The organism is Allorhizobium borbori (assembly GCF_014196535.1).
GTDB classification, from domain to species: Bacteria; Pseudomonadota; Alphaproteobacteria; order Rhizobiales; family Rhizobiaceae; genus Ectorhizobium; species Ectorhizobium borbori.
On record NZ_JACIDU010000005.1, the window covers coordinates 191,357 to 246,738 of the forward strand.

At 58.2% G+C, this 55,382-nt stretch carries 56 protein-coding genes and 1 pseudogene (1 of these 57 cut by a window edge); 30 read left to right on the plus strand and 27 right to left on the minus strand.

Annotated elements, in window-relative coordinates:
- Together GGQ66_RS08255 and GGQ66_RS08260 are read left to right on the plus strand one after the other, a co-directional pair.
- Positions 1–528, plus strand: partial view of a tyrosine-type recombinase/integrase gene (locus GGQ66_RS08255; RefSeq protein ID WP_183791308.1) — the 3' portion only. 462 nt of this gene lie to the left of the window's left edge; 528 of the gene's 990 nt are visible here — the last part of the coding sequence; its start codon lies off the left edge, out of view; it ends in the stop codon at positions 526–528.
- A gap of 110 nt (positions 529–638) precedes the next feature.
- Positions 639–938 (plus strand): annotated as a pseudogene (locus GGQ66_RS08260) (zincin-like metallopeptidase domain-containing protein); the annotation flags it as partial.
- 3 nt (positions 939–941) lie between these two features.
- Here GGQ66_RS08260 and GGQ66_RS08265 read toward each other — a convergent pair.
- Positions 942–1,115: a hypothetical protein gene (locus GGQ66_RS08265; protein WP_183791309.1), complete on the minus strand. Its 174-nt coding sequence runs from the start codon at positions 1,113–1,115 to the stop codon at positions 942–944.
- A 497-nt stretch (positions 1,116–1,612) separates the two neighbouring features.
- On the opposite strand from GGQ66_RS08265, the gene GGQ66_RS08270 reads away from it, so the two are divergent.
- From GGQ66_RS08270 to GGQ66_RS08280, 3 genes are all read left to right on the plus strand, one after another.
- Positions 1,613–1,921, plus strand: a complete 309-nt coding sequence (locus GGQ66_RS08270) for a DUF736 domain-containing protein (protein ID WP_183791310.1) — start codon at positions 1,613–1,615, stop codon at positions 1,919–1,921.
- A gap of 318 nt (positions 1,922–2,239) precedes the next feature.
- A complete protein-coding gene (locus GGQ66_RS08275) occupies positions 2,240–2,410 on the plus strand; it encodes a hypothetical protein (protein WP_183791312.1) in 171 nt (56 codons plus the stop codon).
- Positions 2,411–2,673: 263 nt separating this feature from the next.
- Positions 2,674–2,847 (plus strand): hypothetical protein, encoded by a 174-nt coding sequence (locus GGQ66_RS08280; RefSeq protein ID WP_183791314.1) that lies wholly within the window; start codon positions 2,674–2,676, stop codon positions 2,845–2,847.
- A gap of 40 nt (positions 2,848–2,887) precedes the next feature.
- On the opposite strand, the gene GGQ66_RS08285 is transcribed toward GGQ66_RS08280, so the two are convergent.
- On the minus strand, positions 2,888–3,379 hold the full coding sequence (locus GGQ66_RS08285) for a thermonuclease family protein (protein WP_237358828.1): 492 nt from the start codon (positions 3,377–3,379) through the stop codon (positions 2,888–2,890).
- A 29-nt stretch (positions 3,380–3,408) separates the two neighbouring features.
- Positions 3,409–3,675 (minus strand): WGR domain-containing protein, encoded by a 267-nt coding sequence (locus tag GGQ66_RS08290; RefSeq protein ID WP_183791316.1) that lies wholly within the window; start codon positions 3,673–3,675, stop codon positions 3,409–3,411.
- A 390-nt stretch (positions 3,676–4,065) separates the two neighbouring features.
- Between GGQ66_RS08290 and GGQ66_RS08295 the strand changes: the two genes are divergently transcribed.
- Positions 4,066–4,287, plus strand: coding sequence for a hypothetical protein (locus GGQ66_RS08295; RefSeq protein WP_183791318.1), 222 nt, complete (start codon positions 4,066–4,068; stop codon positions 4,285–4,287).
- Positions 4,288–4,540: 253 nt separating this feature from the next.
- Here the strand turns inward: GGQ66_RS08295 and GGQ66_RS08300 are convergent, their stop codons facing one another.
- A complete protein-coding gene (locus GGQ66_RS08300) occupies positions 4,541–4,948 on the minus strand; it encodes a DUF2000 family protein (RefSeq protein ID WP_183791320.1) in 408 nt (135 codons plus the stop codon).
- Between GGQ66_RS08300 and GGQ66_RS08305 the strand changes: the two genes are divergently transcribed.
- A complete protein-coding gene (locus tag GGQ66_RS08305; protein ID WP_183791322.1) occupies positions 4,947–5,861 on the plus strand; it encodes an AraC family transcriptional regulator in 915 nt (304 codons plus the stop codon). The two genes, GGQ66_RS08300 and GGQ66_RS08305, sit on opposite strands and share 2 nt — an antisense overlap.
- Before the next feature lie 306 nt (positions 5,862–6,167).
- Here GGQ66_RS08305 and GGQ66_RS08310 read toward each other — a convergent pair whose 3' ends face one another.
- From GGQ66_RS08310 to traC, 4 genes are all read right to left on the minus strand, one after another.
- A complete protein-coding gene (locus GGQ66_RS08310) occupies positions 6,168–7,214 on the minus strand; it encodes an IS110 family RNA-guided transposase (protein ID WP_183791324.1) in 1,047 nt (348 codons plus the stop codon).
- A gap of 142 nt (positions 7,215–7,356) precedes the next feature.
- Entirely contained in the window at positions 7,357–9,291 is a 1,935-nt protein-coding gene (gene traG, locus GGQ66_RS08315) for a Ti-type conjugative transfer system protein TraG (protein ID WP_183791326.1), read from the minus strand.
- A complete protein-coding gene (gene traD, locus GGQ66_RS08320; RefSeq protein ID WP_183791328.1) occupies positions 9,278–9,493 on the minus strand; it encodes a type IV conjugative transfer system coupling protein TraD in 216 nt (71 codons plus the stop codon). Before traD ends, traG begins: the two co-directional genes overlap by 14 nt.
- A gap of 4 nt (positions 9,494–9,497) precedes the next feature.
- A complete protein-coding gene (gene traC, locus GGQ66_RS08325; RefSeq protein ID WP_183791330.1) occupies positions 9,498–9,794 on the minus strand; it encodes a conjugal transfer protein TraC in 297 nt (98 codons plus the stop codon).
- 255 nt (positions 9,795–10,049) lie between these two features.
- Between traC and traA the strand changes: the two genes are divergently transcribed.
- The 5 genes from traA (at position 10,050) to GGQ66_RS08350 (ending at position 17,030) form a co-directional block, all read left to right on the plus strand.
- On the plus strand, positions 10,050–13,358 hold the full coding sequence (gene traA / locus GGQ66_RS08330) for a Ti-type conjugative transfer relaxase TraA (protein WP_183791332.1): 3,309 nt from the start codon (positions 10,050–10,052) through the stop codon (positions 13,356–13,358).
- Positions 13,359–13,390: 32 nt separating this feature from the next.
- Positions 13,391–13,921 carry a conjugative transfer signal peptidase TraF gene (gene traF / locus GGQ66_RS08335; protein WP_237358829.1) on the plus strand — a complete coding sequence of 177 codons (531 nt, stop codon included), beginning with the start codon at positions 13,391–13,393 and terminating at the stop codon, positions 13,919–13,921.
- Positions 13,911–15,071, plus strand: coding sequence for a conjugal transfer protein TraB (locus tag GGQ66_RS08340; protein ID WP_183791334.1), 1,161 nt, complete (start codon positions 13,911–13,913; stop codon positions 15,069–15,071). Before traF ends, GGQ66_RS08340 begins: the two co-directional genes overlap by 11 nt.
- 13 nt (positions 15,072–15,084) lie before the next feature.
- Positions 15,085–15,690: a TraH family protein gene (locus GGQ66_RS08345; protein WP_183791336.1), complete on the plus strand. Its 606-nt coding sequence runs from the start codon at positions 15,085–15,087 to the stop codon at positions 15,688–15,690.
- A gap of 86 nt (positions 15,691–15,776) precedes the next feature.
- Complete coding sequence (locus GGQ66_RS08350) at positions 15,777–17,030, plus strand: ATP-binding protein (RefSeq protein WP_183791338.1); 1,254 nt, start codon at positions 15,777–15,779, stop codon at positions 17,028–17,030.
- Positions 17,031–17,041: 11 nt separating this feature from the next.
- Here GGQ66_RS08350 and GGQ66_RS08355 read toward each other — a convergent pair whose 3' ends face one another.
- Entirely contained in the window at positions 17,042–17,671 is a 630-nt protein-coding gene (locus GGQ66_RS08355) for a DUF433 domain-containing protein (RefSeq protein ID WP_210287207.1), read from the minus strand.
- 199 nt (positions 17,672–17,870) lie between these two features.
- On the opposite strand from GGQ66_RS08355, the gene GGQ66_RS08360 reads away from it, so the two are divergent.
- From GGQ66_RS08360 to GGQ66_RS08385, 6 genes are all read left to right on the plus strand, one after another.
- Positions 17,871–18,599, plus strand: coding sequence for a LuxR family transcriptional regulator (locus tag GGQ66_RS08360; protein WP_183791340.1), 729 nt, complete (start codon positions 17,871–17,873; stop codon positions 18,597–18,599).
- Between the two features lie 74 nt (positions 18,600–18,673).
- Positions 18,674–19,312, plus strand: a complete 639-nt coding sequence (locus GGQ66_RS08365) for an acyl-homoserine-lactone synthase (RefSeq protein WP_183791350.1) — start codon at positions 18,674–18,676, stop codon at positions 19,310–19,312.
- Between the two features lie 198 nt (positions 19,313–19,510).
- On the plus strand, positions 19,511–20,224 hold the full coding sequence (locus GGQ66_RS08370; RefSeq protein WP_183791352.1) for an autoinducer binding domain-containing protein: 714 nt from the start codon (positions 19,511–19,513) through the stop codon (positions 20,222–20,224).
- A 355-nt stretch (positions 20,225–20,579) separates the two neighbouring features.
- Positions 20,580–21,332, plus strand: a complete 753-nt coding sequence (locus tag GGQ66_RS08375) for a helix-turn-helix transcriptional regulator (protein WP_183791354.1) — start codon at positions 20,580–20,582, stop codon at positions 21,330–21,332.
- An 18-nt stretch (positions 21,333–21,350) separates the two neighbouring features.
- The gene (locus tag GGQ66_RS08380; protein WP_183791356.1) at positions 21,351–22,421 is read left to right on the plus strand and encodes a class I SAM-dependent methyltransferase; all 1,071 of its coding nucleotides are present in this window, start codon (positions 21,351–21,353) and stop codon (positions 22,419–22,421) included.
- A gap of 1 nt (position 22,422) precedes the next feature.
- Positions 22,423–23,838, plus strand: coding sequence for a hypothetical protein (locus GGQ66_RS08385; protein WP_237358830.1), 1,416 nt, complete (start codon positions 22,423–22,425; stop codon positions 23,836–23,838).
- 53 nt (positions 23,839–23,891) lie between these two features.
- Here GGQ66_RS08385 and ctlX read toward each other — a convergent pair whose 3' ends face one another.
- Together ctlX and ocd are read right to left on the minus strand one after the other, a co-directional pair.
- Entirely contained in the window at positions 23,892–24,821 is a 930-nt protein-coding gene (gene ctlX / locus GGQ66_RS08390) for a citrulline utilization hydrolase CtlX (RefSeq protein ID WP_183791451.1), read from the minus strand.
- A 5-nt stretch (positions 24,822–24,826) separates the two neighbouring features.
- Positions 24,827–25,876, minus strand: coding sequence for an ornithine cyclodeaminase (gene ocd, locus GGQ66_RS08395; RefSeq protein ID WP_183791453.1), 1,050 nt, complete (start codon positions 25,874–25,876; stop codon positions 24,827–24,829).
- A 128-nt stretch (positions 25,877–26,004) separates the two neighbouring features.
- On the opposite strand from ocd, the gene GGQ66_RS08400 reads away from it, so the two are divergent.
- The 3 genes from GGQ66_RS08400 (at position 26,005) to GGQ66_RS08410 (ending at position 28,149) form a co-directional block, all read left to right on the plus strand.
- Positions 26,005–26,442: an Lrp/AsnC family transcriptional regulator gene (locus GGQ66_RS08400; RefSeq protein WP_183791358.1), complete on the plus strand. Its 438-nt coding sequence runs from the start codon at positions 26,005–26,007 to the stop codon at positions 26,440–26,442.
- A 199-nt stretch (positions 26,443–26,641) separates the two neighbouring features.
- Entirely contained in the window at positions 26,642–26,914 is a 273-nt protein-coding gene (locus GGQ66_RS08405; protein ID WP_183791360.1) for a helix-turn-helix domain-containing protein, read from the plus strand.
- Positions 26,911–28,149 (plus strand): type II toxin-antitoxin system HipA family toxin, encoded by a 1,239-nt coding sequence (locus GGQ66_RS08410; RefSeq protein ID WP_183791362.1) that lies wholly within the window; start codon positions 26,911–26,913, stop codon positions 28,147–28,149. The genes GGQ66_RS08405 and GGQ66_RS08410 overlap by 4 nt, the downstream gene beginning before the upstream one ends.
- Before the next feature lie 148 nt (positions 28,150–28,297).
- On the opposite strand, the gene GGQ66_RS08415 is transcribed toward GGQ66_RS08410, so the two are convergent.
- The 3 genes from GGQ66_RS08415 to GGQ66_RS08425 form a co-directional block, all read right to left on the minus strand.
- Complete coding sequence (locus GGQ66_RS08415; RefSeq protein WP_183791364.1) at positions 28,298–29,113, minus strand: GIY-YIG nuclease family protein; 816 nt, start codon at positions 29,111–29,113, stop codon at positions 28,298–28,300.
- A 3-nt stretch (positions 29,114–29,116) separates the two neighbouring features.
- Complete coding sequence (locus GGQ66_RS08420; RefSeq protein WP_183791366.1) at positions 29,117–31,423, minus strand: AAA family ATPase; 2,307 nt, start codon at positions 31,421–31,423, stop codon at positions 29,117–29,119.
- Between the two features lie 531 nt (positions 31,424–31,954).
- Entirely contained in the window at positions 31,955–32,182 is a 228-nt protein-coding gene (locus GGQ66_RS08425) for a helix-turn-helix domain-containing protein (RefSeq protein WP_183791368.1), read from the minus strand.
- Positions 32,183–32,544: 362 nt separating this feature from the next.
- Between GGQ66_RS08425 and GGQ66_RS08430 the strand changes: the two genes are divergently transcribed.
- From GGQ66_RS08430 to GGQ66_RS08455, 6 genes are all read left to right on the plus strand, one after another.
- On the plus strand, positions 32,545–34,137 hold the full coding sequence (locus GGQ66_RS08430) for an ABC transporter substrate-binding protein (protein WP_183791370.1): 1,593 nt from the start codon (positions 32,545–32,547) through the stop codon (positions 34,135–34,137).
- 10 nt (positions 34,138–34,147) lie between these two features.
- Positions 34,148–35,119 (plus strand): ABC transporter permease, encoded by a 972-nt coding sequence (locus GGQ66_RS08435; protein ID WP_183791372.1) that lies wholly within the window; start codon positions 34,148–34,150, stop codon positions 35,117–35,119.
- Positions 35,120–35,129: 10 nt separating this feature from the next.
- Complete coding sequence (locus GGQ66_RS08440; RefSeq protein ID WP_183791374.1) at positions 35,130–36,011, plus strand: ABC transporter permease; 882 nt, start codon at positions 35,130–35,132, stop codon at positions 36,009–36,011.
- The gene (locus tag GGQ66_RS08445) at positions 36,001–37,686 is read left to right on the plus strand and encodes an ATP-binding cassette domain-containing protein (protein ID WP_183791376.1); all 1,686 of its coding nucleotides are present in this window, start codon (positions 36,001–36,003) and stop codon (positions 37,684–37,686) included. Before GGQ66_RS08440 ends, GGQ66_RS08445 begins: the two co-directional genes overlap by 11 nt.
- 104 nt (positions 37,687–37,790) lie before the next feature.
- Complete coding sequence (locus GGQ66_RS08450; RefSeq protein ID WP_183791378.1) at positions 37,791–39,026, plus strand: CapA family protein; 1,236 nt, start codon at positions 37,791–37,793, stop codon at positions 39,024–39,026.
- Positions 39,027–39,362: 336 nt separating this feature from the next.
- The gene (locus GGQ66_RS08455; RefSeq protein WP_237358831.1) at positions 39,363–39,578 is read left to right on the plus strand and encodes a hypothetical protein; all 216 of its coding nucleotides are present in this window, start codon (positions 39,363–39,365) and stop codon (positions 39,576–39,578) included.
- A 72-nt stretch (positions 39,579–39,650) separates the two neighbouring features.
- On the opposite strand, the gene GGQ66_RS08460 is transcribed toward GGQ66_RS08455, so the two are convergent.
- From GGQ66_RS08460 to trbB, 13 genes are all read right to left on the minus strand, one after another.
- The gene (locus GGQ66_RS08460) at positions 39,651–39,941 is read right to left on the minus strand and encodes a HigA family addiction module antitoxin (protein WP_183791382.1); all 291 of its coding nucleotides are present in this window, start codon (positions 39,939–39,941) and stop codon (positions 39,651–39,653) included.
- Positions 39,942–39,952: 11 nt separating this feature from the next.
- Entirely contained in the window at positions 39,953–40,234 is a 282-nt protein-coding gene (locus GGQ66_RS08465; RefSeq protein WP_183791384.1) for a type II toxin-antitoxin system RelE/ParE family toxin, read from the minus strand.
- 213 nt (positions 40,235–40,447) lie between these two features.
- Positions 40,448–41,752, minus strand: a complete 1,305-nt coding sequence (gene trbI / locus GGQ66_RS08470; RefSeq protein WP_183791386.1) for an IncP-type conjugal transfer protein TrbI — start codon at positions 41,750–41,752, stop codon at positions 40,448–40,450.
- 14 nt (positions 41,753–41,766) lie between these two features.
- Complete coding sequence (gene trbH, locus GGQ66_RS08475) at positions 41,767–42,204, minus strand: conjugal transfer protein TrbH (RefSeq protein WP_183791388.1); 438 nt, start codon at positions 42,202–42,204, stop codon at positions 41,767–41,769.
- Between the two features lie 3 nt (positions 42,205–42,207).
- The gene (gene trbG, locus GGQ66_RS08480; RefSeq protein ID WP_183791390.1) at positions 42,208–43,020 is read right to left on the minus strand and encodes a P-type conjugative transfer protein TrbG; all 813 of its coding nucleotides are present in this window, start codon (positions 43,018–43,020) and stop codon (positions 42,208–42,210) included.
- A 15-nt stretch (positions 43,021–43,035) separates the two neighbouring features.
- Positions 43,036–43,698, minus strand: a complete 663-nt coding sequence (locus GGQ66_RS08485; RefSeq protein ID WP_183791392.1) for a conjugal transfer protein TrbF — start codon at positions 43,696–43,698, stop codon at positions 43,036–43,038.
- 21 nt (positions 43,699–43,719) lie between these two features.
- The gene (gene trbL / locus GGQ66_RS08490) at positions 43,720–44,898 is read right to left on the minus strand and encodes a P-type conjugative transfer protein TrbL (protein ID WP_183791394.1); all 1,179 of its coding nucleotides are present in this window, start codon (positions 44,896–44,898) and stop codon (positions 43,720–43,722) included.
- Positions 44,892–45,092: an entry exclusion protein TrbK gene (gene trbK / locus GGQ66_RS08495; protein ID WP_183791396.1), complete on the minus strand. Its 201-nt coding sequence runs from the start codon at positions 45,090–45,092 to the stop codon at positions 44,892–44,894. Before trbK ends, trbL begins: the two co-directional genes overlap by 7 nt.
- Complete coding sequence (gene trbJ, locus GGQ66_RS08500; protein WP_183791398.1) at positions 45,089–45,892, minus strand: P-type conjugative transfer protein TrbJ; 804 nt, start codon at positions 45,890–45,892, stop codon at positions 45,089–45,091. The genes trbK and trbJ overlap by 4 nt, the downstream gene beginning before the upstream one ends.
- Positions 45,864–48,320, minus strand: coding sequence for a conjugal transfer protein TrbE (locus GGQ66_RS08505; RefSeq protein WP_183791400.1), 2,457 nt, complete (start codon positions 48,318–48,320; stop codon positions 45,864–45,866). The genes trbJ and GGQ66_RS08505 overlap by 29 nt, the downstream gene beginning before the upstream one ends.
- 9 nt (positions 48,321–48,329) lie before the next feature.
- Positions 48,330–48,614, minus strand: a complete 285-nt coding sequence (locus tag GGQ66_RS08510; protein WP_183791402.1) for a conjugal transfer protein TrbD — start codon at positions 48,612–48,614, stop codon at positions 48,330–48,332.
- Positions 48,611–48,988: a TrbC/VirB2 family protein gene (locus GGQ66_RS08515; RefSeq protein WP_183791404.1), complete on the minus strand. Its 378-nt coding sequence runs from the start codon at positions 48,986–48,988 to the stop codon at positions 48,611–48,613. Before GGQ66_RS08515 ends, GGQ66_RS08510 begins: the two co-directional genes overlap by 4 nt.
- Positions 48,978–49,949, minus strand: a complete 972-nt coding sequence (gene trbB, locus GGQ66_RS08520; RefSeq protein ID WP_183791406.1) for a P-type conjugative transfer ATPase TrbB — start codon at positions 49,947–49,949, stop codon at positions 48,978–48,980. The genes GGQ66_RS08515 and trbB overlap by 11 nt, the downstream gene beginning before the upstream one ends.
- A 703-nt stretch (positions 49,950–50,652) precedes the next feature.
- On the opposite strand from trbB, the gene repA reads away from it, so the two are divergent.
- The 3 genes from repA to repC all read left to right on the plus strand — a co-directional run bounded on the left by repA (position 50,653) and on the right by repC (position 54,408).
- A complete protein-coding gene (gene repA, locus GGQ66_RS08525) occupies positions 50,653–51,864 on the plus strand; it encodes a plasmid partitioning protein RepA (protein ID WP_183791408.1) in 1,212 nt (403 codons plus the stop codon).
- A 29-nt stretch (positions 51,865–51,893) separates the two neighbouring features.
- Positions 51,894–52,910, plus strand: coding sequence for a plasmid partitioning protein RepB (gene repB, locus GGQ66_RS08530; RefSeq protein WP_237358832.1), 1,017 nt, complete (start codon positions 51,894–51,896; stop codon positions 52,908–52,910).
- A gap of 232 nt (positions 52,911–53,142) precedes the next feature.
- The gene (gene repC / locus GGQ66_RS08535; RefSeq protein ID WP_183791412.1) at positions 53,143–54,408 is read left to right on the plus strand and encodes a plasmid replication protein RepC; all 1,266 of its coding nucleotides are present in this window, start codon (positions 53,143–53,145) and stop codon (positions 54,406–54,408) included.
- Positions 54,409–55,382: the final 974 nt, after the last annotated feature.

Consider the following 55,382-nt stretch of genomic DNA (forward strand, 5'->3'; position numbering starts at 1 on the left):
GCGGTACAAACCGGGCTCAGGGCCTCCGAGCTGGTCGGTCTCAAGTGTGCTGACGTGGTGCTCGGATCCGGCGCACATATCCGCTGCATGGGAAAGGGCAGGAAGGAGCGCGCCACCCCGCTTCGCCGTGAAACGGCCAAGCTCCTGGCCGCTTGGATCGGGGACGGTGACAAGGGCAGGCCGCTATTCCCATCGATCAGAGGGGAGCCGCTGAGCCACGATGCCCTTGAGCATCTCGTGCGCAAACATTGCCTGACGGCATCACGCACGTGCCCCAGCATTGGCTGCAAGCGGGTTACGCCGCATACGCTGCGCCACAGTACGGCGATGGACCTGCTCCATCACGGCGTCGATCCTGCCGTGATCGCGCTCTGGCTTGGTCACGAAAACGTCGAGACTACCCAGATCTACATCCATGCCGACATGCGAATGAAGGAAAAGGCGCTTGCCCGCGTCGCGGCCCCGGCCACGCCTTCGGGGCGGTTCAGGCCAGACGATAACCTACTCGCCTTCCTAGAAGGGCTCTGATTATCCCGAACAGCCGCATGGCCGAAACCAGGCTAACAGGGCTCCAACGGAGGCCATGCGGCATAATCCGGATCGCGGCATTATGCCCGTTATGCCGATATCGGCATAAGACCCACTGGACAGCGGCTGAACATCGGGTCGGACGTGATCTTTCTCGATATGCCAAGGACCGGACGGATCGCGCCCGCGAAGAACTTATCGCGGAACTCGGCAGCTGCTTCCTCTGCGCCGATCTTGGCATCGCGCCGGAGCTCGAGCCACGGCCGGATCACGCATCCTATCTGCAATCGTGGCTATCGGTCCTTGCCTACGACAAGCGGGCGATCTTCCAGGCGGCGGCCCATGCGCAGCGCGCTGTGAGCTTCCTGCATTCCTTGCAGCCGGAAGCGGATTTGAGGGCTGCGGCCTGACGCTCAGGCGCGGTCGGCACCACCGGTAGCGGCCGTGTCATCCATGTCGCGCTGGTCTTGAAGACCTTGTGCAATATCAGCATCCAGCCCTCCCCAGATCGACGGTTTTGCAACGTCGGGCTTTGGTTTGCGGGACGGTTTGCGCTCAATGATAAACGGCTTGGTCTGCTGACGCATTGTTCTTCCAGGCTGCGATTCGCGTGTGCACGATATCGCACGCCGCATAGCGGGCAAGCCGGCCAATGTTTACGGTGTAGCGTTTCCCCAACTCAAGCATGCGGCGACGGCGGTGCGAGTGCGGCGATGGAACGGATGCCATTCGTGCCCAGGGCAAATCCGGTGGAACGCCATTGCCATATCCCTTCACGTCAGAGTTTCCGGCAACCCATCTGCGGGCTCGATGTGGCATGTCTGACCGGAGACCGGCTGCGCCTCGATCGTCTTCCCGCAACGACAAGGCACAGATTTCTTACCCCGGATCCCTCACGGGTTCCTCCTCTCCCACTAACAAATCTGCGACTTGTCGCCCTCCATTTCATTGCGGCCCAATCGCCACCCCAGCGCGCGAGCGCGATGGGGACCCCGGCTGGGTGCGGTCCGATCGTCACCGGTCTTTGCGACAGCCATCGAGGCCGCGATGGGCGCGGCCCGAACACGAAAAAAGGAATACGACAATGGCAACCATCGGCACCTTCACCTCCACCGAAACCGGCTTCACCGGCTCCATCCGCACGCTCGCCCTCAACGTCAAGGCACGCATCGCCCGGGTCGAGAACCCCTCCGACAAGGGCCCGCAGTTCCGCGTCTATGCCGGGAGCGTTGAACTGGGCGCGGCCTGGCAGAAGACCTCCGGTGAGGGCCGCGACTACCTCTCGGTCAAGCTCGACGATCCGAGCTTCCCGGCTCCCATCTACGCAACGCTCGCCGAGGTGGAAGGCGAGGATGGCCTCCAGCTCATCTGGTCCCGCCCGAACCGGGACTGATTGACATCACGAGGCTCCGCCACCGGCGGGGCCTTCTCGTCTCCGGAGAACCAAAGCCGGACCCGGCATCGAGCTAGGTCCGGCTTTTTGGTGGCATACGGTAGGTGGGGAAGCTGCTCAGAACGAGCGATCCTACCAAGCGGGCATCGCGGCCTCAAGGATGAGCGGTTCCCCCAATTTACTCCACCCGCCCGGTGGGCAGCCTCCGTAAATCGGCTCCCCCACTCCCCGGCTCTGCCGGTCGCTTGCGCGATCCCTGACCCCGCCATCCCCTCTCGGACTCGTCGGTCACCTTTCACAAACGTCAAGGAGACGAAGATGACCTACGAACTCGAAATCCAGATCGAAGAACTGCGGGCCGAGCTGCGCAACGCTGTCGATGGCGCCGAGCGCCGTCAGATCCAGGCCGAGCTCGAAATCGCCCAGGCTGAACTGGCCATCGCGGCTGCCGAGATGGAGGGCCTTGTCGAAGCCGAGCCGCCTTTCTGAGGTGGCTGGTGTCGCCCGCTATCGTCGTGGTTGATCTGCTTCAGGTTCCTGTCGATCCCATTTCATCGACATTGGGAATGATGCGGATCGTGCGTCCCGCCGCAACCTGATGCCGGCAGAATTTTCCCCACCTTCGGTTCCTCGCGCAGCAAAATTCTGAGGCCCTCAGGTCCTCCGCTGCGCTTCGGCCGTGGCCGGTGCAGCCCTCCTTCCCGATCCGCAATTCATCCCCGCGACGAAACGCAATCGACAGGAGATACCATATGCAACAGCTCGCCAAATTCCTCCAAGCCACAGGCCGCCGCCTTCACATACTCGCGAAGGTGATCTGTCACTTCTTCCGCAAGGGCAAGCTCGGCATGAAGATCGCGATCAAGGTCCCGTTCTTCGTCGAGGTCGAAATCATTTTCGAGACCGACTGGAACCGACGGCGCTAAGCGCCCTGCCGGCCCGGTTCGCCGGGCCGGGATCTCCAGCTCAGCACCATGGTTCTCTCCGGCCGCTCCACGTCCGGGCGAGACCTTCCGAGACCAGAATATCGCCGAGACTGCGACCGTCACGAACCAGCACGCGAAGCTTGCGCCCATACCGGTCTGTGTCACGTCCCGGCCATCCTCTGAGTTCGAAAGGTCCCCCGTTGATGAGTTCAAGCATTCTGGCCGTGGCGCGGTTGCCAAGGGCGAGCTCCGATGAGCATCTCGGTTCGCTCACCTCGGGCGTGTCGATATCCGCGATACGGATCTTCTGGCCATCCAGCCAGATTGTATCTCCGTCAACGACGCATGCCTGGCGCGTTCCGGTGGCACAATTTTGGAAGGCCACGCTTACCTTCGACCTGGTGTCGGTCGCGTAAGCCTTTCCAGCAATCGCAACGTGGACAACTGATGGCAGTGCGACCATCGCCATGAGGACCAATTTCATGAAGTCAGGCATTCGCATATGAGCCAGAATGTCTGCCTTGTCTTTCATGCCTGTTCCTCAAATTCCGGCGTCATCTATCAGGTATCGGCGCATGATTGACGGACAGTTGCTGCATAGCCGCGGCGCCGCTTCTGCCGGAGGAGATCGAGGAACAGGGCCACTGCCTCTTGCTCCGTTTTAAAATGATGGCTCATTGACTGGCCTTTCGTTCCGATACGTCCCCAACGCCGCATCAGGCAAGCTTCTCCAAACAGGTTAGGCTCGATGGCCATCGCATAGAAACGGGCCATGTTTTTCGTGGAGTCCGTTCTCTCGACATAGAGGTGGTAGGGTTGAGTGACCATACCGACATGATCGTGTTTTCAGGATTCGCCGTCCAACGAGAGTTGTGAATCGTTCGGGCGTGATCGATTCAAATTCGTGATGTGGAGAAGCTAGCGAGTTTGGGCGGTCCGCCTTCGGCGTACGGCTCTATTCGCCGAAGCGAACGAAGCCCGCGAGCGGTCTTCGCCCAGTCGGGTTACGATCCTCCCGCAAACGGTGAGATCGGCTGCTTTGCGCGTCCGAAAGCGGATGTCTCATTTGGCGATGAGCAACATCGTCGGATCTGGCGTACATGCATCCAGTCGCGAGGTTCTCTCTTAGGTCGTCACCGCTCCCCATCGCTAACTCGCGCTTGTCCTGTCAGAATGCTTGTGAAAGAGAACCCGACGAACCAACTACGAGAGAAGCAAATGGAAGACGCTATCCAAATCGACACCCGTGGCGACTTTGGCCTCTGGGCGATCGAGGTGGCCAAGCAGATCGTTGCTGATCAGGGTTTCGAACTTGCGCGTGCTGCTCGTGACGGCTCTGAGGAAGATGTCCGCGTGGCTGGCAACGATCTTGGCCAAGCCATCACCAACGCGATGATGGAGGTGTTCGACGGACTGACTGACGCGGTCTCTGAAGAGTAGATGGCTTTCTTAAGCGGAATGCCTCGGTCGGGGGCAGTCGGTCCCGGCTTCCGCTGACGCGGCGCCATGCTAAGCCTCCTACGGCTGCCCGATATCCGACCGAAGCATGACGAGAATTCCCGAAATCACGCCCTACCGGTCGTCGCTTCTCTAATCGGCGGGCTGAGGTCAAGCTCTATCCCGTCTATCCGTTAGCCAAGAAAGCAAGGGTTCGTCCGCAGTCGGCCCGAAGCGGTCATCTTCACCAGAGAGACTACTGATGCATCTTCGCGCCTTTCGTAATTTTATCGACAGTCTTTTTATCTGCGCGCAATGCGACCCCGACAAGTTTGGCGTCGTCTGGTGAGAATTGTGAAAAAACCTCTCTGTTGGCGACATCATGGCCAGTCGCAAACATCTCTTCGATATAGGCTGAGACAGTTACCTCACGTTCCAAAGCTCGTTTGTGAATGGTGCGGAGCTGCTCTTGATCAGACGAGAGCACGACCACCGGTTGGACGGACATCGGATTGTAGACATTACCCGCTCTATCCCGATATATTTCGCCAATAATCGTCGGTGATTGGGCAATGATACCGCTCATCAGAAAGGCGGTAACGTTCAGCTTCTGCCAGGTGGCGAGGTCATCGCGCAAAACGATTGCGATCTTGGTGTCAAACATGTTTGGAAACTCCAGTCAGGGATTTGAGAAAAGCGAACCATTATCGCCAGAGCTTACCTTCGGTATTGAACGTTTGTGCAAAGGCGAGTTCCAGAACGGTCTGCGGGTAACCAGTGACGGAGGTGGCATCGAGCGGATCGAAGCGCGTTTTCGCGGCAACGGGTTTTCACCGCATCGACATGACACCTATGCATTAGGTCTGACCCTCCATGGCGTGCAGACGTTTCGTTATCGCGGCGCTGATCGCTTCAGTAGCCCTGGCAAGGTTATTGTTCTGCACCCCGATGAAGTCCACGATGGCGCTGCCGGGACGGCAGATGGCTTAATTTATCGAATGGTCTATCTGCCGCCGGAATTAATCGGTTCTGTTCACGCGCATACTAGATCACTTCCATTCGTTCCCGATCCGGTCGTTACGAATGAGGACCTATGGCACGCGCTGGCCACCATTCTGTATGATCTCGACCACGGACCGGACGAGCTGGCTTTGGATGATGCCATCGCACGGATTTCAGTGATTCTCTCGATTGAGGCCGGAGCACCTGCTAAGCCCGTGACGAAGATTGCCCGGATCGCTATTCTCCGGGCACGTGACTACCTTACAAGTCATAGCGATGAAACCATCCGTTCGGAAACCCTAGAGGCACTGACAGGGCTTGATCGCTATTCTCTGGCGCGGCAGTTTCGTCTTTTGCTTGGCACGAGCCCTCACCGCTACGTTATGATGCGCCGCCTAGACCGCGCAAAACTGTTAATGGAAGCTGGTGTCGGTTTGGCACGAGTAGCTGCAGAATGCCAGTTCTCAGACCAAGCACATCTTACACGCCAATTTCGCAGCGCCTTCGGGATGACACCCGGCAGGTGGCTTGCGATGCGCGCCGACCGGCACATTCGATTATCAAACCCGGCTTAGCAGCAAGGTCCGCTAATGGCGCTTTCCAGCCGAAAGCGTTGCTCTACAGGAGCAGGTGTTATCTGCGTCCGGCTGATGCAGCTTTCAACGTCTTTTCGTGGCCCGCGCTTCTCTCCGGGATCGGCATTCAGCCCTCCCATGATGGGTTCCAGTAGATGAAGTGGTCCAATCTATGCTGCATCCTGATGACGGATCATCGGTATAAGCGACGCCGCGAACTCACATCACCATCGTCCGCGAAGGACGTTTTCCGCTGCTACACGGAACCTTGGATTCGAATGTCTCTCTCGCCTCTATAGCCGATCGTCATGCCGCGACCGTTGAGACACTGTCCTCCCTTGTCCAGCGGAACTCGGTGCCATCCACCCACATGCGATGCATGACAACGGCGAGGCGGCGGGCCAGTGCGACCTTGGCTTTCTTGCTGCCATGGCGCTTGGCGATGTTCATGGCCCATGCCTTCAGCCAGCACCATTTCACCACGCGCGTCATCATCGACTGGGCGGCCTCATAGAGCAGTCGCCGCATCATGGCGTCCCCGCGTAGAGAGACATGGCCAACCCGGCTCATTTCGCCGGACTGTTTCAGGACAGGGGTGAGGCCCAATATCGCTCCGACTGATCGCGAATGACGAAACCTGCTGGGAATATCGATCGTCGAGACATAAGCGAGCGAGACGATCGGCCCAACGCCAGGCACCGTCATTAGCCGCCTGCAAACGTCGTCCTGTTTCGCCTCGGCCAGAACCCTCTTCTCCAGTTTGGCAAGACCTTCTCGCAACTTGCGCCGTCCGGCGAGCAATGGCTCCATGATTTCCGCTAGCTCAGTGTCGTGTTCGACAAGTTCGAGTATCCTTCTCTCGAACGTGCCGCCAGAGACATGGCCGACCTTCAGTCCGAAGTTGCGCAGGAGCCCGCGCATTTCGTTCTCCAGGTCGATCGCCTTCTCCTGCAGCAACGATCGGGCCGTCAGCAAGGCGCGACGCTTCTGGCTGGTAAGCGTCTTCACATGCACGTCCTTGAACAGGCCGACCCGCATCATGTGGGCGATGCCGCGTGCATCGTTCCTGTCGCTCTTGTTCTGTTGCAGGGCATCCAGGAAAGCTTTGGTGTGCCGCGTCTCGATGCAGAAGATGGGCAAGCCCGCTCCTGCCAGCCCTTCAAACAGCCATTGGGACAAGGGGCCCGCCTCAACGCCTACCCTTTCCAAGCTAAAAGAGGGATCGCTGAGGATCGCGACAAGGTCCTCCGGGTGAGATGCCACCTTCCGTTCGCGGCATACTTTCCCGCTTTCATCTACGATACAGATGCTCGTTTCTTTGACCGAGACATCGAGGCCGGCATAATGTTTCATGGCTGCGCTCCTCTGCATGATGGTTGTGCCTGTTCCGACAGGCGACTGTATCATCGGCAGTGCGGTGCAGCCCCTGGCTCCCTACGGATGGGATGGGGCACGAAGCCGATTAGCCCATCTATGCTGATTTCTCCGATGCTCTTCATTCTGTATGTGCAGGCGCGTCGCGCCGCAGAAACCTGCTTCGCTCCACGCAAGCGGTCATATCTTTCCGCCGGAACCAGATGGCGCGGCCGCATCGCAGCGGTGCGTTGCCGGCCGTGAACACGATCTGCTCATCCGCCCTCATGCGCAGCACTTCGTGTGGCTGGATAAGCGGCCGGGCTGCCAGCTGTTTCGACCGGGTCCGCGACGACCCGCGCGACTGGAAGCTTCGGCTGACCTGATCGATCTCGACCGTCGTCATGCCGCAGCGACGAGAGATATAGTCGGCGGTTTCCGGATCGTTGATGGCGGCAAAGCTGATCCAGCTTGCGCTCTCGAACCACTTGCTGGAGGCGTCGCGCCCACCATAGGTTTCCCGCAACTGGCCGATCGACTGATAGATCATCGTCAGCGTGATCCCATACTTGCGACCGGCGTCACGCGCTGTCTCCAGGATGCGCATGTAGCCGAGACGGGCGACCTCATCGAGTAGGAAGAGGGCGCGCCCTTCCATTGCGCCATCCCGATTGTAGATCGCGTTTAGAAACGAACCGATCACGACGCGCGCCAACCCACTATGGGTCTCTAGCGTCTTCAGGTCGATGTTGATGAACACGTCGGTCTTTCCCGACGCGATGTCCTCAGTGCGAAAAGTCGAACCTGAGACCAGCGCCGCATAGTTCTGATATGACAGCCAGTGGGTCTCCTTGATGGCATTCGCATAGACACCGGAAAAGGTTTCCGGCGTCATGTTGACGAATGCGGCGACGTTCTCTTTCACGAAGTCCGATCCCGAATTGTCGTAGATATCCTGCAGACGCTGTCGCAGTTTCGGCTCGGGTTCGGACAGGTTTTCGCGGACCTGACGGAGCGTCTGCTTTTCCTTCGGTGTATGTCCGGACAGGCAGACATCAGCGATGATCGCTGTCAGGAGCTGAAGGCCGGAAGCGCGGAAGAAGTCGTCGCGGACACCGCTTGCGCGACCGCTGTCACTCATGATCCATGAGGCGACCGAGGCGATATCCTCCTCCTTCGTGCCGCCATATTGGCCGACCCAGTCAAGGGCGTTGAAGCCCGTTGCGGGTTTGCGCGGATCGAGAATCCTGACACGCCGGCCCGCGCCTTCACGATGTTTCGAGACCATGGGCGCGACCTCGTTGGAGGGATCGAGCACGATGAGGGATCCGCCCCACTTCAACGCCGTAGGGATCGTTACCGAGGTCGTTTTGTAACCGCCCGATCCCGCAAAGACGATGCCATGCGAGGAACCGAACGATCCGTCGAAGCAGAGCAACGGGGATTTGCCGCCGGCGCCCCAGGTCTCGTTGTTATCGGCACGGAACGAGACGGCGGCGACACCGTCTCGGTCGACGCGATACCGCTCGCCGATCACGATGCCGCCCGCGTCCGAGAAGAGCTTCTCCGCTTCGGCAAGTTTCATCCAGTCGGCCTCGCCGTGCAGGGCACGCTTGCCGATGATCCGTTTTGGTGTTGCCCGGGCGAAGGCGGCGTTACCGACCATCGCCACGCGCATTGCGAAGAAGCCGGACATCAACGCAGCGGCCGCGCCAATCATTGTCGAAGGATCGAGATAGGAAAGCGCGGATTTTCCCGCCGGCACCTGGGACGATAGTGCTGCAAGCCGGATGCCCTCTCGCAGGCAAGCCGTCAGGATGACGGCCGCGTTTCCGATAGCAGCCCCAGCCCCTGCAGAACGGATGCGCGCCGATCCGGCTGTTGCAAATAACAAAATCAGGCCGAGCCCAGCCGCCGCCATGTAGGGTGCCGCTACCCCAGCCCGTCCCAACGCGAGCTTTGCCGCCTCGGTCTTTCCGAACGCGGAAAGCCATGTCTCCATCCCCGTCATCGCGCGCACCGTGGCTACCATCATGACTGCGGGCAGAATGACAAGAATGATCCTATTCGCCTTCATCGCCGAACGCCTCCGCCCCGATCGCTGTCAGTCGGGATCGCTCGCTATCGTCGGACTTCAGCCGCATCTGCAGGTCGATCAGGGCACCGAGCAGAAGCGCTCGCTTCTCGAAGCGAAGGCCGGCTTTGACGATCAGGCCGCCAAGCTCGATCTTGTCGCGCGTGTCCTTCTTCCGGGCATCGGACGATATGGTCTTACTCATGCGCTCAAGCCTCAGGAGTGCCGCCCGAAGCCGCGCCAGACGCGAGCGCTTCGGACTGCCCGCTGCTCGTGCTGCTCTCCCCTGCCCCTTTCCGTCCGCTCGTGCCGACCTTGCCTCCGCGAAAGCGTTTCGCCAGTTCCTCGAACGCTGCCTGGAGCTCGGTCTCCTCGATTTCGATTTCGCCAAGGCCTGCCCGCAGTGCGACGCGACCGATACGCTCTGCCTCTTTTGTTTCCGCGTGCTTGAGCTGCTCCTGGAGCTTGGCGATTTCTTCGCGGATCTTGGAGGATGGTTTCTTCATCTCTGGATTGTCCTCTGATGCTGCTTTTCGTGGTTGACGCAGCCAGAGTCGTTCAGATCGGCGTGCCGATCTACTAACAGAAATGCGAGTAGGCGGAGCCTACGCTTTTGAGCATCATCCCGACCGTTCGAAGGGCGGATCCGAAGGGCGCAATTATACGTCGCTGATGCGACGCTCTGCTTTTGCCCCCTGCCGGAGGCCTTTCGCTCCTCACGAACACGTTGATTTTGTTCGATCCAAGGAGCGTTTTCTGCAATGGCCGTCCCGCATTTTTCAGTCAGCATCGTCGCCCGCGGCTCCGGCCGAAGCGCCGTGCTGTCGGCGGCCTACCGGCATTGCGCCAAGATGGACTATGAGCGGGAAGCAAGGACGATCGACTACACCCGCAAGCAGGGCCTGTTGCATGAGGAGTTTGTCATCCCCACGAATGCCCCTGAATGGCTGCAATCATTGATTGCCGATCGATCCGTCTCGGGAGCCTCGGAAGCCTTCTGGAACAAGGTCGAGGAGTTCGAGAAGCGATCGGATGCGCAGCTCGCCAAGGATGTCACCATCGCCCTGCCGATAGAGCTTTCAGCCGAGCAGAACATCGATCTCGTTCAGGAATTCGTTGCCAGGCACATCACAGTCCAAGGCATGGTTGCCGACTGGGTTTTCCATGACGCGCCGGGCAATCCGCATATCCATTTGATGACGACGTTGCGACCGCTGACCGAGGTCGGTTTCGGTTCGAAAAAGGTGGCCGTCACGGGACCGGACGGCAAAGCGCTGCGAAACGATAGCGGCAAGATCGTCTACGAGCTTTGGGCCGGTGGCCTAGAAAACTTCAATGCGTTTCGTGACGGCTGGTTCGCCTGCCAGAACCGGCACCTGGCGCTTGCCGGCCTGGACATCAGGATCGATGGCCGGTCCTTTGAGAAGCAGGGAATTGAGCTGACGCCCACCATCCATCTTGGTGTTGGCACGAAGGCGATCGAGCGGAAGGCGGTCGGTGCGGAAGAGAAGGCTGCGCTCGAACGGCTGGAGCTGCAGGAAGAGCGGCGAGCCGAGAATGCCCGCCGGATTCAGCGTAGTCCGGAGATCGTGCTGGACCTAATCACGCGGGAGAAGAGCGTGTTCGACGAACGCGATGTCGCCAAGATCCTGCATCGCTATATCGATGATGCCGGTCTCTTCCAAAGTCTGATGGCGCGCATCCTGCAGAACCCCGAAACCCTCCGGCTCGATCGCGAGTGTCTGGACTTCACGACGGGTGTTCGCGCACCGGCTAAATACACGACACGCGAACTGATCCGGCTCGAAGCCGAGATGGCGAGCAGGGCGATTTGGCTCTCGCAGCGGTCTTCGCATGGCGTCCGGCAGCCCGTGCTTGAGGCGACGTTCGCGCGTCACGAAAGGCTGTCCGACGAGCAGAAGGCTGCCATCGAACATGTAGCCGGTGATGAGCGGATTGCAGCCGTGATCGGCCGCGCGGGCGCTGGCAAGACAACGATGATGAGGGCGGCGCGCGAGGCGTGGGAAGCGGCCGGCTATCGCGTCGTCGGTGGTGCGCTTGCCGGCAAGGCGGCTGAAGGTCTGGAGAAGGAAGCGGGCATCGTCTCCCGTACCCTGTCGTCCTGGGAACTCCGCTGGAATCAGGGTCGCGGGCAGCTCGACGACAAGACGGTTTTCGTTCTGGACGAGGCTGGCATGGTGTCGTCGCGGCAAATGGCGACATTCGTCGAAGCTGTTACCAAAGCTGGCGCCAAGTTCGTGCTTGTCGGCGATCATGAGCAGCTTCAGCCGATCGAGGCGGGTGCTGCCTTCCGCGCCATTGCCGATCGCATCGGCTATGCCGAACTCGAAACCATCTATCGCCAGCGTGAGCAATGGATGCGCGACGCTTCGCTCGATCTCGCGCGTGGCAATGTCGGCAAAGCCCTCGCAGCCTATCAGTCCAACGGCAAGATGATCGGCTCAGAGCTGAAGGCCGATGCGGTCACCAACCTCATCTCGGACTGGAACCGCGAATACGATCCTGCCAAGTCCACATTGATCCTTGCGCACCTGCGCCGTGACGTCCGCATGCTGAATGAGCTGGCGCGCACGAAACTGATCGAGCGCGGCATCATCGAGCACGGTTCGCCGTTCAAGACCGCCGACGGTGTCAGAAGCTTTGCAGCCGGTGACCAAATCGTCTTCCTGAAAAACGAAGGGGCAATCGGCGTCAAGAACGGCATGCTGGGCAAGGTGGTGGAAGCTGCGCCCGGTCGTATCGTCGCTGTCATCGGCGATGGTGAGCACCTGCGCCAGGTCACCATTGAACAGCGCTTCTACAACAATGTCGATCATGGTTATGCCACCACGGTGCACAAGAGCCAGGGTGCGACCGTTGACCGGGTCAAGGTGCTCGCGTCCCTGTCTCTCGATCGCCACCTCACCTATGTTGCGATGACACGCCACCGCGAAGATGTCGGCGTCTATTACGGCCACCGATCCTTTACCAGGGCAGGCGGTCTGGTCGAGATTTTGTCGCGCAGGAATTCCAAGGAAACGACGCTCGATTACGCTGGCGGCAGCATCTACCGCCAGGCACTCCGCTTTGCCGAAGCGCGCGGTCTTCACATCGTCAACGTCGCCAGAACGGTTGCGCGCGATCGTCTCGAATGGACGGTCCGGCAGAAGCAGAAGCTTGTCGATCTCGCCGGCCGGCTTGCAGCCCTCGGCGCCAGGCTCGGTTTCGCAACGTCGACGGCTAGCACCGTTCCCACTGCAGCAAAGGAGGCAAAGCCCATGGTGGCCGGTATCACCACATTCCCGAAATCGATCGACCAAGCCGTCGAGGATAAACTCGCCGCAGACCCGGCGCTCAAGAAGCAATGGGAAGAAGTCTCGATGCGCTTCCATCACGTCTACGCGCAGCCGGAAGTAGCATTCAAGGCAGCGAACGTCGATGCGATGCTGCGCGACCAGTCGGCCGCGGAAAAGACGATCGCCAGAATTGCCAACGAGCCAGAAACCTTCGGTGCCCTCAAGGGCAAGACGGGTCTACTCGCAAGCCGCGGCGACAAGGTCGACCGGGACCGGGCGCTTAAAAATGTGACGCCGCTCGCCGACAGCATCAGCGATTATCTCCGCCAGCGTGGCGATGCCGAGCGGCGAAATCACGCCGAGGAACTGGCGGTGCGTAGACAAGTCGCCCTGGAGATCCCTGCCCTCTCTGCCAATGCGAAGAGCGTGCTGGAACGCGTCCGCGATGCCATCGACAGAAACGACCTGCACTCTGGGCACGAATATGCGCTTGCCGACAAGATGGTGAAGGCTGAACTGGAAGGTTTCGCGAAGGCGGTCACTGAACGTTTCGGAGAAAGGACCTTCCTGCCCCTGGCTGCGAAGGATGTCACCGGCGAGGCGTTCCAGCGCGTCACATCAGGCATGAATGCTGCGCAGAAGAGCGAGGTGCAGCAGGCCTGGAACACGATGCGGACGGTCCAGCAACTGAACGCCCATGAGCGCAGTGTGACGGCACTCAAGCAGGCTGAGACACTGCGTCAGACGAAATCTCAGGGGCTCCCCCTCAGATGAAGATGCGTCATCGACACAGAGTGCTACGGCGCATGAAACGGCTTATCTGGTTCTATCGGATCTCCAGCGTCAGTCTGTTCGCACTTGGCTTCATCGTCCTGCTTGGAGGACAGGGCTTCAGGGTCAATCTCACACCCAGTGAACCGCTGGGCCTCTGGCGGATCGTCAAACCCGATCGTCCGATTCTGGTCGGCGATCTGGTCTTCATTTGCCCACCAAACACCGACGCGATGCGCAAGGCGCGGGCGCGTGGATATCTGCGTTTCGGCCGATGCGCCGGCCGCGTGGCGCCGCTGATCAAGACGGTTGTGGCGACATCCGGACAGATGATCGAGATCCATGACGTTGTCCGGGTCGATAGTCGTCCGCTTCCTCACTCGCGCGTTGCGCCGTTGGACGGCAAAGGGCGAAAGATGGAGCGGTACGACGGGGGTGTCATTCCGCCCGGAACGGTCTTCCTGCATTCCCCGTTTTCGGGATCGTTCGATAGCCGGTATTTTGGTCCTTTGCCAATGGATGGAATCCTCGGACTGGCGCGAGAGGTCTGGACCTATGCGCCGTGATGCCTTCCGAACGGGTGTCCTCGTCGCGCTATCAACGAGTGTTGGGTGGATCGGCTGGAGCGGTGATGTGCTTCTCTTGCCCGTCGCGGCCACCTTCCCCATGCTTTGGTCCTTGGCACGGACGCGTCTGCAGGCAACGGCGGTCTCTGCCGCCTACTTCCTCGCTGCATCGCGAGGACTGCCGCAGGGGGTGGCGAACTTCTATTCATCGGATATCTGGCCCGGCCTTTTGCTCTGGCTGGTCGCCTCCTCCGCCTTCGTGGCGGTCCATTCGGTGCTCTGGTCGGATCGCAAGGGATGGCAAAAGCCGCTCCGTTACCTGGCTGCTTGCGTCGTGATGGCGGTCCCACCGTTCGGCATTTTGGGATGGGCGCATCCGATCACTGCTGCGGGCGTTTTGTTTCCCTGCTGGGGATGGTGGGGTCTGGGCGCGATGGCAGCCGGCCTGATCGTCATGACGACGCGTTATCGGCCGGCTGCAGCCTTGGCCATGACGGGCATTTGGCTCTGGTCCGCCGCTCAGTGGACGACACCGAACCTACCCGCATCGTGGATCGGTGTCGACCTTGAAATGGGCGCATCGCTCGGGCGTGAAACTGGCCTGCGGCGTCAACGTGACCTGATCGACATTGTTCGCCGTCACCCGCCGGGCACGACGATCGTATTACCGGAAAGCGCTCTCGGCTTCTGGACGCCGACGGTTAGCCGCACCTGGGAGCGATCTCTCACGGATAAGGGCATCACTGTCATCGCGGGAGCGGCCGTCATCGACAGCCAAGGCTATGACAATGTGCTCGTGAAAGTGTCGGCTGATGGGAGCGACATTCTCTATCGGGAGAGGATGCCGGTGCCCGGATCGATGTGGCAGCCATGGCGAGCCTGGGTTGGCGATCAAGGCGGCGCTCGGGCGCATTTCTTCGCCAATCCCGTCGTCCATGTCCGCGACCTGAGTCTGATGCCGCTGATCTGCTACGAGCAGCTTCTCATCTGGCCGGTCCTGCAGTCGGCGCTCCACCGACCCGACGCCATCCTCGCGGTCGGGAATGGCTGGTGGACCGCAGGGACATCGATCATCGACATTCAACGGGTAAGCAGTGAGGCCTGGGCCCGCCTGTTCGGCCTGCCGCTCGTCATCTCGTTCAACAGTTAGGTTTGGAGATCGCATGCTGGAAGCTGCGTTGATCAAGGAATGTGCTGAGCCATCGCTGAAGCCAGCTATCGTGGAACAGTTCGTGCAGGCTGTTGGCTCGGAGGACCCGCTGGCCATCACGGTGAGGTCCGGCGGCCGCCTCATCCTCATTCCCAAACCGAAAACACCCGAGGAAGCGATTGAGATCATTCGCGACAACATTGGCGGCTCGGTCGTGCGGGTCGGCCTCACCCAGATCCCGGCGGGCATCGGCCTGAAGGATGCTTCTGAATTGTCGGTCGATCTGGTCGAGCCCTGCGCCAATCTGCGGACGGGCACAGGAATGTTCGCCAAGATCCTCCGCATCGTCGCCAAATGGTATGGCAACCCGACGAATGAGGAGGTCTTTCCGCAGCTCTTCGACGATGCTGTGCATGCATGGCAGACCGGGAAGTTCGAGGGCGAGAGCGTGTTCCAGGTGGAGGACCCCGGTGGTGCGGTCGTGCAAGAATCAGAGGATGGCGATGAGGCAGAAGAGGCTCCGGAGGCCGACGCCACGCCCCAGGAGAAAGAAGAGCCGTCCACGCCTGACGATGCCGACATCCGCATCGATCTGACGAGGATCGGTGGTCAGAAATAGTCAGATTTTAGATTGGGCGGTCATAAAATTAAAAATGGACGACGAGACGCTTTAAATTGGACGGGGAAAGAATTAAAAATGGACGCATGATTGAACCGTCAGATTCTAAACCTCTCGTCGTCCGCAAAGTGCTGCCTCTCGTCGAGGCTGCCTTGGCAGACACCCGTGTTGTATTGATCTCCGGGCCACGACAGGCCGGAAAAACAACACTGGCGCGAATGTTCGCAAATGGGGATCGCCCTTACATCACACTTGATGATGCAGGTACCCTGAACGCAGCGAAAGCGGATCCGACGGGGTTCATCCGAGGGATCAAGCGCGCCGTTATCGATGAAGTACAACGGGCGCCAGATCTGATGCTCGCGATCAAGGCGAGCGTGGATGACGACCAGGAGCCGGGCCGATTCCTGCTGACGGGTTCTGCTAACCTCGCAACAATTCCCACCATTGCCGATTCCCTTGCCGGCCGAATGGCCGTCATTCCGCTTTTTCCCTTTGCGCAGGCCGAAGTCAGGTCGAGCCCAGGTCTTATGCTTGACCGACTGTTTGCCGGAGAGGAGCCGAGCACCAACGGTGATGTTGTCCTGGGCAAAGATCTTATGAGCATCGTACTGGCCGGTGGCTACCCGGAAGTCTTGAAACGCAACAGTGTTTCCCGTCGTGTATCGTGGCTTGAAGACTACGTCAGCTTGATACTGGATCGCGACGTGCGGGACATCGCCAACATCGATCAACTCGACCGCCTTCCACGTCTCCTTAACGTTCTCGCGGAGCACGCTGGACAATTGATCAACAACAGCAGCTTCGGCTCGGCGCTCGGGTTGTCAGGGGTAACAGCACAGAAATACGTCGCCATTCTTGAACGCCTGTTTCTGGTGAAGACGCTCGTGCCCTGGTCGAACAACCGGCTTAGCAGGCTTGTTAAAACGCCAAAGCTGCATTTCATCGACACAGGACTGCTAGCGGCCTTACGCGAAGACGAACTGGCCCGACTGTCCGACGACAAGACAAGATTTGGCGCGCTTCTGGAGAGCTTTGTTGTCTCCGAGTTGATGAAACTGGCATCCTGGTCGGAGAGGCGCGTTTCGTTCTCTCATTACAGGACCAAAGACCTGGATGAGGTCGATGTCGTGATTGAAGATCGGCGCGGCCGCATCATCGGCATTGAGATCAAGGCATCTGCGACCGTCAAGGCCGACGATTTTCGTGGGCTACGTCAGTTACAAGCAGCCGGCGGCGATCGTTTCGTCCGCGGCCTGGTCCTGCACGATCATGACCGCATCACACCCTTCGCCGAACGCTTGCAGGCTGCACCTCTCTCAATTTTATGGTCGATGTGAGACGATACCTGTCAGGCACGCGAGGGCTTCCTTGCACCTATCGTAAGCGATAGACGCTTTGACGATTTCACGGTCGCGCCGAGCTCGGATAGCTTGCGAGGCCGACCCCGTGCCGGGTGAGCAGCAGTCCATATTTCTGCAAGCTCAACCATGCGCAAAGTAAGCGAAGGATACCCCTCGATAATCTCCTCGGAGGTTGCGCCCTGCGCCTTCACGGCGGCAATCGTCCTGACCGGAACTCGGGTTTTGCGGAAGACCGGTTCACCGCCAAGGACACCCTTCACGGATTCGATAACCCGTTCCGCCTCCCGGAGCGCCTCCGCACGCGCGGCAAGCTGTTCGCGCGCACGCGCAACATCAACGATCAGATAGTCGTCCACTCGCACGGTATCGACATCGGGGTCCTGGTCGATCGTGTCAAAAAGCCGCTGACGACGCTCGGCCGACAAGATCGAACCGACCCCATACCAAAGCTTCAGGCGCAACAGGTCATCGTCGGAAAGCGCCCGTCCCTCGTCTTCAGAAAGACGACGTGCGATGATCCGTTTGTCGATTGCATTATGCACCGACTTCACGGCAACTTCGCTGACGGCAGCTGCCTCTGCAGGCGTATAGGCACGCGACATCTGAACAATAATCATTCTCCTTGCGGAGGATATATCATGATTCTCACTTATGATGTGAAGGCCTATGCTAAAATCTCATCGTACACCTGAGAGCCTACCGCATTCACAAAAAGGAGAGCTTGTCTTGATTGCTCGTAATTGAGTTGACAGACCAAAAACAACCAATAGCGTAGTTTTCGGGAGGAGCATGACACATTTGTGACGGTGTATGCTCTTGCAAACGTTAGAAAAAATCTACGATCTGCTGATCTCGGAGTTCGAAGACGGAACGGCTGATCCTCCTGCGCTGCTTCGGAAAATGTGCGCCTTCTACGGTTTGGCGTCAGCCGCTTACTTCGGTGTGAATGTCCAGAAAAGCACCGCGGCTGATCCGTTCCTGACGGTGACTTACTCCTCTGATTGGGTCACGCATTACAAGAAATCAAACTATGTGACCCTTGATCCGGTCATCCGCTCAGGCTTTTCCGCTGTCCTGCCGGTAGAGTGGAACGGGCATGACCATCGCGGTGCCAAGTTTCGAAGGTTCTTCGGCGAGGCTTCCGAATTTGGCATCGGCTACAATGGCTTGACGATACCTGTCCGCGGTCGTTCCGGTGATCGCGCACTCTTCACCATTACCGGCAATGGTAGTCCGGAGAAATGGCGACGCGACCTTAAGTATCTGAAACGCGACTTTCAGATGTTCGCTTACCTCTTCCATCAGATGGTCACGCGCCGTGGAAACCCGGAACGACCAATGGTGAGCCTTGCTCCGCGCGAGGTAGAGTGCCTCAAATGGAAGGCGACCGGAAAGACGGACTGGGAGACCTCAATGATTATGGGGATTTCAGAGAAGACGGTTCGATTTTACGTCAACCTCATCCTTTCGAAGCTCGGTGCTGCAAATATGACCCACGCCGTAACCAAGGCGTATAACGAAAACATACTGATCGGGCCTCCGTAAACCCGGTGGAAATGCCGGGTATTCACGCTCTCCGTTTTGTCCTTTCGTTGTTGAATAAACGAAAGGTGGAACAGATGTTGAAGATCGTGGAAACAGCAAATCGCTCAGAGTACCGCCAGCTTCTGGATGACATGCATGCCTTAAGGGCCCGGGTGTTCAAAGACCGATTGCAATGGGATGTGACGGTTACCGACGGTCGGGAGATCGACGTATTCGATGCGGCCGACCCTCTCTATCTTCTTGCCGTCAATGATACCACCGGGCGCCTTGAGGGTTCTGTTCGGCTGCTGCCGACAACCGGTCCGAATATGCTGCGAGACGTATTTCCCGTTCTGCTTCCCGATGGACTGGTTATCGAAAGCCCGCTCATCTGGGAGAGCTCGCGCTTCTGCATCGATCCCGACATGGCTCATAATGGGAGACGGCGGATCGACAGGGTGACGACCGAACTGCTGTGCGGAATGGTCGAGATTGGCCAATCCGCATGTCTTAGCCATATCGTCTCCGTTTACGATGCTCGCATGGCCCGCGTCTTTCGGGCATCGAACTGCCCTGCGGAGGTGATCGGCGTGCCGACGAGGATTGGCCGTGTCATGACCTACGCAGGACTCTTCGAAATTTCTCAGGTGTTGTGGGATGGCATCGCCGCCACCACGAATATCGCCGGTCCCTTGCTGGTTGAAGATCGCAACGCTGGTCGGAAGGTTGCTTAGGCACACTCCCTCTTGAAATATGCATGGTTCTTCAGCGCCCCGGCCCCACGCGGACGAAGGCAAATGTGGCGGTGTGCCCGCTTTGGGGCATACCGCCAGTCAACGGACTGGGCTGCTGGCTGTGCCCTTTTCAGTTGAAATCCACTCATGACGTCGCGCGTTACCAGTGCGGTAAAAATCACGACAGGACGACAAAGCATGAAGACATGGCTGCGGAACCTGATGGACGCAACATCCGTCATGACAACCACGAGGGCAATCTTCGATCTTGTGATGTTGTCGACCAAAGAGCTCGGGTTCGAGCACTTCTCTTACATCCATGTCGATGCCACAAATCTGTCGCGGCTGACGACGCTGTCAAATTTCCCGCCTCAATGGCAGGCGCGCTATCTCGAAGGCCGCTACGACGCTTTTGATCCCGTTCTCTCCCGTGCTCGACAATGTGCCCATGCCTTTTTGTGGAACGGTGAGGAGCTTTTGCGTGGGAGCCGGGCGTCGATCAGAAAAATGTTCATCGAGGCATACGATCTCGGGATCCGGGCGGGCGTCGCCATCCCCTTCGAGACCGGGTTGCGTGGTCGGGGGATATTCATGCTAACGACGGCGGATCCGCACCGTCTTCAGTCTCTGAAACTCGATCCCGTGCTTTCTGTAAACGCGGTCACCTTGTTGCACGCCCGCATTGAGGCATGCGCTGCGGAACTACCATCGTCGCCGATACCGGACCTCAGTGGCCGGCAAGCGATGACGCTGAAATGGTCTGCTGAAGGTCGTACGATGCGTGACATCGCGAAGATCGAGAACACGAGCTATTCCAACGTCCATTTTCATCTGATCAATGCGAAAAAGGCCTTGCGGGCAGATACGTTGCCTCAGGCGACCGCCGTCGCCACAAAACTGGGACTGATTTGATTCAAAAACCACGGCATGATCGGGGCGTTGACGGCGTCTGAACTGGTGGTCACTGGAGGCAGAGGCTCCGAGCAGTCAGGAGGGATCTCAGCAGCGGCCGCTCGATAGACTTCTGCGCAGGGATAGGATGTGGCGCTGACCCTAATCCCATCGGTTGGATCATCGTTGCCGGAAATCCCGCCATCGTCGCATGACGGCTCAGCCGAGTGGCTGGTTCGCGGCCTTTTCCGTTCCACTCATTCTTCTACCAGTTTCAGTCGCGGTGACCCGCGGCTAGGGTCGATATAGCCGCCGCCGGATTGTCAAGTTCGGCTAACCCTTTCGATTTCGGTACAATCACGTCATTCGAATGCAAATGGACGATCGGACACATTTAGCGCGGTCGCTGCTCGACATTCAAACGTTGGAAACACCAGAGGAATTGGCCGACGCACTTAACGTCATCAGCGCGCGCTACGGCTTGTCCCATGTGACATTTCTGGCCTTGCGAACCGGTAGCACATCACCTCTCACTCCATTTTACGCCAGTACGTACCCGCAAGAATGGATCAACACCTACGTGGTGAACGATTACATCGCCATCGATCCGGTTGTTGCGATTGCGCGAACGGGTCTCCTGCCGATGGACTGGTCGTCGGTCAAACGACAGTCCGGCGAGGTCACGCACTTCTTCGACGATGCCATCCGCCATGGCGTTGGCCCCAATGGACTTGCAATCCCTATCAGGGGTGCCAATGGCGAACGGTGTTTGTTTTCAGTCACCTCGGACTTACCGAACGAGGATTGGGCGGTTCTCAAACGATCGATCGTCCACGAACTGCATATCATCGCCTACTATCTGCACGAAAAGGTCATGAGAATCTCCGGCCTTCGCCATCCAGGCATGGAACGTGATCTTTCAACGCGGGAACGGCAATGCCTTCAACTGCTCGCATCCGGTAAGATCTACAAGCAAATCGCGGCCGCTCTTGACGTCTCCGAAAGCGCGGTTCGCATCTACATCCGATCGGCCAGGCGCAATCTGACGAATTCGGCAAATTGCGGTTCTCTCCCTGGGCTTCACAATCCTCTCTCACACACGCCAGCGACATGGGATGCGCTGTGTTGACCGAGAAGGGAGCCGAAGATGGTGGATCCGCAAACGATAGAACGCTGGCGAAACGCGCCGCGGCTGACCTCGTTCTCCACGTTTTTCCAGCGTACCGCCAGCCAGGAAGGTGGCGTTCCCGACATTGCACAGCCCGAGCCGGATCTGAGCCTGCTCGATTTCGACCTTGATTGCGCCGTGTTCGCACACAGCCATGCACGCCTGTTCGGTGGTTTCGACGGTCACTATTATGCCAGCATCCCTTACCGGCTTGAGGAGCAGATCCGCCTGGGAGCCGGCATATATTCCTTTGCAACGCGAATTTGGGCCCGCACAGCGAAACCCGCGACCGTCTACACCCTTGGGGCCGGGACCGGCTGCTTTATTCGTACATTGGCCGTCCTTGGAGATGGTCGCCTCAAGACGCTCTGCTGCAGTGCAACAGCTGCCAACCGTGATGTGTTTCTGGCAAACCGCGCAAGTGAACATGCCCATTTTTTCTTCGGCCCGTTTTTCGCGCTCGACAGCGAGCGGTACATCGCCGATCCTGATCTCTCAGATTTCCAGAATGGCTTCGATATCCTTTTCGAAGACACTACATTTCAGATGTTCGATCGGGATCGGGTGCGGCAACTCGAGTTTATCGCACCCCGTATCAAGCCAGGTGGCATTCTCCTGCAGGTGCAGAAGCTCGCCCAGCAAGATCCGCTCGTTTATGACGAGCGGGAATGGCAGAAGGACGAATTGTTCAAGACGCGGTATTTTTCACGACAGAACATCTCGGAGAAGAAGTCTGAAATCCTCAATACGATGTCGGATTGCCAGGTTGACCTACCAACCACGGTTACGGCGCTGAGGTCGTTCTTCCGCTATTCAGTGGTTATCTGGAACAGCGGCAACTTTTACACCAACGCATCCTCCAACGCGCGCTCCTCTTTGCTCGAGTTTATCTCATCGTTGGTGAAGCCGGCGATACCACCGGCTTACTGCTATGAGGCATTGCCGCTCGTTTTGACCGATACGCAATCCGAGCCAATAGCCCCTGCCCTTGCATGGCGGCGAGCGAACGCGGTGTGTTCGTCGGCGCCTGGTCAACGGCAGGATTGTTGACATGACATCGGATGATGACACGCCATCCATCGAATACTGCAGCGCGACGGATGTCCGTCGGTCACTATCATCTCTCCTTCCCAATCTAGTACCGTACTGGACACGTCGGTTGGGTGACTATGCCGGCTTTGTCTACGGAATTGAGGCATTCCGATCTGAAAACGAAGTGCGTCTTCACGCGATGGATCGCCTTCGCCACTGCATTGAAAGAGCAGCGCTGAAATCAGGCTTCAACACCGATCAGGCGGTCAGCGCTGGCGCCGATGTCGTTGCCGCGCCGGTAATACAAACCGGTCCGCATGCGCTGCTTCTCGTGGAACCCGATGCTTTTTACACGCATCTCTTCAGCCTTCTCGGCCTTTTGGCCCATGGCAGGCGATGGCACATTACCTACTCGGTCTCGACATCTGCTTTTAGGGAAAGCGCCAAGAAGGGACCGGGCTGGCTGCCGCTGGAAGGAGAGGCCTTGAACGTATTTGGCCTCCCTCGTAAACGGCTGGTCGGAACCAGTATTGCCTGCGAGAACGGACCCTATCGTTATGCCCTGTCAAACTCGCGGGGGCAGACCGCACCGAGTGCTTCGGCGCGCCGGCTTTTGGATATACTGCCGAAGGCAGAGTTTCGGACAGGCGCCGAGGCGATCAAGATGGGCAATCAGGCGCTTTGGCAAGAACTGTTCGCCGCACCGGTCAACCGCCTGCAACTCGATGATTTCGACATGGCCGATCTGATTGCCGATCATCTCGAAGATTCCGCATCCTGGTTGTCGGCACATTTCGTCGGCGGCACGGGTGCGGCCTTGGCTGTTTTGCAGGAGATTGATCGTTTGAATGCCGGTCCATGGGCGGGTTGGATCCGGCGGACGACCGATCTCTTCTGGGGGTTGGGAAAGGACCGTGTATTCCCTCTCTACCTCAATGACGGCGTGCTCAGATCCGCACGGTCTCCGGGCCTGGAGGTGAGTTTTACACCGGAATGTCTGGCGCAGGCCCTCCGCGACCGAACGATCTTGCCTGGCATGTTCATGTCCTATCTCGTGACCGCGATCCTGCCGGGCGTGAGAGTGCTCGGAGGATGCCGGCAAACGGTCTACCTTCCTCTGATGCGCCATCTGGCTGCGGTCGGATTTGACGTGGCAGGTGACCGCGAGTTCCCGCTGACGCTAAAGGACGACGAGCGACCCGGCGTTTGGGGGCACCGTGTGCTGAAGCCCGTTGATGGACGGCCGCTTCAAGAGATCGAAGCGGCAGGCGGAATTTTACCTTTGCTTACAAAATACGCCGATCTGACGTTGGAGGATGCCAGTGGCAACCTTTCAAGCTTCACGCGAGATCCGATCTGGGCGGCGATGTCGGCGAATATCGCTTCTGGCAGCATCACGCCGAAATCGCGCGAATGGCAATGGTCAGGTCTATGACCGCATCGCCGTGGCGACGGTCACAGATGCTCCGGCTTCCTAGGCTTTGATATTCAGCGGCATGTCAGGTGGATGCCGGCAAGTGTGCAACGGACGGAACCGCCGGCTTTCTCGATGGTTTGAATATTGAGGGCCACCGGTTCGGCGAACGCGCCTATCGCCTTCACCTGTTCCCTGTCGAGCGCCGCCAGCGCCGTAGCCGACAGCGCCAGAATGCGTCCGCTTTGCCCCTGCAGCTCCAGCGCATTGCCTGCGAACCGGCGAATCTGGTCATTGGTCAGTGCAATCACGTCCCGACCAGACCGTTTGAGCCGCATCACGATTTCAGCGCGTCGTCTTTCGCTGGCGATCATGTCCAGACCGATCATCGCGAAATCCGTCGCCACGCACATCAGTACATTGGTGTGATACACGGGAACGCCCTGCTCATCGCAGGCATCGAATACCATCGGCTCGAAATTGAAGTGCGTGCAGAACCGTTCGAGCGCGATCGGGTCCGTCCTGTCGGAACGCGCCGCATAGGCCACCCGGTCGATGTGATCGAGAACCATCGCGCCTGTTCCTTCAAGAAACAGCCCGTCGGGCTCCAATCCCGAATAATCGATGATATCCTGCACCCGGTAGCGGGTTTTCAACATCTCGATGACGTCCGCGCGGCGTTCCCGGCGGCGGCTTTCAGCCTTCATCGGATAGATGGCCACGTGACCGCCAGCGTGGGTCGAGAACCAGTTATTGGGAAACACCGAATCCGGCGTGACTTTTCCTTCGTCCTCGAACAGATGAACGGTCACCCCGTGATCTTGCAGGGTCCGGGCGGTTGCGGTGATTTCGGCATAAGCAATTGCCGCGAGATCGGCGTCATCGTCATGCATCACCTGGAAACTGTTATCGGCGGCGGTCTCGGTATTCACGGTAAAATGGTGCGGGCGCACCATAACCACAGCCCCCGGGGCCTGAACGGAATAAGTGGTTCTCTTCGTCATCGCCGTCACACCTTCGCACGGCGCAGCATGCCGAACAGATCGCGCGGATCGTCCGGGTCGGCAATGATGTCTATTTCCTGGTAAAAATCAGTGCCTTTCAACTTTTCCCGGACATAGCGTAAAGCGGAAAAATCTTCCACCGCGAAGCCCACGCTGTCGAAAAGGGTGATTTGGCGTTGATCCCGCCGCCCTTCGGCTTCGCCGCGCACAACGCGCCACAGCTCTGTAACTGGATAATCCGGATCCATCTGCTGGATCTCGCCTTCAACGCGGGTCTGCGGCGGGTACTCCACGAATGTATCCGCGCGCGCAAGAATGTCCTTGTGCAGCTCTGTTTTGCCCGGGCAATCCCCGCCGATGGCGTTGATGTGTACGCCCGCGCCGACCATGTTGTCCGTCAGAATGGTCGCGAATTGCTTGTCGGCCGTGCAGGTCGTGATGATCCCCGCGCCCCTGATTGCCTCGTGTGCCGTGCCGCAGGCCGTAACGATCAGGCCGGAGTCGGCGAGATTGGCGGCAGCTTTGGCGGTCGCCTGCGGATCGATATCGTAAAGCCGGACTTCCTCGATACCCACTACCGCCTTCATAGCCAATGCCTGAAACTCGGCCTGGGCACCGTTACCGATCATCGCCATGACCCTGACCTTTTTAGGGGCCAGATGTCGCGCGGCCATGGCCGACGTCGCGGCGGTGCGCAACGCCGTTAACAACGTCATTTCCGTCAGAAGAACCGGATATCCCGTCGACACCTGCGCCAGCAGCCCGAATGCGGTCACGGTCTGAAACCCTGCCGCCATGTTCTTCGGATGGCCGTTTACATATTTGAATCCATAGATCTCGCCGTCCGAGGTCGGCATCAGCTCGATAACGCCATCGCGGGAATGGGAAGCGATGCGCGGCGTCTTGTCGAAGACGTCCCATCGGCGAAAGTCGGCCTCAATGGCGTCCGTCAATTCCACCAGCATGGTTTCGACACCGACATGATGAACGAGACGCATCATGTTCTCGACGCTGACAAAGGGAATGAGCGCTTTTGCGGAAGGAAACTGGGACATGGCTGCTCCTTGGTTATTCGCCAAGGCTAACGCGGCGCATGTTCAACAAAAATCGCAAAAAAGTGTTTAAATCGACAGAGAAATAATCAAAATGACCACATCAGTTGCCATAAATGACAGTGAAGCAAATGGACGTTGCCAAATACATTCCCGATGAACTCGACCGTCGCATCATCGCGCATCTGCGTGGCGACGGACGTGCTTCCCTTGCAAAGCTGGCGGATGCAATCGGCGTTGCGCGCGGCACGGTGCAGAACCGGCTGGACCGGCTGACGGAAACCGGAACGCTGCTAGGGTTCACGGTGCGGATACGCGAGGACTATGACGACCGAAGGGTTCACGCCGTGATGATGGTCGAAGTCGTGGGAAAATCGACGACGCAGGTCATCCGCAAGCTGCGCGGCATACCGGAAATCGCTTCGCTCCATACCACCAATGGCAAATGGGATCTGGTGGCTGATATTCGTGCGGGCAGTCTTTCCGACTTCGATCGCGTGCTGCGTGAAATCCGCATGATCGATGGCGTGTCCAACAGCGAAACAAGCCTTCTGCTAAGCAGCGTCTGACGTCGTGATTGCAACGGAAACATTGTCTTTTGAGGAAAGCGTATGCACGACCGCCCCCGTTCGTGGGCTCCCACTACGGTTCTAAAGCTTCCCGATCAGGACGATCTTGCGTGGATGTCAGCGATTCTTCCTGTTCGGTAAGATTGTCATTGAATCCCTCAAAAACTTACTGTACGGTAAGTCTTCGCTGGAGTGTTAAATGTTTCGGTCTGCGCGTGAATTCGGAGCTGCTGTCCGCGAAAAACGGAAAGGTCTCGGCTGGACCCAGGTCGAGCTTGCCGCGCGCTCCGGTACGGGGGAGCGCTTCATCGTCGAACTCGAATCCGGAAAGCCGAGCAGTCAGCTCGAAAAGGCGTTGATCGTTGCGCGCACTGTCGGTCTTGAGATTGGCGATCTCAAGACAGCGCGGGCGGCTTCATCCTCATCTGATGATGGTCTTGGTTTCTTGCCAACTTTCGGGGATGGTCGATGACGACCATCTTTTACGAGACTTTTCCAGTTGCCCATCTGGCTTTCGCAGGCGAATGGCGCCTGAACTATGACCATAGCTGGGAGACGCGCCGCTCGGCTTTTCCTGTTTCCCTGACCATGCCGCTGCGCTCTGGTCCTGTTGGCGCCGATAGGTTGCTACCCTGGCTCGCCAATCTCCTCCCGGAAACACACCTTGCCGAAATCGGCCAACGATTGAAGGTGTCTCCGCAGGACATCGTCGGGCTGCTCGGTCACATTGGACGCGACACCGCAGGCGCCCTTTCAATTGGTGAGCCTCGAAAGCCGGGCATTCACCTTCAACCCGTGCCGGATGCGGTTGCACTGGAACGCATTTTGAACGAACTACCCGCCAAGCCCTTCCTGGTGGGGGAGCGAGGCGTATCCATGTCGCTCGCAGGCGTCCAGGAGAAATTACCTGTCTTCGTTGATGAAGGCGGTGGGATTTCAATTCCGGTCGACGGCACACCGTCTACGCACATCTTAAAACCGGACACCCGGCATCTGGCCGGAAGCGTTGAAAATGAGGCTTTCTGTCTTGCTCTCGCAAGTGCCTGCGGCCTTGAGGCTGCGGATGCGACCATTGGTGTAAGCGGTAAGCGACGTTATCTGCTTGTAAAGCGCTATGATCGCTTCACAGACGTGCAAGGAGAAATCCGTCGCCTGCATCAGGAAGATCTCTGCCAGCTAACGGGCCATTTCCCGTCGCAAAAATACGAACGATCGATAGCAGGCGGCGGAGTAACCCTGAAAATGATGTTCGACGCCATCAGCGATCTTGTTTCCCCTGCCGAACGCTCAAAGCTTCTCGACGCTGTGATTTTCAATGTGCTGATCTGTAATTCGGATTCGCACGCGAAGAATTATTCCATTCTCATAGGGGCCAGTGGATCCGCCAAGTTGGCGCCTCTTTATGACCTGATGTGTGCGGCGGTTTACCATCAGGTTGATCAGAGCCTGCCGCAGGGGGTTGCCGGACGGTTCACCGCATCGGACTTGCAGCCAGCGGATTGGCAGGCGTTGGCGGATGAAGCCGGATTAAGCGGCGCATCGACTCTCCGGCGTGTCGACGAACTTGCAGAGCTTGTCAGCGCCACTTGCGAGGATGTGGCCCCGCAAATTGCTGCCATTGCGGCCGATCCAACGAGGGTTATTGAGAAGGTTACCCACAGCATTCAAAAACGTTGCCGGCGAATACAGGCGCAAGCCAAAGCGTGATGACGTGAGCCGCCGATAGGATCCAGCGTGAACCGGCAGCTTTGCGCCGCCATTTCGGCGGTTCGACCGATATTCGCGACTTCCTCAAAGCCGACATTGCTTATAGCGTATCCTCCAAACTTAGGTCGACCAAGCCTGCACGCTGAAGTTAGCGGTACCCTGCCCGACCGCCCGGGATCATGTTGAGCCGCCTAGTGTCCTCCCAATGGCCGCGCACCAGCGCTTCTTCCGCTTCGTAAAGCGCCTCGGCGTCGGTCGTAACAGCCATCACCTTGTGGTGGATGTAGGTCACTCGCTTGGCCTCCAGTTCCTCCCGCAGCTTTCGGTGAAACAGCAGGTTGCTGCCCTTGCGCATCGCGCGCCGATGCTCGGCCCAGCGGGTCTTCCAGCTCCGCGTCGTGATGCCGACGTAGAAGTAGCCATCGACGGGGTAGGAGCCGCCCTCGCCGAAGATATGCTGGTAGAGGACGAACGACTTCTTCGGCCAGCCATTCGGCGCGATGAGGATGTGCGCAGGTGCCGAGAACAGGATGCTCGGTTCTGTCACGCCTGCGGACGGCATGTTGATGTCGAATCTGCGCGCCGCGGCCATGAGCGCGAGGTCGGTCACGAGGTCGAGGCGAATCACGGGCGATAGTATGAGCTCGCCGGCTTGTTGAGGCTTACCAGACCTATATTCGTCAATGCCGATCGACACGTTCCGGTGTCCCTCGCGCATGCGCTCCTGCGGCACGACGAAATTCAAGCCGTTACGCATCGCGACCATGTGAAAATCCGGGACGACGTCGCCAGCTTTGATCCGGATCACGCCACCTGGCTCCCGCGCGCTATTAAGCCAGAACTTACCGTAGTCCGTCTCGCACCAGGTGCGTAGCCGCTGCTCAAACTCCCCGCGCAGCCTGTGCATCGAGGTTGGGGTAAGATGCTCCCACCACGCCTTATCGATCGAGACCGGGCCAGCCATCTCCTATCCACCAACTGGTTGCTCGGGAGCTTGGGTAGGCGGGGCAAGTCGAGCGGGAGGAGCCGCGGCTGCATCCACAGGTACCGCAATCACTCCGTCATCTTGCGAATCGTCCTCGCTGATGCGCATCATCATCCGGTAGTGCGCGCCGTGCCCTGTGCGCTCGAACACCTCTCTGAACACATGTAGATAGCCTTGCACGGCATTGTCATCGACGGCAACGTAGATATCGTCGTGCGAGCTGTGCGATCCGTCGTTGATCCACGAGAATAGCGAGGCACAGATCTGGGCGTCGCGCCCTTCAAAAAGTGCAACGATTTCGTCCTGCTTCAGCCCGCCGAGCACGGTCAGATAGTTCTCGACGATCCGACGCATCGTGTTCTGGATAGTGAGGTTCGGTCGGTCTGGGTTGCGCACCTCATCCCACAGCAGTTCGTAGGAGGTCTTGACCGGGTTGTAATCGTAGTGGGTGACCGAGGACACATTCTCGCGCTTCCGAACGATCCAGAAAGTCTCGAACGACCGCGCCTGGCCACGGCGCTCTCGGTCGAAACTGACCTCTTTGTGAAAGTAGATGTTGTGCGTGAGCACGAACACCTGCCGTACGTTGCCTACATTCTGCCGCACGTCGGATATGACCTTCCGGATCAGCGCACTGACGACGAACAGGACGTCAGCGTCGAGACTCGAGACGGGATCGTCGAATACCACAACCTTCTCGACTGCGGTGCCGGTGGACGAGGTACTGCCAGCTAGTTGGTGATAGAAGTAGAGGAAGGTGATGAAAGAGCGCTCACCCTCGCTCAAGGAGTAAGCTGCATCGCTCCCGTCCAGTCGAACAAGGCGATACATGTCGTCGCGCTCACCAGCCACCTCGAGGCGGAAGTTGGAGAAGCCATACTGGCTGAGTATCCGATTGATGGAATCGACCGTCGGGCGAACGCTTGTGATCGTCTCTTCGATCGCGGAAAGTTGGCGTCTTAGGTCCGCTCGCCGCGTGGTCTTGTCGCCCATGCTGCGACGCATACCGTCGATCGCGCGGTTAAGATTGCTGGCCGTGGTCTGGTAGGTTTCGAGATCCGTGCGTCGTTCCTCGACGACAAACCTCCATATCTGCGCGGTCAGCGCCGACTTCGCACTCGCGAGGTTGCGGATGGTGGTGTTATACTGCTCCGTTGCATCATTCGCGGCTGCAATCAGGGCGGTGATCGCAGCCGTCAACTCGACCGTAGCGTCTAGTTCTACCACACCACTCGGCTCCTTCCGTTTCGCCATAATGCGTTCAATGTTGAGTTCGAAAGCAGTCTTCAGCGCCGCGGAGCGTTCGCCGAGGATGACTGCGTCCACAAACCTATGTGGCGCCGCAATGAGGGCGTCAATGCGGGCGATGACGGCATTGACAGCCTGCTCATACGACGCCGCGAGAAGGTCAATTGAGGCGAGATCAGCCTCATACTGCTCGTCGAAGAACGCGTTGAGATCATCAAGCAGTCCGGCGGGTGCTGGTTGTTGGCAGAATGGACATGGGCCGTCGGCCTCGGCCAGATATCCAACGCCCTGCTTGACCCAATCGCTGTTGCCAAGGCGGCCGATGAGAGCGGCCACGACCACGTCGTCGCGGCCCACAACGCTGCGCGCGAGGATCGGAGAAGCCTCCAGACCCGCGAAGCGGTCAAAGGAAATCGGAGCGATCGCGATCTCCGGCGTCGCGGCATCCTGGAAGACGGTCGCCGCCTCCGCTGTCAGGGCGTCCAGCGTCTTCAACTTCGAAATGTTACGCTCTGCCTCGGCCAACAGTTTCGTGCAGAAGTCGCTCTTCTTGCCACGGTAGCCCGTGAAGGCGTCCATGAACGCGTCCTTGTGGTCGATCTGCGACTTCCAGCACGCATCGATCAGTGCTGCTCGCGCTGCCGCAAGTTCGGCCTCGCGGCCGCCGGTACCGTCCTCTCCCACAAGATTCCGGCGCAGGTTGACGATGTCGCTATCAAGTCCTGCGATCTCGCCCGTAAGGCGTTCTATCTCCGCCACCGCCCGGGTCGAATCCTCACCGAGCGTAAAGATGCCCTGCATCTGGTCGCCAAAGCTGGCCTCGGCGAAATCTCGGTTGAAGACCAATGTCGCAAGCTCGCGTCCGTCGCGCCAATTGACAGTATATCCCGCACAGATCGACGGGTCGTGGACCGCGCGCGAGATCGTCGTCTTGCCGCAGCCATTGTGACCGAACAGGTAGTTGATCTTCTTCAGGTCCGTCAGCCGCTCGCCAGTGGCCGGATAGGTCGCCACGTTGGCGATCTCGATGTCGGTGATCAAGCGATTTCCCCCAATACCACTCCGCCCGCGATATTATCTCCAGACGACCGCATAATTGACGTAGAAATATTACCCAACCCACGTCGTCGCGGAGCATCTAAGAAACAACCCTGGCTGGCAAGAAATTTTTTGCAAGGTATCTAAGAGGCAAGTGGGCGTCATGCGTTTACCGATATTCTGTGGGATAACTATTTCGCAATCCTGAGCCTGCCTCGCCTGCGTCTGCTGGGTTCTAGTGCCAACCCGGATCCTGTTCGGGGGAGCCGGAACGCGGGGTCTCGGCTAGTCAGCGACATGATCTGCGCACGTTTTGCGTCACCAAGTTACGCGGAGGCGAGACTACGCCCGTTGGTCACGACAATCTCATGGTTCTCATGTTCGTCGCGTGCGGTCCGCCGGAGGAGATTCGAACCGGTGGTTCATGTTTCGAATGCTATGTGGATGTCTACTTTCTCGACCTTGCTCATCGGAACCGGACTGACAGCTTGCGGCCCCATTGCGGTCGCTCGCCGCTTACCGATTTACATCGGCTCAGCTTGGACTCCGAAACCGCACGCCTACACCGCCACCATTCTCCGGAATGAACTCGATACCGGCTTCTTCCAGCTTTTCTTGAATGCGTGCGAGCGTCTTTTCGCGTAGTTCTTCTCCACGCTCAAGCCGAACAATTGTCTGCGTCGAAACGCCTGCAGCTTTAGCAAGCTCCACAACACCCCATCCCAACGCGGTACGCGCGAGCTTACATTGAATTGGCTTCATATCACCATACGATGGTGATTTTGGTTGCGCGGCATAGGGTCTTCCTGTAGGTCTTTTCTTGCAAGCAGTCAGATAGCGTGTTGGAGCACGCCACCTGACCTAACCACAATCAAGCTGGTAGGAGCTCGGATCATGGCTGATTCTGAGAATAGCAGAACTTTGCCTGCAATTATCCAAAGAAACCTTTCCACACGCAACGACCGCCTCTTTTTGTAGCCCGCTGCAAACAGGTCGCATCGTCCTGCCGGCTGTATTTTGCCGGCCTGCCCGGGGCATCTGTTCCGTGGTCGCGGTTACGTGCGCGGTGAAAGCCCCTTCATTGCGGCAGGTCGGACGCTAAAAATCAACAAGGGAACATGAGAATGGCTTTCAAGCATCAATTTCGCACGTCCGTATTTGCCGTGGCGCTCGTCGTAGCGGCTTCGGGAGGCCTCTTCGGGACGGTCGCATTAGCGGAGGATTTGCGCGTGGGAACGCAGTTCAAGCTGATGACGCTCGACCCGCATTATGCCGATCTCAGCGAAACCAACTCCCTGCTGTCCCATATCTACGAGCATCTCGTCACCCAGGATGCACAGATGAACCCGCAGCCGCAGCTGGCAACATCGTGGAAGCGTTTGTCGCAAACGCAATGGGAGTTCAAGCTGAGGGAGGGCGTCAAGTTCCACGATGGTTCGCCCCTCACCACTCAGGATGTCATTTACTCGATCGAGCGAATCCGCGACTTTCTGAAACCACCAAGCGGCGGCTATCGCTCCTACACCCAGGCGATCAAGTCCGTTACGGCACCCGATCCGTTGACCGTTGTCATCGAAACGACCAACGACATTCCGACCTTGCCGCTCATGATGACACCGATTTTCATCATGCCGCACAAGGCGGATGGTTTCGCGACCACCGAGGCGCTGAATGCCGCAGCCAAGCCTGTCGGTACCGGGCCCTACAAGTTTGAAAGCTGGCAATCGGGCGAAACCCTGAACCTGGTGCGTAACGATGCCTATTGGGGTGCAGCACCGGCATGGTCGAATGTGCGGTTTCGCGTCATCGAAAGCCCGGCGGCGCGTGTCGCGGCATTGACAACGGGTGATGTCGACGTCGCCGACTATATTCCGGCTCGCGATGTGGCGGGCCTCGAACAGCGTGGCGTCAAGGTTGAAAGCACCGCCGCCGCCCGCTCGAATTTCCTGCAGTTCGATCTCGACCGAGATAAGCTGCCGGGTGTCACCGACAAGGCCGGCAAGGAAATCGGGAACCCCTTCAAGGACAAGCGTGTCCGTCAGGCTCTCACCATGGCCTCGGATCGCGCTTTCATCGCGGACAAGATCCTGCTCGGCTATGGCACCGCGGCAGCACAGATCTTCCCGCCCGGTCTGGCTGGTACGTCTGAAAACCTGAAGGTGACGCCGCCAGACTATGAAGGTGCAAAGACACTTCTTGCGGAGGCCGGATTTCCGGATGGCTTCAATGTCGTGCTTGCCGGACCCGGCGGTCGCTACCCCGGCGACAGCGAGTCCCTGCAGTCGATTGCGCAAAACTGGGCCCGGATCGGTGTGAATGTCCAGCCGGTCGTCTCACCCTTTTCCGTCTACACCACGAAGCGTTCGAACGGCGATTACCCCGCCTGGTATGGCGGTTGCTCCGGCGAGGCCGTCACCTTCTGCCTCGGCGCCATTCTGGGCTCCGCCGATACGGGTGCCGGAACGGGGTCGCTGAATTTCGGGAAGTACAAGAACCCGGAATTCGATGCCATGCTGGCCAAGGCAATGACCATGGAAGACGGCCCCGATCGCAATGCGGCGCTGGCCAAGGCGACTGAGTTCGTCATGGCCGATTATCCCACCCTGCCCCTCTATCATTTTCACCTGATCGTCGGACATGGCCAGAAGGTCAGCTCCTATGCAGTCCATCCGCGTGGATGGACAACCGCCATGCAGGCGGCCCCCTCGAGCAAGTGAGGGGTCACCGATGATGACCATTGTTATTGGAAGGCTTTCACAAGCCTTCCTTCTCCTTCTCGTCATGTCGGTGATCGCGTTTGCCGGCATTCACAGCGTCGGCAACCCCGTTTTCAACATCGTCAATATCGAGACGGCGACGCCTGACGACATTCGAAACGCAACAATCGCGCTTGGCCTCGATCAGCCGTTCTGGTGGCAGTATTTTCTGTTCATGAAGAATGTCCTCAGCGGCAACTTCGGGACCTCGTACATCTATCATCTGCCGGCATTTTCGCTTGTCATGAGCAAACTGCCTGCCACATTCGAACTCGCTGTAATCGCAATGCTGATTGCAGCGCCTTGCGGTACTTTGATTGGTCTGGTGGCGGGACGTCACCAGGGCGGACTGTTCGATCGCGTTGTTCTCAGGGCCAGCGTCTTTGCCCTGAGCATTCCCTCCTTCTGGCTGAGCATGATGCTGATCCTGCTTGGCGCCATTCTGCTCGGATGGTTCCCTGCGAGCGGTCGCGGCACAACGGCTGTTTGGTTTGGCATGGAATGGAGCGCCCTCACCTCAGATGGATGGCGACGCCTGACACTGCCGGCCCTCGCACTGGCGTTGCCGAACATCGCATTGATCGCGCGGCTTGCTCGTGCTGGCGCGATCGAAGTTGAAGGCCAGGACTTCATCCGGTTCTGCCGCGCCAAGGGCCTGTCACCTCAGCGTATCCTGTTCAGACACACCCTGCCCAACATCAGCATTCCGATCGTCACGATTATCGGCATGCAGTTCGGCGGCATGCTGGCTTTCGCCGTTGTGGTGGAAACCATTTTCGCATGGCCGGGCGTCGGCAAGCTCCTGATCGATTCCATCCAGCTCCTGGATCGGCCCGTCGTCATGGCGACGCTGACCTTCGTTTCCGTTGTCTTCGTTGGGCTGAACGCTCTCGTCGATCTCTTTTATGCCGTGCTCGATCCGCGCGTGCGTCTTTCCACATGAGGAGAACCCCATGACGACAGAGACACTTCGATTGCTTTGGAAGTCGCGACGTGAGTATTGCTTCACCCTGTCCGGATTGCTGCTAGCGAGCTACTTCATCGTTGCCGTGACGGCACCGTTCATCGCGCCGCAAGATCCCTATGATCCCTTGCAGATCCAGGCTTGGGAGGCGTCCTCACCACCTGGCACCCATTCCGGGAGCGGGTTCGTTTACTGGCTCGGGACCGATGGTCTCGGGCGGGACATTGTCAGCACCATCCTTTATGGATTGCGTATCAGCCTGTTCGTCTCGATCACCAGCACGCTGATCGCGGCCTTCATCGGACTGACATTGGGCGTCAGTGCGGCCTATTTTGGCAAGTGGGTTGATGCGGTGATCATGCGGGTCGTTGACCTCCAGCTTAGCCTTCCTACCATATTGGTCGCCTTGATCGCGATCGTCACGCTTGGTCCTGGTATCGATCGCATCATCCTGGCGATCGTCATCGTCCAATGGGCGACCTATGCCCGGTTGGCACGCGGTGTTGCGCTTAGCGAAATCGGTAAATCCTATATGGACGCGGCACGCCTGCTTCGCTTGCCGAAGAGGCGCGTCATTCTGCGGCATCTCCTTCCGAACAGCATGGCACCGGCGATCACCCTGATACCGATCGAACTGGGGCACGCCATTGCTCTCGAGGCGACCCTGTCGTTTCTCGGATTGGGTGTTCCCGTCGACAAGCCTTCACTCGGTTCGACCGTGGCGAACGGCTTTCAATACCTGTTGACCGGTCAGTACTGGATCAGCCTTTTCCCCGGCATTGCTCTCTTCGCCCTTATCGCAAGCATCAATTTTGCGAGCGAGGACATTCGTCACCGGCTGAATCCGAGGAGCCGCTCCCATGGTGTGTGACAACGCAAACAATTCCCTGCTTCAGGTCGACAATCTCACCCTGCGGCATCGCTCACCGGCAGGCGCTACCACAATTTTGAAAGATGTCAGCCTGACCCTTCGGCGCGGCGAGATTCTGGGTCTTATTGGTGAGTCCGGTGCTGGCAAGTCGACCCTCGGCAATGCCATTCTTGGCTTGCTCAACCCCGAATTCGAACGTGTGGCAGGTTCGATCCTGTTTGATGGCATGTTGCTTGACGATATGGATGAACGCCAATGGACCAAAATCAGAGGGCGGCGGATATCGGCGATCTTTCAAGACCACACCGCCTCGCTTGACCCCCTGATGGCGATTGGTCCTCAACTTGAAGAAGCCATTCTCGCCAGTATCGACGAGACACTGCGCGATGAAGCCTATGAGGTGACGATTGACCTCCTCACACGGGTGGGCATTCCTGATGCGCGGGAACGTTACCACAGCTATCCTCATCAATTCTCCGGTGGCCAGCGTCAGCGTATCGTGATCGCTATCGCGCTTGCCGGAGCGCCCGACATCATCATAGCAGACGAGCCGACATCTGCACTCGATGCGACCGTGCAGAAGCAGATCCTGGCTCTCCTGCGGGAACTCGTCGATGAGACCGGCGTGTCCATCATTCTTGTGACCCATGATATGGGGGTCGTATCCGACATCACGGACCGGGTGGTCGTAATGCGTTGCGGCGAGGTCATTGAGCAGGGTTTCACCGCCGCACTTCTGGATGCTCCGTCACGGGAATATACGCGCAGCCTTCTGAAAGCCGTGCCGCGACTGCGGTTGTCAGATCAGCGCGGCGCACCGAATAAGGCTGAGACCTTAGCCTCCTCCCCGGATGAGCACGCTCGCGCTGAGGTTGGAGCTCAAGCCTCGCCAATCCTGGTTGTGCGTGACGTCACGAAGACGTTTTCCGAAAGTGGGCTTGGCTGGCTTCGCAAGGGGGCCGATAAGGTTGCGCTCGAGAGCGTCTCTGTCGAACTCACGCGTGGTGCCATTACCGGTATTGTCGGTGAAAGCGGCAGTGGCAAAAGCACGATCGGCCGGATTATTGCTGGCCTCGAGACCGCAAACGATGGGACGCTTTCAATCGACGACATGAACTTTGACGTCGCCCGCCCTGGTCACAGGAGTGGTCTGCTCGGCCAGGTGCAGATGATCTTTCAGGATCCAGCCATTTCCCTCAATCCGCGCATGACGATCGGTGAGACCCTGCGGGAAAGTGTCCGGTTCGGCAACGCGAAGGCTGGCGATCCGGCAGCGCTGATTGCAGGCATGCTGGATCGTCTTCAACTGGCTCAGCCGCTTGTAACGCGATACCCACATCAATTGTCCGGAGGGCAAAAACAACGCGTCTGTATCGCACGCGCCCTTCTCGCCGGGCCGCGCATCATCGTTGCCGACGAGCCGACCTCCGCACTCGATGTCTCGGTGCAAGCCGAGATCGTGGCGCTTCTGAAAGAGTGTGTGATCGAGCAGGGCGTATCGATGCTCTTCATCTCGCATGATCTCGCACTCGTTCAGGCGCTCTGCAGCTCAATCTACATTTTCCGGAATGGACAGGTCGAAGATGCCGGTTCCTCGGACTTCATCTTTGCACGGTCGCAGAACCCTTACACGCGCGGGCTGATCGAAGCACGGTCGAGCCGGTTTACCCATTGACGGTCGCGGCCTTCTGGCCGTCCGCCGCTACCGCACCACCGCAACACAACACTCAAAATCTCTATGCACACGCTGCGTCCCAACGTGGCGAGGAAAGGTCTGTCATGACGAAAACGTTCACAATCGCCGTAACCGGACAATCGCTGATCAAACATGACACGCGCGACGTGAAAACGGCAGGGTTCGGCGAAGTGGAGCAGATACTGCGTCGGGCTAATTTCGCGTTCACCAATTTCGAGAGCACCATTCTTGGTAGCCATGGCGGATGGCCGCTGAAAGGCGGGGTGTTCGGCTGCAGCCAACCTCGCGTGCTCGACGCGCTTCGGGCCATGGGATTTCAGGGGCTTTCGCTTTCCAACAATCATGCCTTCGACCTCGGGCCGGCCGGCGTCCTTTCAACGCTCGAAGAGGTGGAGAAACGCGGCCTTCTTCACGCGGGAATTGGTCGGAACTACACGGATGCAGGGCGAGCGGCAAAGGGCACGTTTGGGGATAAGAAGGTGGTACTCGTCGCCATGGATGGTGGGCCGGGGCCGGATTTCATGTATGCCGCCGACGCCGCGACGGATCGCCCTGAACGCCCTGGGATCAATCGGCTGAAGCTGAGTAAGGTCGTGGATGTCGACGCAGAGACATTCGAGCGACTGCAGATCCTGCGTGATCGGGTCGACTACACGTCGATGGATCTTGCGAATGACAGTCAGCCTGACGACGCGCCGCATGTCGACCCGGATACCGAAGTTTGCATCGCGCGCGCCGTGTTTCGCCGCGCTGACCGGTTTGGTCGCAATGTCAAAATCGATGAACAGGACCTGTCGCGGAATCTGGCAACGATCAGATCCGCGGCAGATGAAGGCGCTCTGGTCATCGCCTATCTACACCATCATCACTGGGCACCGGTCTGGGCTCAGGTTCCCGATTGGGTCGGCGCCGTCGCCCGAGCCTGTATCGATGCGGGTGCCGCGATGTTTGTCAGCCATGGCGCTCCCGTCCTGCAGCCCGTCGCAATCTATCGGGGGCGGCCAATCTTCTACAGCCTCGGGAATTTCATCTTCCATGTGAAATCCGCTGGTTCACGATGGGGCGCGCCAGAAGTATGGGAAAGTGTCATTGGTCTTTGTTCGTTCGGTGATGACGGACAATTGGTCGAAATGACGTTCCATCCAGTGATCATTGGCGGCGCCGAGGCCATGGCTGGCAATCCACTGGAAGATCGCCTGGTGCCCGAAGTCGCGCAGGGTGCGCATGCCGATAAGATATTGCGCCGGTTTCAGGAGCACTCACGAAGCGTTGGCACCAAAATCGAGGTCACTGACGGGATTGGGTATCTGAGGATCTGAAAACCCATTACTTGCGCACCAATGTCGGGTCGACGACCATGATATGATGGAAAATCGTGGCTTGCCGTCCCATACATTCCCGAGGAATGTCTATTTCGAACAAACAATGATGGGGCGTGTCATTCTCGATCGCGTAGGGCATTTATGGCGGGCCTCATTCGAGGCTGGGCGGGGTTCTCGCGTTCTTATGCGAGATAATTTCATTTATTGACGTCTCGATGTTGGACCGGCGACAATCCCATCGCCGTCAAATGTGAAACGAGCTTCACGAGAATACCGGGCAATCTGTATATAAATTTGACGGATTAGATGCGGGCAAGCGGGAGAATTCAGTTCATGACCCCAAGTGAATATGGGTGCGCGCTTATCCGCAAGGATATGGGTCGCATCGAAAATCGCAAATATGCGATGCGTTCGTTGCTGAACGCGCAAGAAGAAATCCAGCGTGGGGAAATTCAACCGCTTTCCGCTCTCGATGCCTTAGATGCGGAATTGGCGGACGAATTCAGATATCTCTACCAGAAACAATTTCCTATTTTTTTTGTAAGATAGCTGAAATCTATCAGTGCACTAGACGAAAGTCGGTGGCCCATGCGCCGGGCAAGTCCACGCTCTCGCAGACGTTCAAGCGGCTGCCAGCGGGCGAATATGCGACACATCGACCACCTTGCTCGCCTGGGCGAGGTCGTAGGCGCGTTGCAGATTCAGCCAGAACTCGGGCGTGTTGCCGAAAAAGGCAGAGAGCCGCAACGCTGTGTCAGCCGAAAGGGCCGTGTCACCCTTCACGATCCGCTCAATACGGGTACGCGGCACATCGAGGCGTTTGGCCAGCGCACCAGCGGTCATGTTCAGCGGCTTCAAGAACTCTTCGTCGAGGATTTCGCCGGGATGGATAGCGAAAGCAAGTAGTGTCATGGCTATCTCCTTCAATGGTAATCGACAAATTCAACGTCTTCCGCATTTCCGTCAACCCAGCGGAAGCAGAGCCGAAACTGGTCATTCACGCGGATCGAATACTGGCCGGCCCGGTCACCCTTCAGGGCCTCAAGCCGGTTGGCAGGCGGCACGCGCAAGTCGTCAAGAACGGCGGCATTATCGAGCATGACCAGCTTGCGCCGCGCCACATTCAACAAATCAGCGGGAAAGCCCTTTGGGTTCTGCCCCTGCGCGACCTGTTCGGTCACCTTGCCTCTGAATGACCGGATCATATGGGATATGTATCATGATGAGATACGACTTTCAACACTGCAACTGGTCAATGCTCGCAAACACCGGGCTACGTCACTTGGTGTAGCCGACAATCAAAGGGAACTGAGTTTTTGTCATTGCAAGCGTTTCAGCACGATGTGTCGAAAACCGCCTGAAGCTAGCAATGAGCGATCGCGGCTGGACGTGCCACGTTTCGTCTGCCGATTTCGCGACTACCCTGCGTTTGAATAACCCCTTGGAAAGACAATATCCTGATCGACAAGAATATTGAATTTGTAACCCGGCCTGATCCTGATGGTCGGCTGTACATTCAGGTTCTTTGAGATCGTCTGCTCGGTTACTCGGCCAAAACTCTCGGCAAAGTTCCGCCTCGCGGCATCTGAAGCCGTATCCTGCGTGGCCAGGGTCGAACTTTCTGGTATCGACATGTCGATGCCTGTTCCGATGATGGCAACGAGCGCGGCAGAGCCGAACGTGCGCCAGAGGTGCCGATCGATCTTGTCCTTGAAGCCGCCATACCCCTCTGCATCCGTGCCGGACATGCCGCCGATCTGAAGTGTCGTCCCGTTGGGGAAGATCAGGTCGGTCCAGACGACCAGCACGCGCTCCTGACCGAACGACACTTTGGAATCGTAGCGACCGAACAGCTTTGCTCCTTGGGGGATGAGCAGCCTGTAGCCGGTGGCGCTGTCATAGACGTTCTGGCTGACCTGTGCCGAAATCCTGCCCGGAAGATCCGAATTCAAGCCGGTGATCATCGTGGCCGGGATCACCGATCCACGCTTCAACTCGTAGGGCGAGAGCTGCGGGACCACCTGGTTCGGCAGGTAACCAAGATCCTTGGTGTCCTGATTAAAGAAGTCCTCCTTCGAGGTTTGTCCGTTTTGATCAACGTTCTGTCCGAGCAAACCGGACTTCATTGCAGCGCTGTAGAGGTCGGATGCACTGTTCGTCGTGGCATTGAGCGGTTGGCGGGCGTCAGTTCTGGTTTCGGAAGCGCTCTTCTGGACCTCGGAAACGTCAACCTTAAGCGGAGAATCGAGCGCTGTCGCCCGTGCCTGGAGGCTTGCCATCCTCTGACGCTGCGCTTCGCGGAGAATCTGCTCGTCTTGTTCCCGCTTCAGCCGGGCCTTCCACTCGGCTTCCGGCTCGAGTTGCGATCGGCGTTCACTCCGGACCTCATTCTGCCGCTCTACGACGGCCTCTCTCACCGGCTCGCGTTCGACAACGATGGGCGTTGGCTGAAACACTTCGCGTTGCTCTGGTTCGCCTATGATGCCGTCTGACACCCCACGTTTCAGTTGATCGCCAAACGTGGTCGCCGGGGAAGCGGAGGTGCTGTCGAGTTCATTTTCTCGATTGAAGGAGAGGCCACGCCAGGACAGGCCGATGATCACGACGCCGAAGAACAGAACGATGATGACAATCGCGACGATGATTGGCAGGCGATTGAGGCGCCGCATGCTCTGTTGATCGTCAGCACTGCCCGTCGTGCCGAGCTGGAGCGATTGAACCATGCTCTCCCCTCCCCTCAGTTTCGCTGCATGATCGAAAGTGGACTGGCGGGCGTCGCGCCCGCGGATGTCGCGGTATAGGCGCGACCGAGAGCGATGGCCGGCGTGCTGATCCGTGCAAGGACCTGTCCGTCGAAACTGTCGATCGACCATGCAACCTCGACTGGCTTCTGTTCCTTGCCGACTTTCCCATCGGCTATGACTGTGTATCCCCATCCCTTCAGCGCGGCTTCAAGTGCGGCGGCGTATTCGGACGTGTCCTTTTCCATCTTGAAGGTTGTGGTACTGGCTGGCCTCACCTGTTCGACAAGGCGGCTTGCCATGTCGCCGGCGATCGCGCTTGCGGTGGCGCCGGTGACGGCAATCGGGGTGGAACTTGTGGTCAGCGTATCATCCGCCGTCTGACAACCGGAAAGCATGGCAGTGACGATGATGGCGACTATTGTCTTCTTCATCGGTCAACCTCCCCGCCGGATCATGATTTTCTGCTGGCGCCAGCCGGCCCCGGAGACGAGCACGGCCTTATCGATGGCGTAGTCGACGATCATCATGTCGTTCTTCATGCGATAGTTGACGATACGGTTCTGGCCGCCGCTGACGACGAACAGCACCGGTGCATCCTGCCCGGAGATCGACCGGGGAAACTGGATGTAGGTCTTGGTTCCGTCGGAATAGACGCGCTTTGGTCGCCAAGAGGCTCCGCCACTGACTGAATAGGAAAAGTTCAGCTTATCTGGAGCGGCTCCCGGAATGCCGCCGGTCTCTAGGCGGGCATTGATATCGGCCAGCTTGGTCGACGCATGCTCTGGATACTCGAAGCCGATCCGAGCCATATATTGGCTGGGATGGGATTTGAGCTGGATATGATAGGTCCGGCGAGAGGTCGTGACGACCATCGACGTGACGAGGCCGGCCTCCGACGGCTTTACGATCAGGTGGATCGCCTGCCCGCCGGTTGCTCCAGATGTCGCCGGCTCTACCTTCCAACGGACCGTGTCGCCGACAAGCACATCACGAACGATCTCACCGCCCTGCAGCTCGATATCGCAGACCTGAAGTGGTGAGCAGATTACAGAGGGTTGTGTCTCGCCAAACAGAAAGATCACTTTCCCATCTGGCCCAGTCGTGACCAGACCCGGCGTTCCCCGCCATTTTCGCGAGATGTTGGTCCCCTTCACCTCGTTCGACGTCATGCTCTGTGCGACTGCGCAATCCGCAAGGACAAGCCCGGCCATGCAGCCGACGGCCGCGATCAATCCTATTCTGTGCATGTAAATCCCCTGCCCTTAAAGCTGTGCGGTCCAGTCGAAGTCCTGGACATAAAGACCGATCGGGTTGAGGCGGATGATCGCCTCGTCCTGTGGCGCAGTCAGCGCGACCGTGGCGATCCCGCGGAACCTGCGTGTGCCGGTCTCCTTGCCCTTGCGGTCGCGTTCATATTCAGTCCAGTCGATCTGGTACGTCTGGTTGGAGAGCGCGACGATGTTGTTGACCTCGATGGCGATGGTCGATGTCTTGGCCTTTTCGAACGGCGAATTGCCGCGAAACCAGGCATTGATCTTCTGGGTCGAAGGATCGGACGTCCTGAGAAGCGCGTAGGTCCGGTCGATGTATTGCTTCTGCACCACCGCGTCGGGCGTGATCGACTTCAAGCTGGTGATGAAGTTGCCGAGTGTCGCACGGACGACGCGGGCGTCGGCATACTCGATCTGCTGGGGGAAGCCTGCCGTTACCGAGGTGCCGAGCTTGTCGACCTCGACGATGTAGGGCACGAGCTTGACCTGTGTGCTGAGATACATGGCATAGGTGAAGCCGATCACGGCCATCGAAAGTCCGAGAATGCCGACGATCCGCCACGCGCGCGCGGCCTGGACGTAGGATCCATATCGTTCCGTCCATTCCTGCCGCGCGGCAAGGTAGGGGCTGTCGGGCGGCCGGTTTGCTGCCATCGCTTGTCGCCTTTCTGATGATTACTTGTCGTTTCGTTCTGGCGGCGTCTTGGGGCCGCTTTGTTCAGTTCGGCTCTGATCGAGCTTGGCGTTGGCAAGCCCCATGATCGAACCGGCGTAGGCTCCTGGTGAACCGATTGCCTTTTCCTTGGCAGCCGAGCCGGCAGCTTTCCCGGCGGCCCCAATCCCGGCTCCCATGCCGCGGAGTGCTGCGCCTGCCACGGAGGATCCGGCTGCGCGCGCGGATTGAGCTGCCGCGCCTCCGGCTCCGACGGCGCCGGTCGCAAGCGACGTTGCTCCAAGCGCGAATGATGCGGCCTGTCCACCATGGCGGATGGCTTCCATGCCGCCAGAGACAGACGCGCCTTGAACGACCCCCTGGATAATCGTTGGCACGTACATCGAGATGATAAACACCACGACTGAAATGCCGGCGATAGCCAATGTCGTGATGAACTGATCGCTATCCGCTGTCGGCGCTTTCGCCAGGCCGAGAAGGACCTCCGAGCCGATTTTCGCGATCATGACCAGTGCCATGAGCTTCATACCGACGCCAAAGGCATAGACCAGGTAGCGGACGGCGAAGTCCTTGGTGAAGGACGAGCCACCCAAACCGAGCATGATCATGCCGGCGAGCAACCCCACATACATTTCCACCATGACTGCGACGAAGATTGCGGCAACGAGCGAAAAGCAAATCACGACAACCCCCATCGCAAGGACGGCGGCGATCGCAAGCGCATTGTCCTCGAATACGCCGAACTTGGCCTGCTCGGACATCTGCGACGCGACCCGTATCCCGGCATCGAACACCTCGGCTGGTGAGGCCGATCCACCGCCCGCGCCGATCTGGTAGAGACTATTCACGACGTCCCTCGCAAGCGTTGGCCCCTGGGTGAGAACGAACGCGAAAAAGCCGATGAACATGATCCGCCGGACGAGTTCGGCGAACCAGCTTTCAAGGGATGCGGCCTGTATAGCGAGCCACACGGCAGCGATGCCGACCTCGATCCCCGCAAGGATCCAGAACAGTGACCTTGCCGCGTCCATGATGGTTGTCTCCCATCCCTTTGCGGCAGCGGAAACCTGGTTCTCGAGCTCTGTCAGAACCTGTCCATGCTGCGCGAACGCGGGAGTCGCCAAGACCAGGCAGGCTATGCCTGCGAGTAAGAACGCCTGCTCAAGATTGCGCTTCACCATCTCGGCCGCATCTCCTGACCTTTTTCGATTGGGGGCAGCTCTTTCGCTGTGCCGAAGAATTTCTCGCGGGTGGCGCGTTGCTCTTCGCTCATCCCTGTTGCTGGGGCATTGGCCTGGACGAAATAAATGGTGGTGGCGGAAGCTGCCGCAGCGACCATGACCAGCACCATGACGATCACGACCGTGCGGCTCACCAGCGTGGCTCCATCTTCTGACCGCTCGGGATCGTGGTAACGTCGGCATTGAAGAATTTCTCTCGCCTGGCCTGCGCGAGATCCTTGTCCGTCTGTTCGGCCTGGAGCCACGTTCCCATCATCGTCATCTGCTGGGAAACAAGACCGCGCAGCTTCTGCATCTGGGACACCTGCTGGGCTGCGATCTGGTGTCCGACCTGGAGGGCCTTCATCTGGCCGTCGGCCGACACCGACATGGATCGCAGCGAGCTCATCGTGCCTTCTTCCGTGTCGAACTGATCCGCTGTCAGGCTCGCCGCCTTCAGCGTGCTGCCGATCGTGTCCCGGTTCGTGTCCGACCAAGACTGGTATGTGGTCGAGAACGTTTCGGCGCTGGGCAGGTTGGTCTTCAGATCCGCATAGCTCTTGAACCGCTGCTGAAGGACGTCGTCGGCATTGCCCATCGAAAACGAGATGCTTTGCCCCTGATCGACAATGCTGCGCAGACGGTTGAGATCGCTTTCGACCTGGCCCCAGATATGGTCAGGGAGCTGCGCGGTGTTCTGCAGCATATTCTCGTAGATATTCAGCTGGTTCTGGATTTGCTCTGCCAATTGCGTGATCTGGGTCAGCTGGTTATCGACCTGCAGGCCGGAGCTTTTCAGAAGGTCGATAAGCTGCGCATTGTTGGCGAGCTGCGTCCATTCGGTGGCAGCGCCCGTTGCAGATCCCGCGCGGGCGGATGCAATCGGCGACAGCGCGATCGCTGCGGTTATCGTTGCGACGATCCAGTTATTGGACGTTGCGGTGCGACGTGGCATCGTGAACTCCTCTCGATTCAAGCCAATGCGTAGGCCAGTTCTGGCCGTATTCCGCCTTCAGTGCGCGGATCCGCTTCAGGTCTTCCTTTCCGGAGGCGCCAACAAAGCTCAGCGCCACTGGCCCGAGCGACATGTCGAAGAGCCGCCGTCCGTCTGGCGTGGCGACGTAGTATTCGCGCTTGGGGATGGCACCCGAAACGATCTCGATCTGACGCTCGTTGAAGCCAATCCGTTCGTAGAATTCCCGCGTGCCCGGCTCGCGCGCAGCGCCATTCGGCAAGCAGATCTTGGTCGGGCAGGATTCCTTCAGCACGTCGATGATGCCGGAGCGCTCAGCGTCGGAGATGGATTGCGTCGCCAGAACGACCGCGCAATTGGCTTTGCGGAGAACCTTCAGCCATTCCCGGATCTTGTCGCGAAACACGGGATGGCCGAGCATCAGCCAAGCCTCGTCGAGGAGAATAAGACTAGGTGAGCCGTCGAGCCGCTTCTCGATCCGGTGGAAGAGATAGGTGAGGACGGGCACCAGATTACGCTCGCCCAAGTTCATGAGCTGCTCGATCTCGAAGCACTGAAACGCTCGAAGCGTCAGGCCATCCTCTTCCGCGTCGAGAAGCTGACCCATCGGGCCATCGACCGTATAGTGATAGAGTGCATCCTTGATTTCGCGCATCTGCACGCCGCTGACGAAGTCCGATAGCGACTTTCCGGGTGCTGTCGCCATCAGCCCGATCTGGCGAGAGATTGCATTACGGTGGTCCGGCGTGATGGTAACGCCCTGCAGGGCGACAAGCGTTTCGATCCACTCGGTCGCCCATGCTCGATCGCCATCTGTCGAAAGATCGAAGAGCGGGCAGAATGCCAGCGCTCTCCCCTCCCCCTTTTGGTCGTTGCCAATCTCGTAGTGATCGCCGCCGGCAGCAAGCGTCAGGGGCAGGAGCGAGTTGCCCTTGTCGAAGGAAAAAATCTGGGCACAATCATAGCGGCGGAACTGCGCAGCGATTAAGGCGAGCAGGGTCGATTTACCCGAACCTGTAGGTCCGAAGATCAGGGTGTGGCCGACATCGTCGACATGCAGGTTCAGTCGGAACGGGGTTGAGCCCGAAGCCACCTGCATCAGCGGCGGCGAGTTCGGTGGGTAGAACGGGCACGGCGCCACCGGATTTCCCGACCATACCGAGTTCAATGGAATGAGATCCGCTAGGTTGCTCGTGTTGATCAGCGGCTCACGGATATTGGCGTACCAGTTCCCCGGCAGGCTCCCGAGAAACGCATCTGTCGCGTTCAAGGTCTCGACACGTGCTCCGAACCCCTCGGCCTGGACCAGCCGGCGGATAGCCTCCGCCTTTTCCTGCAGGGCGTCGCGGTCTTCATCAAACAGGATCACGACCGGTGTATAGTAGCCGTATGCAACCAGCTGGGACGAAGCCTGAGCGATGGCGTCTTCGGTCTCGGCGACCATGGTCATGGCATCCTGATCGGCCGATCTGCTCTGCGTCTGGAAAAGCTGATCGAAGAATGGGCGAACCTTCTGCTGCCATTTCTTCCGCGTGCGTTCGAGCTTCTGGCGTGCCTCTTCCGCATCAAGGAAGATGAAGCGCGACGACCAGCGGTAGGTAAGCGGCATCAAGTCGAGATTGTTGAGGATGCCGGGCCAGCTCTCGGCAGGCAGGCCATCTATGGCGACAACCGCGAGGAACCGGTTCTCTACCTTTGGCGTCAGGCCGTGCTCCAGCTCAGCCGTTGCCAGCCAGTCGAGATACATCGGGACTTCCGGCAGCCGGACCGGATGGCTCTCCCCCGTGATACAAAAACGAACGAACTGCAGGAGGTCGTCATAGCGCGCGACCCGCTCCCCTCCCCTCTCGCGAACTTCGCGGGTCTGCATGCGGGCGATCGACAGGGTGTTGGCCAGATACTGTTCGATTTCCCGGATCGCGTTTCGAAACACTGATAGCACTGTGTCTGCATAGGATTTCTTCCGGCTCTCCTCGTCCGAGTAGATGTATTTGGCTAACGCGGTCTTCTTCGACTCGAGTGGTCGATAGGTGAGAATGATCGCGTGCTTGCTCTCGAAATGCCCCTGCTCCCGCCCGAAATGAGCACGGCGCTCGGCATCGATCGCACGGGTGACAGAGTCCGGAAAGTAGCACTGGTCCGGCGTCGGATATTCGACCGTCGGCACCCGGATCGCCTCGACCTGAATCATCCAGCCTGTCCCCAGACGCGAGAGGATCGCATTGATCTGCCGGGAGAGCTCGTTGCGTTCGAGGTCGGTTGCGCTTTCGGAGTCCGGACCCGCGAAATACCATCCGGCCATCAGGCTGCCGTCCTTCAGCAGCAGGACGCCGTTATCGACCAGGCCGGCGTATGGAACGAGATCAGCGAACGAGGGACCGGTCGCGCGGAATCGTTTTAGGGCAACCATCAGGACACCTCAGTATCTTCGCCACGGCGCGGCCGTTGGCCCGTAGTGGGGCTTGTAGGAAATGTGACGGGCATAGACCCGCCGCATCAGAGGGTCGGACTTGGCCATCATGCGAAGCAAACCGACGATAACGATCCAGACGGCCACTCCGAAGAGCGCCGAGTAGACCGTCAGGACGACAAAGATCAGGATCACGGCCGCAAGCCCGGTGATCAGCACCAGCTCGCGGTCGGCACCCATCAGCAGGTTCGGACGCGACAGCGCGCGATGAATGCGATTGCGCTGGAGTCTCATGATGCCCCCTCCCCCGCTCCGTCCGGAACAACATTCGCGACTTGACCCGTTGGCAGGCCAATAGACGCACCGGTGGCACCAAAGAGGCCGACGATGGTCGTGGCTCCAAGCAGAATGCCGGCGACGAGCACCACGTACATCAGTCTACGGGCGAAATCGTTGAGCTCACCACCGAAGATCAGCATGCCGCCGGCGATCGCGACCGCTGCCAGCGCGATGTAGCCGGCGACCGGACCGGTGATGGATTCCTGGATCTGCTCGAGCGGTCCTTCCCACGGAAGACTTCCACCAGAACTGGCGAAGGCGGGCGACGCAGCGGCGATCGCAGCGGTAGCCAATGCGGCAAATGTCAGGAGGAATTTCTTATGCTGCATCGCGGCTCTCCTCTGCGTAGGGTTCCGTCTGGTACTGGCCGCCCGCAAAGCGGGTGACGTGAAGTATCTTGCTGATGCGCCTGCCCTTGGCCGTTCGCTCGATCGAGATGATCAGATCGACGGCGTCTCCGATGACCGCCTGCATAGGCTGATGGCTGGCTTCAGCGGTCAGCTGCTCGAGACGCTGGAGTGCTGAGTGCGCGCTGTTTGAGTGGATCGTCGCGACCCCTCCGGGGTGCCCGGTGTTCCAGGCCTTGAGCATGGTGAGCGCTGCGCCGTCTCGGACCTCGCCGACGATGATACGATCCGGCCGGAGGCGCATTGTACTCTTCAGGAGACGCGACATGTCGACCGTGTCGCTGGTGTGGAGGCTGACTGCGTTGTCCGCGGCGCACTGGATCTCGGCTGTGTCTTCCAGGATTACGAAGCGATCGTCGGGAGAACTCGATACGATCTCCGCAAGGATCGCGTTGGTGAGGGTGGTTTTGCCCGAGCCCGTGCCACCGGCAACGAGGATGTTGAGTTTGGACACGATGGCGCTTCGGATGACCTCGGCTTGCTGTGCGGTCATCATCTTGCTGGACACATAGTCATCAAGCGGGATCAGGCGAGATGCGCGACGACGGATCGTGAATGATGGACCGGAGACCACCGGTGGCAGCAATCCTTCGAAGCGGTGCCCGCCGATTGGCAGTTCGCCAGATACGATCGGGCGGTCGTCGTCGACCTCCGAGTTCAGAACATGGGCGACGCTGCCGATGACGGTTTCGGCGGCAGAGCGAGTCATATCCCCAGCTGCGGCCATGCCGTGACCGAGCCTTTCAATGAACAGACGACCATCCGGATTGAGCATGATCTCTACGACATCTGGATCTTCGAGCGCGACGCACAGGTGATCTCCCAGTGCGTTCTGCAGCTTGCTGACGAGACGGGGAAGTGAGCGGTTTTGGGTGCTGAGCATGATCAGGCCGCTTCCTTTTGAGAGAAGGAAACATTTGGCGGACGGATACGGAAAGGAAGATGATCAGATGCTCTGACTGTCTGCGGAGAGCAGAACCATGATGCTTCTCGTGTCGCTGATCCGGGTAGGCAAACCAGGTAGGGCGGGCCATTATTCAACGCCATGGGCAGGATCTCTGCCAGGTTGTCCTCCACGTATCTGGTGGCTTCAAGTCTGGACTTGCAGCGGACTCTCCAGACTGGTTGACCCGAAAAGATGGAGGCGATGAGACGATGCGGGTCTCTTACCAGGTGGGATCGGGCGTCTCTTCTTGGGGCCTTGGCGGCAATAATAACCATTGAACAGATTTCTCGCGCGTTGATGGCGAAAGAAGATTTGCCGGGGCAGAGAACTTCGATCTACTGCCAGAAGTGCCAGCGGGTGATTCTCGTTCTCTTCGGGGAAACCTTGCGAATTGAGCCCAGCCGTGACTGCGTGTTCGTTAGCACAAATGTCAGTGGGGCGAATGACGCGATTTTTGTGAAAATTTAATAAGATATTGAAAACATGAAATTAAATTGATGTTCAAACCATCAATGCGATCCGGCAGCTGTGGACGTTAAGGTTGCGTTAACCAAGTAGCGTTTGACGTGCGGGCGGAATCGGGCCATCGTTTCTCGACGGAAAATAACCGGCAATCACGCAAAAACCGTCGTGAGGAAAGATGAGAGCGAACCAGAAGCAGACAGAACCGTTAGAATCTTCCGCTTCGAAGATCAGCAGGCAGTCGCAAATGCTGTCTGCTCAGCTCCAGTCGATCCGCGAAAGACTTTATGAACCGGCAACAGCAAAGACGCTCAAGACATTTACGTCACGAGAAGTTGCGACGCTCCTCGGTATCGCAGAATCGACCTTGCGGCAGATGTCCCTTGATGGGGAAAGCGCGATCCCCGATCGGCAGGACAACGGCCGCAGGATCTATACACTCGCGCAGGTCAATCAGATTCGCGAACATCTTGCGCAGAAGCGACCGGCCGAGGCTCTTGAGTTCTTTCCACGCCGGCGTGAAGGTGAAAAGCTTCAGGTTATTGCAGTCGCCAATTTCAAAGGTGGTTCGGCCAAGACGACAACCACCCTTCATCTTGCCCACTATCTGGCAATACAAGGACTGAGGGTTCTTGCTATCGACCTTGATCCGCAGGCGTCGCTTTCGGCAATGTTCGGTTATCAGCCAGAATTTGACGTTGATGAGAACGAGACGGTCTATGCCGCGATCCGCTACGACGAAAACCGTCGTCCCATCCGTGAAGTGATCCGAAAAACCTATTTCGACGGGATCGATCTCATTCCTGCGAACCTGGAACTGATGGAATATGAGCACGAGACCCCACAGGCGATCGCCGAGGGTTATGGTCGGGGCGATGCCATTTTCTTTCGGCGGCTCTCGTCTGTTATTTCGGAGGTTGAGGCGGATTACGATGTCGTTCTGATCGATGCACCGCCCCAACTGGGCTATCTAACCCTTGGCGCACTTTGTGCAGCAACCGGGCTGATTATCACCATCCATCCAGCCATGATCGACGTCGCAAGCATGAACCAGTTTCTCGCGATGATGAGCGATCTTATGCAGGTGATTGAAGAGCGTGGTGGAGAGCTTACCCACGATTTCATACGCTACGTTATCACCCGGCATAATCCGAATGATGGCCCGCAGGTCAATGTCGTTACCTTGCTTCGTTCGCTCTTCAAGGATGATGTTCTGGCACCATCCGTTGTGGAGACAACGGCAATCGCGAGCGCCGGGCTGGAAAAAAAGAGCCTTTACGAACTCTCTAGGGGGAGTGTCGGGCGCGACACCCTCGCACGGGCACTCGAGTCGGTGGATTCGGTAAACCGTGAAATCTTTCTTCACATCAAAGACGTGTGGGGCAGATGATGACAAGCCCAAAGGAACGAAATCAGCGCATGAAGAGCCTGTTCGCGAACGTCGATACTGACGCGCTTGCGAAGCAGTCACCGCCCTCTCCTATCGACGCGGATAAGCGCCGGGTCGGTTCTGCTGCGGTTAAGTCCATGGATAGGGCTTTTGTCTCCATCGAGGACGAGAATAGGCGTCTGCATGATCAGCTTCTCTCATCTGAATCAATCATCGAACTTGACCCGGATCGGGTTATCGGCTCATTCGTCAATGACCGTCTTGATATAGAAGGCGATGTGAGCTTCCAGGCTTTTGTTGAGGGAATCCGGGAGGCGGGGCAGAAGCTCCCTATACTCGTTCGACCTCTTTCCGGCAGGCCAGGCCACTACCAGGCTGCCTATGGACATCGCCGCCTTCGCGCATGTCAGATCCTAAAACGTCCAGTCAAGGCAATCGTTCGCGAGATGAGCGATGAAGAGCTGGTCGTTTCACAGGGGATTGAGAATTCCGAACGCCTCAACCTATCGTTCATCGAGCAGGCATTGTTCGCCCTTACGCTGAGAGAGCGCAAATATTCGCGAGAAATAATCTCCGATGCGCTTGGGCGGAAAGAGGGAAAAAACCTTGCTTACATATCGATGTTGACGAATACGGCAGCCCTCATCCCGGAGGAACTCATTCGACTGATCGGCCCCGCCTCGTCCGTAGGGCGACCGAAGTGGGAAAAATTAGGATCACTGATCAAGGATCGCCAGCTTAACAGGTCGCAGAAAGAAGCTGTTGCACGGTTGACGGCCTCGTCCTCATGGCATGACGTTGATAGCGATAAGCGATTTTCCTTGATCCTTGAGACACTGGACAGATCCATCAAGCATGCGCCTGAGGCAGTTGATGTCGTCTTGGACAACGGAGTTGTGATCGCGGCAAAGCGGTCGGAAACGTCGACTAAAATCACAATTCCAGACAACCGCCTTCCTGGGCTTTCGGACTGGCTGCTGCAACGGCTGCCCGAACTCCTAACGGAATTTCAGGTCCAACAGAGAAAGGATTCTGGGATGAGCTAATCGCCAGAACGGAAAAGGGCCTACCGACTGCAATCGATAGACCCTTAAACCCTTGGCCAACGGAACATGAAGCACCGTCGACATCAGCTGTAACGATCTGATTCTAAGACGGTCCAGGGTGTTAATCAAGTCTCCCTAACAGGCAGAGACTGATTTTTTGCGCCCGAAATCCGGTGGCTTCCCCACAATTAAACGACTGGGATTGCGATTATTTTATCGCAACGGGAACGCTATGACTGAATCAACTGCAGTGGCGTCATTTCGGCGTGTCACCCCAGGAATGATCGCTAGTGCTCGACTTGCGATGGCAAACGATATTCCTGACGTCACGAAGTCAGAGATTGCGCTGCTTCTCAAGAAAGCCGCCCCTGTTCTCGGCATTGACGGTACAACTTATCACGTTATGGACATTCTGCTCGGGCTTTCCCGAGCCGATGACTGGAAGGGTGCCGGACGCCCTGTCGTTGCAATATCCAATGCGAAACTTGCCGAGTATACGATGCGTTCGGAGCGGACCGTCATTAGATGTATTCGCCGTCTCGTTGAGGCCGGTATTGCCGCATACCGTGACAGTTCGACCGGGCGTCGTTTCGTTTATCGTAATAGTGACGGTGACGTGGTCACGGGCTTCGGTATTGATTTTACGCCAGCACGCGTCAGAGCGGATGAGCTGCGCGAGGTTGTTGCGCAGTACCAGAGAAGGCTTAAGGCCGACCTCGAAGCGAAGAGAGACATTGCAAGGCTCGCACGAGCGATCGAAGATATGTGCCGCGCATGCCCGAGCGAAACACTGAATGTTCGCTCGGAATTGGCAGACATCCTCCGAAAAGAAAAAGACACTCTTACGCGAGCAAACGAAGTCAGGACCCTGCACCAGCATGTCGCGACAATCGTTGCGGCAGCCGCCAGTACAACTGAATTGTCATGCGAGGGTGACATCAGCGTCATCTCTTATATTAATACAACCCCAGAATCTCTAAATGTTAGTAACGAAAAACGGACGCGCTCTAACGAGCGCGACTTAAACCATTCAGACGAGCGCAACGCGCTCGACAAGGCTTATGAAATAAAGCCTGATGAAATTCCGACTGGTAAGCAAGCTGCTAGCGCGGAAGAGAAAGGTATGAATTCAATCCAAACAAATATTTTGGGTGTTGTCTCGCTTGGATTGCTTCACGCTGCCTGCCCTGAGGTTCAGGCAATGACTGACGTTTCCTTCGATTCCTGGGGGGCGCTTGGTCGATCTGGTGAAATCATGCGCAGAATGGTTGGGTTGTCTGAGGCCGGCTGGGCGGACGGAAAGGAGAAGGTTGGAGTTTATGCTGCAGCGGCCATTTTGGCGACTGTCGTGGAGAAATCTATCCGAGATCCTGAGCAGATCTCCAAGCCGGGGGGGTATTTCAGGGCTATGATTGATCGGGCTCTCGAGGGTAAGCTGAATCTCGAACGCAGCTTGTTTGGTTTGGCAGATCATCGTTACGGCAAGATAGAAAAGTAACAGCTGTTACTTTTCTATCTGTTATGAGGTTGGTCGCTCTCTTGCCCGTGATACCAATCGCCGCAGATGCTGACTTTCGGGAATCCCAAGAGAGGTCGAATCTGAATCTCTGTTGCAAACTGGAGGTTTACGATGAGTTCAGCGATTTTTTGCGAAGGGGCTTCGACGGGTCCATCTTGCGGCGTCTGGCCCGGCTGACACGAGACGCCGATCATGCGCGGCGGCTTCTTTCGTTCGCATCGATCTATGACGGTAGTTCACGGGCTGATCAACGGCAAGGCTCCCGGAGAGCCTTTTAACCTGCAGGACGAATAGCGTAAGGTCTTGGTGCAAGCCATAGAACAGAGGCCGACGCCGTATCTGGAAGGTGTCGGCGTCAACTGGCTCAATGGGTTTGGAAAGAGCCCGGCATTTCGGCGAGCGAGGAAGCCCTCGGGTCGCAAAGTGTGTGCCATGGGTTACGGGAATCTCTCGGCTCGCCTAAGACATCATGCGCAGGATCCGGAGGCCGCCAAGATGTTTTAAGAAACGTCCCTGCCGATGGGCAGGGCGCGGCTCAATGTCATAGGCCCCGCATGATCAGCGAAACTGCTCGGCCTATATCTTCGGTGCCATCTGCCCCAAACTCGGCAAGACAGCCGCTCTCGTGATGCCCAGGCCATGGACACAGCATCTGGCAGAAATCTCCCGCATGTGGTCGATGACGCACATGCTGAAGAAGTCGCCTTAGCTCAACCCTGTTGAGAAAATTTGGCACGTGGTTCGCGAGAATTGGCTCTTAATCCGTGTCTTCAAGTCCTGCGAAGATATCGGCGACCACTGCTGTACGCTAGGAGAACCCTAAAGGACAGACCATGGAACATCAGGCCGACGGGCATGACGCCAATAGGCGCAAGGATTCTAATCAATAACGACTGGTATGAGACCCCAACGTCGATCAACCAAAATTGGCGATGGGAATGCTTCTCCGCCAC

What these genes read in the sequence shown, in the direction of transcription:
- GGQ66_RS08275 (WP_183791312.1), top strand. Translation starts at nt 2,240, where the DNA reads ATGACCTACGAACTCGAAATCCAGATCGAAGAACTGCGGGCCGAGCTG.
- traF (WP_237358829.1), top strand. Translation starts at nt 13,391, where the DNA reads ATGAAACGGCTTATCTGGTTCTATCGGATCTCCAGCGTCAGTCTGTTC.
- GGQ66_RS08455 (WP_237358831.1), top strand. Translation starts at nt 39,363, where the DNA reads ATGACCCCAAGTGAATATGGGTGCGCGCTTATCCGCAAGGATATGGGT.
- GGQ66_RS08405 (WP_183791360.1), top strand. Translation starts at nt 26,642, where the DNA reads ATGTTTCGGTCTGCGCGTGAATTCGGAGCTGCTGTCCGCGAAAAACGG.
- GGQ66_RS08445 (WP_183791376.1), top strand. Translation starts at nt 36,001, where the DNA reads ATGGTGTGTGACAACGCAAACAATTCCCTGCTTCAGGTCGACAATCTC.
- GGQ66_RS08280 (WP_183791314.1), top strand. Translation starts at nt 2,674, where the DNA reads ATGCAACAGCTCGCCAAATTCCTCCAAGCCACAGGCCGCCGCCTTCAC.
- repB (WP_237358832.1), top strand. Translation starts at nt 51,894, where the DNA reads ATGAAGAGCCTGTTCGCGAACGTCGATACTGACGCGCTTGCGAAGCAG.
- ctlX (WP_183791451.1), bottom strand. Translation starts at nt 24,821, where the DNA reads ATGACGAAGAGAACCACTTATTCCGTTCAGGCCCCGGGGGCTGTGGTT.
- GGQ66_RS08370 (WP_183791352.1), top strand. Translation starts at nt 19,511, where the DNA reads ATGAAGACATGGCTGCGGAACCTGATGGACGCAACATCCGTCATGACA.
- GGQ66_RS08300 (WP_183791320.1), bottom strand. Translation starts at nt 4,948, where the DNA reads ATGTTTGACACCAAGATCGCAATCGTTTTGCGCGATGACCTCGCCACC.
- GGQ66_RS08425 (WP_183791368.1), bottom strand. Translation starts at nt 32,182, where the DNA reads ATGAAGCCAATTCAATGTAAGCTCGCGCGTACCGCGTTGGGATGGGGT.
- trbJ (WP_183791398.1), bottom strand. Translation starts at nt 45,892, where the DNA reads ATGCCACGTCGCACCGCAACGTCCAATAACTGGATCGTCGCAACGATA.
- traG (WP_183791326.1), bottom strand. Translation starts at nt 9,291, where the DNA reads ATGAAGGCGAATAGGATCATTCTTGTCATTCTGCCCGCAGTCATGATG.
- GGQ66_RS08505 (WP_183791400.1), bottom strand. Translation starts at nt 48,320, where the DNA reads ATGGTTGCCCTAAAACGATTCCGCGCGACCGGTCCCTCGTTCGCTGAT.
- GGQ66_RS08305 (WP_183791322.1), top strand. Translation starts at nt 4,947, where the DNA reads ATGTTTGGAAACTCCAGTCAGGGATTTGAGAAAAGCGAACCATTATCG.
- GGQ66_RS08365 (WP_183791350.1), top strand. Translation starts at nt 18,674, where the DNA reads ATGTTGAAGATCGTGGAAACAGCAAATCGCTCAGAGTACCGCCAGCTT.
- GGQ66_RS08515 (WP_183791404.1), bottom strand. Translation starts at nt 48,988, where the DNA reads ATGCAGCATAAGAAATTCCTCCTGACATTTGCCGCATTGGCTACCGCT.
- GGQ66_RS08350 (WP_183791338.1), top strand. Translation starts at nt 15,777, where the DNA reads ATGATTGAACCGTCAGATTCTAAACCTCTCGTCGTCCGCAAAGTGCTG.
- GGQ66_RS08510 (WP_183791402.1), bottom strand. Translation starts at nt 48,614, where the DNA reads ATGAGACTCCAGCGCAATCGCATTCATCGCGCGCTGTCGCGTCCGAAC.
- GGQ66_RS08440 (WP_183791374.1), top strand. Translation starts at nt 35,130, where the DNA reads ATGACGACAGAGACACTTCGATTGCTTTGGAAGTCGCGACGTGAGTAT.
- GGQ66_RS08485 (WP_183791392.1), bottom strand. Translation starts at nt 43,698, where the DNA reads ATGGCAGCAAACCGGCCGCCCGACAGCCCCTACCTTGCCGCGCGGCAG.
- trbB (WP_183791406.1), bottom strand. Translation starts at nt 49,949, where the DNA reads ATGCTCAGCACCCAAAACCGCTCACTTCCCCGTCTCGTCAGCAAGCTG.
- GGQ66_RS08415 (WP_183791364.1), bottom strand. Translation starts at nt 29,113, where the DNA reads ATGGCTGGCCCGGTCTCGATCGATAAGGCGTGGTGGGAGCATCTTACC.
- GGQ66_RS08295 (WP_183791318.1), top strand. Translation starts at nt 4,066, where the DNA reads ATGGAAGACGCTATCCAAATCGACACCCGTGGCGACTTTGGCCTCTGG.
- GGQ66_RS08355 (WP_210287207.1), bottom strand. Translation starts at nt 17,671, where the DNA reads ATGATTATTGTTCAGATGTCGCGTGCCTATACGCCTGCAGAGGCAGCT.
- GGQ66_RS08290 (WP_183791316.1), bottom strand. Translation starts at nt 3,675, where the DNA reads ATGGTCACTCAACCCTACCACCTCTATGTCGAGAGAACGGACTCCACG.
- GGQ66_RS08465 (WP_183791384.1), bottom strand. Translation starts at nt 40,234, where the DNA reads ATGATCCGGTCATTCAGAGGCAAGGTGACCGAACAGGTCGCGCAGGGG.
- traC (WP_183791330.1), bottom strand. Translation starts at nt 9,794, where the DNA reads ATGAAGAAACCATCCTCCAAGATCCGCGAAGAAATCGCCAAGCTCCAG.
- GGQ66_RS08380 (WP_183791356.1), top strand. Translation starts at nt 21,351, where the DNA reads ATGGTGGATCCGCAAACGATAGAACGCTGGCGAAACGCGCCGCGGCTG.
- GGQ66_RS08450 (WP_183791378.1), top strand. Translation starts at nt 37,791, where the DNA reads ATGACGAAAACGTTCACAATCGCCGTAACCGGACAATCGCTGATCAAA.
- GGQ66_RS08430 (WP_183791370.1), top strand. Translation starts at nt 32,545, where the DNA reads ATGGCTTTCAAGCATCAATTTCGCACGTCCGTATTTGCCGTGGCGCTC.
- GGQ66_RS08460 (WP_183791382.1), bottom strand. Translation starts at nt 39,941, where the DNA reads ATGACACTACTTGCTTTCGCTATCCATCCCGGCGAAATCCTCGACGAA.
- traA (WP_183791332.1), top strand. Translation starts at nt 10,050, where the DNA reads ATGGCCGTCCCGCATTTTTCAGTCAGCATCGTCGCCCGCGGCTCCGGC.
- GGQ66_RS08345 (WP_183791336.1), top strand. Translation starts at nt 15,085, where the DNA reads ATGCTGGAAGCTGCGTTGATCAAGGAATGTGCTGAGCCATCGCTGAAG.
- repA (WP_183791408.1), top strand. Translation starts at nt 50,653, where the DNA reads ATGAGAGCGAACCAGAAGCAGACAGAACCGTTAGAATCTTCCGCTTCG.
- GGQ66_RS08385 (WP_237358830.1), top strand. Translation starts at nt 22,423, where the DNA reads ATGACATCGGATGATGACACGCCATCCATCGAATACTGCAGCGCGACG.
- GGQ66_RS08340 (WP_183791334.1), top strand. Translation starts at nt 13,911, where the DNA reads ATGCGCCGTGATGCCTTCCGAACGGGTGTCCTCGTCGCGCTATCAACG.
- repC (WP_183791412.1), top strand. Translation starts at nt 53,143, where the DNA reads ATGACTGAATCAACTGCAGTGGCGTCATTTCGGCGTGTCACCCCAGGA.
- GGQ66_RS08285 (WP_237358828.1), bottom strand. Translation starts at nt 3,379, where the DNA reads ATGAAAGACAAGGCAGACATTCTGGCTCATATGCGAATGCCTGACTTC.
- trbI (WP_183791386.1), bottom strand. Translation starts at nt 41,752, where the DNA reads ATGGTTCAATCGCTCCAGCTCGGCACGACGGGCAGTGCTGACGATCAA.
- ocd (WP_183791453.1), bottom strand. Translation starts at nt 25,876, where the DNA reads ATGTCCCAGTTTCCTTCCGCAAAAGCGCTCATTCCCTTTGTCAGCGTC.
- trbL (WP_183791394.1), bottom strand. Translation starts at nt 44,898, where the DNA reads ATGGTGAAGCGCAATCTTGAGCAGGCGTTCTTACTCGCAGGCATAGCC.
- GGQ66_RS08310 (WP_183791324.1), bottom strand. Translation starts at nt 7,214, where the DNA reads ATGAAACATTATGCCGGCCTCGATGTCTCGGTCAAAGAAACGAGCATC.
- GGQ66_RS08265 (WP_183791309.1), bottom strand. Translation starts at nt 1,115, where the DNA reads ATGCGTCAGCAGACCAAGCCGTTTATCATTGAGCGCAAACCGTCCCGC.
- GGQ66_RS08435 (WP_183791372.1), top strand. Translation starts at nt 34,148, where the DNA reads ATGATGACCATTGTTATTGGAAGGCTTTCACAAGCCTTCCTTCTCCTT.
- GGQ66_RS08400 (WP_183791358.1), top strand. Translation starts at nt 26,005, where the DNA reads ATGGACGTTGCCAAATACATTCCCGATGAACTCGACCGTCGCATCATC.
- trbH (WP_183791388.1), bottom strand. Translation starts at nt 42,204, where the DNA reads ATGAAGAAGACAATAGTCGCCATCATCGTCACTGCCATGCTTTCCGGT.
- GGQ66_RS08270 (WP_183791310.1), top strand. Translation starts at nt 1,613, where the DNA reads ATGGCAACCATCGGCACCTTCACCTCCACCGAAACCGGCTTCACCGGC.
- GGQ66_RS08375 (WP_183791354.1), top strand. Translation starts at nt 20,580, where the DNA reads ATGGACGATCGGACACATTTAGCGCGGTCGCTGCTCGACATTCAAACG.
- GGQ66_RS08410 (WP_183791362.1), top strand. Translation starts at nt 26,911, where the DNA reads ATGACGACCATCTTTTACGAGACTTTTCCAGTTGCCCATCTGGCTTTC.
- traD (WP_183791328.1), bottom strand. Translation starts at nt 9,493, where the DNA reads ATGAGTAAGACCATATCGTCCGATGCCCGGAAGAAGGACACGCGCGAC.
- trbG (WP_183791390.1), bottom strand. Translation starts at nt 43,020, where the DNA reads ATGCACAGAATAGGATTGATCGCGGCCGTCGGCTGCATGGCCGGGCTT.